The sequence below is a fragment of the Dyella sp. 01L423 genome (genome assembly GCF_056399945.1).
In genome coordinates, this window is record NZ_JBFTSI010000005.1 from 1 (window position 1) to 55,319 (window position 55,319).

56 protein-coding genes (1 of these 56 running past the window's edge) are annotated in these 55,319 nt (G+C 62.7%); 33 read left to right on the forward strand and 23 right to left on the reverse strand.

Going from position 1 to position 55,319, the window contains the following annotated elements; translation table 11 throughout:
• Nucleotides 1-135: 135 nt before the first annotated feature.
• The 4 genes from AC1DMY_RS14125 to AC1DMY_RS14140 all read left to right on the forward strand — a co-directional run bounded on the left by AC1DMY_RS14125 (nt 136) and on the right by AC1DMY_RS14140 (nt 2,109).
• A complete protein-coding gene (locus tag AC1DMY_RS14125) occupies nt 136-561 on the forward strand; it encodes a hypothetical protein (protein ID WP_477165569.1) in 426 nt (141 codons plus the stop codon).
• 28 nt (nt 562-589) lie between these two features.
• Complete coding sequence (locus AC1DMY_RS14130) at nt 590-928, forward strand: hypothetical protein (RefSeq protein WP_477165570.1); 339 nt, start codon at nt 590-592, stop codon at nt 926-928.
• 105 nt (nt 929-1,033) lie between these two features.
• Nucleotides 1,034-1,672, forward strand: a complete 639-nt coding sequence (locus AC1DMY_RS14135; RefSeq protein ID WP_477165571.1) for a DUF5671 domain-containing protein — start codon at nt 1,034-1,036, stop codon at nt 1,670-1,672.
• The gene (locus tag AC1DMY_RS14140) at nt 1,669-2,109 is read left to right on the forward strand and encodes a hypothetical protein (RefSeq protein ID WP_477165572.1); all 441 of its coding nucleotides are present in this window, start codon (nt 1,669-1,671) and stop codon (nt 2,107-2,109) included. Before AC1DMY_RS14135 ends, AC1DMY_RS14140 begins: the two co-directional genes overlap by 4 nt.
• 79 nt (nt 2,110-2,188) lie before the next feature.
• Here AC1DMY_RS14140 and AC1DMY_RS14145 read toward each other — a convergent pair whose 3' ends face one another.
• Nucleotides 2,189-3,181 (reverse strand): VOC family protein, encoded by a 993-nt coding sequence (locus tag AC1DMY_RS14145; RefSeq protein ID WP_477165573.1) that lies wholly within the window; start codon nt 3,179-3,181, stop codon nt 2,189-2,191.
• Between the two features lie 259 nt (nt 3,182-3,440).
• The gene (locus tag AC1DMY_RS14150) at nt 3,441-4,376 is read right to left on the reverse strand and encodes a GlxA family transcriptional regulator (RefSeq protein WP_477165574.1); all 936 of its coding nucleotides are present in this window, start codon (nt 4,374-4,376) and stop codon (nt 3,441-3,443) included.
• A 259-nt stretch (nt 4,377-4,635) separates the two neighbouring features.
• Between AC1DMY_RS14150 and AC1DMY_RS14155 the strand changes: the two genes are divergently transcribed.
• Nucleotides 4,636-5,196 (forward strand): methyltransferase family protein, encoded by a 561-nt coding sequence (locus tag AC1DMY_RS14155; protein WP_477165575.1) that lies wholly within the window; start codon nt 4,636-4,638, stop codon nt 5,194-5,196.
• Between the two features lie 52 nt (nt 5,197-5,248).
• Here AC1DMY_RS14155 and AC1DMY_RS14160 read toward each other — a convergent pair whose 3' ends face one another.
• Nucleotides 5,249-5,548 (reverse strand): antibiotic biosynthesis monooxygenase family protein, encoded by a 300-nt coding sequence (locus tag AC1DMY_RS14160; RefSeq protein WP_477165576.1) that lies wholly within the window; start codon nt 5,546-5,548, stop codon nt 5,249-5,251.
• 62 nt (nt 5,549-5,610) lie between these two features.
• On the reverse strand, nt 5,611-6,456 hold the full coding sequence (locus AC1DMY_RS14165) for a methyltransferase domain-containing protein (protein WP_477165577.1): 846 nt from the start codon (nt 6,454-6,456) through the stop codon (nt 5,611-5,613).
• A gap of 313 nt (nt 6,457-6,769) precedes the next feature.
• On the opposite strand from AC1DMY_RS14165, the gene AC1DMY_RS14170 reads away from it, so the two are divergent.
• On the forward strand, nt 6,770-8,089 hold the full coding sequence (locus tag AC1DMY_RS14170) for a DUF1214 domain-containing protein (protein ID WP_477165578.1): 1,320 nt from the start codon (nt 6,770-6,772) through the stop codon (nt 8,087-8,089).
• A gap of 9 nt (nt 8,090-8,098) precedes the next feature.
• Here AC1DMY_RS14170 and AC1DMY_RS14175 read toward each other — a convergent pair whose 3' ends face one another.
• Nucleotides 8,099-9,598, reverse strand: coding sequence for a DUF1254 domain-containing protein (locus tag AC1DMY_RS14175; protein ID WP_477165579.1), 1,500 nt, complete (start codon nt 9,596-9,598; stop codon nt 8,099-8,101).
• Between the two features lie 473 nt (nt 9,599-10,071).
• Between AC1DMY_RS14175 and AC1DMY_RS14180 the strand changes: the two genes are divergently transcribed.
• From AC1DMY_RS14180 to AC1DMY_RS14225, 10 genes are all read left to right on the forward strand, one after another.
• Nucleotides 10,072-11,355 (forward strand): M24 family metallopeptidase, encoded by a 1,284-nt coding sequence (locus AC1DMY_RS14180; RefSeq protein WP_477165580.1) that lies wholly within the window; start codon nt 10,072-10,074, stop codon nt 11,353-11,355.
• Between the two features lie 39 nt (nt 11,356-11,394).
• Nucleotides 11,395-11,655 (forward strand): hypothetical protein, encoded by a 261-nt coding sequence (locus AC1DMY_RS14185; protein ID WP_477165581.1) that lies wholly within the window; start codon nt 11,395-11,397, stop codon nt 11,653-11,655.
• Between the two features lie 83 nt (nt 11,656-11,738).
• Entirely contained in the window at nt 11,739-12,137 is a 399-nt protein-coding gene (locus tag AC1DMY_RS14190; RefSeq protein WP_477165582.1) for a VOC family protein, read from the forward strand.
• Nucleotides 12,138-12,236: 99 nt separating this feature from the next.
• Nucleotides 12,237-13,286 carry a TraB/GumN family protein gene (locus AC1DMY_RS14195; protein ID WP_477165583.1) on the forward strand — a complete coding sequence of 350 codons (1,050 nt, stop codon included), beginning with the start codon at nt 12,237-12,239 and terminating at the stop codon, nt 13,284-13,286.
• Nucleotides 13,287-13,358: 72 nt separating this feature from the next.
• Nucleotides 13,359-13,928 (forward strand): DUF4386 domain-containing protein, encoded by a 570-nt coding sequence (locus AC1DMY_RS14200; RefSeq protein ID WP_477165584.1) that lies wholly within the window; start codon nt 13,359-13,361, stop codon nt 13,926-13,928.
• Between the two features lie 43 nt (nt 13,929-13,971).
• Nucleotides 13,972-14,238, forward strand: a complete 267-nt coding sequence (locus AC1DMY_RS14205) for a hypothetical protein (protein WP_477165585.1) — start codon at nt 13,972-13,974, stop codon at nt 14,236-14,238.
• Between the two features lie 187 nt (nt 14,239-14,425).
• On the forward strand, nt 14,426-15,934 hold the full coding sequence (locus AC1DMY_RS14210; RefSeq protein WP_477165586.1) for an efflux transporter outer membrane subunit: 1,509 nt from the start codon (nt 14,426-14,428) through the stop codon (nt 15,932-15,934).
• 58 nt (nt 15,935-15,992) lie between these two features.
• Nucleotides 15,993-17,114 carry an efflux RND transporter periplasmic adaptor subunit gene (locus AC1DMY_RS14215; RefSeq protein ID WP_477165587.1) on the forward strand — a complete coding sequence of 374 codons (1,122 nt, stop codon included), beginning with the start codon at nt 15,993-15,995 and terminating at the stop codon, nt 17,112-17,114.
• Nucleotides 17,115-17,158: 44 nt separating this feature from the next.
• Nucleotides 17,159-20,236, forward strand: a complete 3,078-nt coding sequence (locus tag AC1DMY_RS14220; protein WP_477165588.1) for an efflux RND transporter permease subunit — start codon at nt 17,159-17,161, stop codon at nt 20,234-20,236.
• A gap of 96 nt (nt 20,237-20,332) precedes the next feature.
• On the forward strand, nt 20,333-21,103 hold the full coding sequence (locus tag AC1DMY_RS14225; protein WP_477165589.1) for a TIGR00266 family protein: 771 nt from the start codon (nt 20,333-20,335) through the stop codon (nt 21,101-21,103).
• 55 nt (nt 21,104-21,158) lie between these two features.
• On the opposite strand, the gene AC1DMY_RS14230 is transcribed toward AC1DMY_RS14225, so the two are convergent.
• The 4 genes from AC1DMY_RS14230 to AC1DMY_RS14245 are packed head-to-tail and all read right to left on the reverse strand — an operon-like array spanning nt 21,159 to nt 24,204.
• Nucleotides 21,159-21,929, reverse strand: coding sequence for an SDR family oxidoreductase (locus AC1DMY_RS14230; protein ID WP_477165590.1), 771 nt, complete (start codon nt 21,927-21,929; stop codon nt 21,159-21,161).
• 34 nt (nt 21,930-21,963) lie between these two features.
• Complete coding sequence (locus AC1DMY_RS14235) at nt 21,964-22,815, reverse strand: alpha/beta fold hydrolase (protein WP_477165591.1); 852 nt, start codon at nt 22,813-22,815, stop codon at nt 21,964-21,966.
• 45 nt (nt 22,816-22,860) lie between these two features.
• Complete coding sequence (locus tag AC1DMY_RS14240; RefSeq protein WP_477165592.1) at nt 22,861-23,475, reverse strand: TMEM175 family protein; 615 nt, start codon at nt 23,473-23,475, stop codon at nt 22,861-22,863.
• 39 nt (nt 23,476-23,514) lie between these two features.
• Nucleotides 23,515-24,204, reverse strand: a complete 690-nt coding sequence (locus AC1DMY_RS14245) for an alpha/beta fold hydrolase (protein WP_477165593.1) — start codon at nt 24,202-24,204, stop codon at nt 23,515-23,517.
• Between the two features lie 155 nt (nt 24,205-24,359).
• Between AC1DMY_RS14245 and AC1DMY_RS14250 the strand changes: the two genes are divergently transcribed.
• The 5 genes from AC1DMY_RS14250 to AC1DMY_RS14270 all read left to right on the forward strand — a co-directional run bounded on the left by AC1DMY_RS14250 (nt 24,360) and on the right by AC1DMY_RS14270 (nt 29,111).
• The gene (locus tag AC1DMY_RS14250) at nt 24,360-24,992 is read left to right on the forward strand and encodes a CGNR zinc finger domain-containing protein (protein ID WP_477165594.1); all 633 of its coding nucleotides are present in this window, start codon (nt 24,360-24,362) and stop codon (nt 24,990-24,992) included.
• 133 nt (nt 24,993-25,125) lie between these two features.
• Nucleotides 25,126-25,548: a VOC family protein gene (locus AC1DMY_RS14255; RefSeq protein WP_477165595.1), complete on the forward strand. Its 423-nt coding sequence runs from the start codon at nt 25,126-25,128 to the stop codon at nt 25,546-25,548.
• A complete protein-coding gene (locus AC1DMY_RS14260) occupies nt 25,545-25,769 on the forward strand; it encodes a DUF3820 family protein (RefSeq protein WP_477165596.1) in 225 nt (74 codons plus the stop codon). The genes AC1DMY_RS14255 and AC1DMY_RS14260 overlap by 4 nt, the downstream gene beginning before the upstream one ends.
• 155 nt (nt 25,770-25,924) lie before the next feature.
• Complete coding sequence (locus tag AC1DMY_RS14265) at nt 25,925-28,180, forward strand: winged helix-turn-helix domain-containing protein (RefSeq protein ID WP_477165597.1); 2,256 nt, start codon at nt 25,925-25,927, stop codon at nt 28,178-28,180.
• A 400-nt stretch (nt 28,181-28,580) separates the two neighbouring features.
• On the forward strand, nt 28,581-29,111 hold the full coding sequence (locus AC1DMY_RS14270) for a DUF3455 domain-containing protein (RefSeq protein WP_477165598.1): 531 nt from the start codon (nt 28,581-28,583) through the stop codon (nt 29,109-29,111).
• A gap of 99 nt (nt 29,112-29,210) precedes the next feature.
• Here the strand turns inward: AC1DMY_RS14270 and AC1DMY_RS14275 are convergent, their stop codons facing one another.
• The 9 genes from AC1DMY_RS14275 to AC1DMY_RS14315 all read right to left on the reverse strand — a co-directional run bounded on the left by AC1DMY_RS14275 (nt 29,211) and on the right by AC1DMY_RS14315 (nt 38,868).
• Nucleotides 29,211-30,434, reverse strand: a complete 1,224-nt coding sequence (locus AC1DMY_RS14275) for a sulfotransferase family protein (RefSeq protein WP_477165599.1) — start codon at nt 30,432-30,434, stop codon at nt 29,211-29,213.
• 222 nt (nt 30,435-30,656) lie between these two features.
• Nucleotides 30,657-31,733 carry a radical SAM protein gene (locus tag AC1DMY_RS14280; protein ID WP_477165600.1) on the reverse strand — a complete coding sequence of 359 codons (1,077 nt, stop codon included), beginning with the start codon at nt 31,731-31,733 and terminating at the stop codon, nt 30,657-30,659.
• A gap of 777 nt (nt 31,734-32,510) precedes the next feature.
• Nucleotides 32,511-33,047 (reverse strand): alpha/beta hydrolase family protein, encoded by a 537-nt coding sequence (locus AC1DMY_RS14285; RefSeq protein ID WP_477165601.1) that lies wholly within the window; start codon nt 33,045-33,047, stop codon nt 32,511-32,513.
• Nucleotides 33,048-33,285: 238 nt separating this feature from the next.
• Nucleotides 33,286-34,428: an acyltransferase family protein gene (locus AC1DMY_RS14290; RefSeq protein ID WP_477165602.1), complete on the reverse strand. Its 1,143-nt coding sequence runs from the start codon at nt 34,426-34,428 to the stop codon at nt 33,286-33,288.
• Between the two features lie 370 nt (nt 34,429-34,798).
• Complete coding sequence (locus AC1DMY_RS14295; protein WP_477165603.1) at nt 34,799-35,413, reverse strand: trimeric intracellular cation channel family protein; 615 nt, start codon at nt 35,411-35,413, stop codon at nt 34,799-34,801.
• A gap of 137 nt (nt 35,414-35,550) precedes the next feature.
• Entirely contained in the window at nt 35,551-36,783 is a 1,233-nt protein-coding gene (locus tag AC1DMY_RS14300) for a sensor histidine kinase (RefSeq protein ID WP_477165604.1), read from the reverse strand.
• Between the two features lie 7 nt (nt 36,784-36,790).
• Nucleotides 36,791-37,483, reverse strand: a complete 693-nt coding sequence (locus tag AC1DMY_RS14305; RefSeq protein ID WP_477165605.1) for a response regulator — start codon at nt 37,481-37,483, stop codon at nt 36,791-36,793.
• A 49-nt stretch (nt 37,484-37,532) separates the two neighbouring features.
• Nucleotides 37,533-38,048, reverse strand: coding sequence for a periplasmic heavy metal sensor (locus AC1DMY_RS14310; RefSeq protein ID WP_477165606.1), 516 nt, complete (start codon nt 38,046-38,048; stop codon nt 37,533-37,535).
• Between the two features lie 109 nt (nt 38,049-38,157).
• Complete coding sequence (locus AC1DMY_RS14315) at nt 38,158-38,868, reverse strand: hypothetical protein (protein WP_477165607.1); 711 nt, start codon at nt 38,866-38,868, stop codon at nt 38,158-38,160.
• A gap of 196 nt (nt 38,869-39,064) precedes the next feature.
• Between AC1DMY_RS14315 and AC1DMY_RS14320 the strand changes: the two genes are divergently transcribed.
• Entirely contained in the window at nt 39,065-39,451 is a 387-nt protein-coding gene (locus AC1DMY_RS14320; protein ID WP_477165608.1) for a hypothetical protein, read from the forward strand.
• Nucleotides 39,452-39,606: 155 nt separating this feature from the next.
• On the opposite strand, the gene AC1DMY_RS14325 is transcribed toward AC1DMY_RS14320, so the two are convergent.
• Both AC1DMY_RS14325 and AC1DMY_RS14330 read right to left on the reverse strand, forming a co-directional pair.
• Complete coding sequence (locus tag AC1DMY_RS14325; RefSeq protein WP_477165609.1) at nt 39,607-40,383, reverse strand: ferredoxin--NADP reductase; 777 nt, start codon at nt 40,381-40,383, stop codon at nt 39,607-39,609.
• Between the two features lie 100 nt (nt 40,384-40,483).
• Nucleotides 40,484-41,866 (reverse strand): NAD(P)/FAD-dependent oxidoreductase, encoded by a 1,383-nt coding sequence (locus AC1DMY_RS14330; RefSeq protein WP_477165610.1) that lies wholly within the window; start codon nt 41,864-41,866, stop codon nt 40,484-40,486.
• A gap of 118 nt (nt 41,867-41,984) precedes the next feature.
• Between AC1DMY_RS14330 and AC1DMY_RS14335 the strand changes: the two genes are divergently transcribed.
• The 3 genes from AC1DMY_RS14335 (at nt 41,985) to AC1DMY_RS14345 (ending at nt 44,984) form a co-directional block, all read left to right on the forward strand.
• Nucleotides 41,985-43,535, forward strand: coding sequence for a bifunctional AfsR/SARP family transcriptional regulator/alpha/beta hydrolase (locus AC1DMY_RS14335; protein ID WP_477165611.1), 1,551 nt, complete (start codon nt 41,985-41,987; stop codon nt 43,533-43,535).
• 152 nt (nt 43,536-43,687) lie between these two features.
• Nucleotides 43,688-44,530: a class I SAM-dependent methyltransferase gene (locus AC1DMY_RS14340; RefSeq protein WP_477165612.1), complete on the forward strand. Its 843-nt coding sequence runs from the start codon at nt 43,688-43,690 to the stop codon at nt 44,528-44,530.
• 49 nt (nt 44,531-44,579) lie between these two features.
• A complete protein-coding gene (locus AC1DMY_RS14345; protein WP_477165613.1) occupies nt 44,580-44,984 on the forward strand; it encodes a GFA family protein in 405 nt (134 codons plus the stop codon).
• Between the two features lie 21 nt (nt 44,985-45,005).
• Here AC1DMY_RS14345 and AC1DMY_RS14350 read toward each other — a convergent pair whose 3' ends face one another.
• The gene (locus AC1DMY_RS14350; protein ID WP_477165614.1) at nt 45,006-45,548 is read right to left on the reverse strand and encodes an ester cyclase; all 543 of its coding nucleotides are present in this window, start codon (nt 45,546-45,548) and stop codon (nt 45,006-45,008) included.
• Nucleotides 45,549-45,879: 331 nt separating this feature from the next.
• On the opposite strand from AC1DMY_RS14350, the gene AC1DMY_RS14355 reads away from it, so the two are divergent.
• On the forward strand, nt 45,880-46,341 hold the full coding sequence (locus AC1DMY_RS14355; protein WP_046972018.1) for an Hsp20 family protein: 462 nt from the start codon (nt 45,880-45,882) through the stop codon (nt 46,339-46,341).
• Nucleotides 46,342-46,463: 122 nt separating this feature from the next.
• On the forward strand, nt 46,464-47,006 hold the full coding sequence (locus AC1DMY_RS14360; protein WP_477165615.1) for a lipocalin family protein: 543 nt from the start codon (nt 46,464-46,466) through the stop codon (nt 47,004-47,006).
• Here the strand turns inward: AC1DMY_RS14360 and AC1DMY_RS14365 are convergent.
• On the reverse strand, nt 47,003-47,458 hold the full coding sequence (locus tag AC1DMY_RS14365; RefSeq protein WP_477165616.1) for a MarR family winged helix-turn-helix transcriptional regulator: 456 nt from the start codon (nt 47,456-47,458) through the stop codon (nt 47,003-47,005). The two genes, AC1DMY_RS14360 and AC1DMY_RS14365, sit on opposite strands and share 4 nt — an antisense overlap.
• A gap of 77 nt (nt 47,459-47,535) precedes the next feature.
• On the opposite strand from AC1DMY_RS14365, the gene AC1DMY_RS14370 reads away from it, so the two are divergent.
• A complete protein-coding gene (locus AC1DMY_RS14370; RefSeq protein ID WP_477165617.1) occupies nt 47,536-48,336 on the forward strand; it encodes a siderophore-interacting protein in 801 nt (266 codons plus the stop codon).
• A gap of 117 nt (nt 48,337-48,453) precedes the next feature.
• Nucleotides 48,454-49,926 (forward strand): DUF2252 domain-containing protein, encoded by a 1,473-nt coding sequence (locus AC1DMY_RS14375; protein ID WP_477165618.1) that lies wholly within the window; start codon nt 48,454-48,456, stop codon nt 49,924-49,926.
• Nucleotides 49,927-50,003: 77 nt separating this feature from the next.
• Here AC1DMY_RS14375 and AC1DMY_RS14380 read toward each other — a convergent pair whose 3' ends face one another.
• On the reverse strand, nt 50,004-51,308 hold the full coding sequence (locus tag AC1DMY_RS14380; RefSeq protein WP_477165619.1) for an alpha/beta hydrolase family protein: 1,305 nt from the start codon (nt 51,306-51,308) through the stop codon (nt 50,004-50,006).
• A gap of 253 nt (nt 51,309-51,561) precedes the next feature.
• Between AC1DMY_RS14380 and AC1DMY_RS14385 the strand changes: the two genes are divergently transcribed.
• The 4 genes from AC1DMY_RS14385 to AC1DMY_RS14400 all read left to right on the forward strand — a co-directional run.
• Nucleotides 51,562-52,611: a glycerophosphodiester phosphodiesterase gene (locus AC1DMY_RS14385; protein WP_477165620.1), complete on the forward strand. Its 1,050-nt coding sequence runs from the start codon at nt 51,562-51,564 to the stop codon at nt 52,609-52,611.
• Nucleotides 52,612-52,924: 313 nt separating this feature from the next.
• On the forward strand, nt 52,925-53,644 hold the full coding sequence (locus AC1DMY_RS14390; RefSeq protein WP_477165621.1) for a lysoplasmalogenase: 720 nt from the start codon (nt 52,925-52,927) through the stop codon (nt 53,642-53,644).
• A complete protein-coding gene (locus tag AC1DMY_RS14395; protein ID WP_477165622.1) occupies nt 53,641-54,909 on the forward strand; it encodes a sterol desaturase family protein in 1,269 nt (422 codons plus the stop codon). The genes AC1DMY_RS14390 and AC1DMY_RS14395 overlap by 4 nt, the downstream gene beginning before the upstream one ends.
• 85 nt (nt 54,910-54,994) lie before the next feature.
• Nucleotides 54,995-55,319 carry the beginning of an amino acid permease gene (locus tag AC1DMY_RS14400; RefSeq protein ID WP_477165623.1) on the forward strand. Its footprint extends 1,112 nt past the window's final position, so only the first 325 of its 1,437 coding nucleotides appear in the window; its start codon is at nt 54,995-54,997; its stop codon lies beyond the right edge, outside the window.

A 55,319-nucleotide genomic window follows, 5' to 3' on the forward strand; every position in this document is an offset into this window, starting at 1 on the left:
GGCGGCGAGCTGGTGAAGCAAATGGACCGGGCCGGTGCAGGTTGGCTCCCCGAAGTTTTGGTCGAGTTGTCGGAAAATCCGTCCAAGTACTCGCACTCTGACATCTGCGAGATGGCTAGGATGGCGACGAAATGAATGTCCGCTTCCGACCCGAAGCGGACAATTTTTGATGAGAAAGGGGGGGGCGGCATGAAGTGTGACAAGTGCGGCGCACAAAGTTGGCTCGCCGTAAAGAAGCTCGGCTCTCTAGAGACTTTGGAGTGCCGCCAGTGTGGAAGCCGAAGCGCCGTCCATGTTAACGATCCAGGCATAGGTCATTCTGCTTCTCAAGATCTGCTTTCCATGCCTGAGCTGAAAGGCATCTGGTTGTCGAAGCCATCCCCAGAGATGGTGCAGCAAGCTGAGGCCCTGTTTCCTAGGCTGGAGCGGCTTTCTCTTGCTCAGCATCTTCGTCGTTATGTTGATAAGGCAAGTTTCTCGCTTGGGAGAATCAACGCCTCTGAGCGACAACATCTGGATCGCAAGCTTGGCGCGGCGGGAATAGGTATCTTTGGCGAATGAAACTGTCCGCTTTCGACCCGTTGCGGACATGCCCGTCAACGATCGCGAGGCAGACAAAATGCGCACAGATCTGATCGCAACCTGCTTGTTCGTAGCCATGGTCGTTCCTGGCATGGCGCTCGGCGCCGACCAGTTTACTGACAGGGGAATCGCGAAGATTCGGGCGGATCTCGGGCCAAACTGCCCAGTTAACCTGGGGAAAGTCGGACAGGTACTGTCTGGCAACAACGGGTTACGACAGGAGCAGTGGTTCGTGAAGACATGTCATGGTGTCGAACAGTATTGGGTTTCGTACTACCCGCCACAGGCGTTCCCTGACCGCAGTACCGATCTAGAAGTCGAGAAGGTAGTTGGTAAAGTCCACTGAGGTCCGCTTCCGACCCAAAGCAGACATCTCCAGCGCGTTGAGTAGTAGGTCGCGAAAGGCGGGCATCAGTGGCTTCATCGTGCTTGATCACCAACAGGGGAAGGTATGGCTAGCAGCACGCAAGACCTGGAGCGGTTCGTGCGGAGTTCACTCATGCGTGGATGTTCGCGGCAGAGTATCGACAAGGCACTCATGGATGCCGGCTGGACGCCAGAACAGGTGCGTGGCGCGCTCTCGAATTTCGCAGACATAGCATTTGCCGTTCCCGTACCCCGGCCGCGCCCCTATTTGTCGGCACGGGATGCGTTTGTCTATCTCGTGTTGTTCACCACGCTCTATCTGAGCGTCTATCACTTTGGAAGTCTGCTGTTCGAACTGGTCAACCGCAGCTTCCCGGATGTGGCCTCGCCTTACAACAACGGTGTGGCACGAAGCATCCGCTGGTCGGTGGCCTCGATCATCATCGCATTCCCGGTTTTCCTCTGGCTCACTGCACGGATTCGCAGCGAGGTGAGCCGGCAACCCGTGAAGCGGCAATCGGCGGTTCGCCGTTGGTTGACCTGTCTGACGCTCTTTGCTGCCGCCGTCGTACTTATCTGCGACCTGATCACCCTGGTGGACGGCGTGCTAGGCGGGGAAATAACGGTTCGATTCATGCTCAAGGTCGTTGTGGCCGCCGTGATTGCGTGCACGGTCTTCGGCTACTACCTGTGGGATCTGCGTGCTGACGAGCGCGTCGCATGATGCCGCGTCTTGGAGTGCGGGTGATTGCGATAGCCGCTTGCCTAAGCATGGGCGCAGCCGTTGTCGCGGGCCTGGGCGTACTCGGCTCACCGGTGCATCAACGTGCGCTGCAACTTGACGCGCGCAGGGTGTCCGGGCTCAGTCTTGTTTCCATGCAGATCAGCGCGTACTGGTCCCAGCACAAATCGCTGCCAACGGATCTCTCTTCTCTCAAACTAGCCCGCCCCATGACCAGCGACCCGGTCAGCGGCGCGGCCTTCGAGTACGCAACGACTGGCAAGGAAACCTACCAGTTGTGCGCCAACTTCGATGCTGCATCCGAGTCTGAAGGGCGCACGTTCGGAACCTATGCGATCCGCTGGGACCATCCTGCAGGCAGGCATTGCTTCGACCTGGGCACGAAGTTTTCTGGTGAGGTGGCCGAGCCCATGCGATGAGACACCCGCGTCGCCGATGATGTCTGCTTGCGGCCCGAATGGCCGCATCAGGCAACCTCTCATCATTCCCGTCGGTGACCTACATCTTTGCCACCGGACAAGGCGAGCCGCTCGCCTGCATTGCGTGGAATTCGATGGAGAGGCCTAGGTCGTCCTGTGTGGGAGCGAGAATGGATTCGCCGGAGAGGCCTCGGTAGGTTGGCAGTTTGTGCTCGTAGCCGCGCTCGGCCCAGCGCTGTGCGCGATGAAGGTCGGATACGCCGAAGCTTACGCCCAGGATGCGTGGGCCGCCGCTTGCCATGGTTTGCTGAGCGAGACCCTCGCCGTCGGGTTGAAGTGCCAGCAGCGCGGTCGGGCCGATCGATACACAAAATCCTTTAGCGCCGACCGCGGTCAGCTTCACTGGCACCGCGTGGCCGTAGCCCATCTTCTCGAGCTGCCGACGATCGGCATCTGCATCAGCCGATACCAGCCATATCGAGGAGAGCTCGCGCGCTCCGTTAGGGTGTTCGCGCGTCACGCGGTAGTCGTCGGTATTGGCGGGGTCGAACTGGTCGGGTGCGTAGTCGGCTGCGTAGTCGATGAAGAAGGTGTTGCTCGACAAGGGCGCGCGGTCGAATGCGAACAGGCGCCATCCCGGCTTGGCGCTGTCGGGTCCGGAGAAGAAGGGCGTGACGGCGTAGTGCAGCGCCTGCAGCGACTGATGGATCGTATCGAGCGACGACGAGCGAAAACCAAAGGTGCGCGAACCCGCGCCGCCCTTCAAGGCCTGCTGGTCCTCTTTCATGCCCGGATCAAAGGTGGGATTGGGGCGCGTGATGCCGAGCAATTCGATGAAGCTGCTGTCCGATAAGCGGATATAGCGGTTGGCCACGCCATCGGGATCGCGTCCGGGCCGGACTTGAAAGCCCAGCTTGACTGCCATGACCGACGTGACCTGGTCGATCCCGCGTCCCCACAGCAGGATGTGATCCAGTCGTGTGGCGGGAGGCGCCGGTGCAGGTGCAGCCGGGGAGGCCTGGGCGGCGCACAGGCACAAAAGACATGCCGAAACGAAGGGGGGCAGGCGCATGCGTATCCTCACATGAACGACGTTGATGGTTTTCCCGGACCAGCCGCGCTAGTCATGACGCGTCCGGCCGCGGTGATCGAACTGGAGCGATCGGCCGGTCGGTGGATACGCGACACGGCCAGGGCGTCTCACGGCGCTCTTTTATCAGTGTTTCGACTGGCAGCCACAAGGACAATTTCCGCGCAAAAACGGCCAACGCGGGGCGGGCTTGGCGTATGCATGACGCCTTGCGTCGCAAACCCCGCGGCGCACCTTTCCATTACACGCTAGTGCTTCTACGCAGCGACTGGGGCGACGTGCCAAACGCGCGGACAAACGCGCGGCGCATGCGGCTCGAGTCGCCGAAGCCGGTGGATGCCGCAATATGGTCGAGGGTGAGATGGCTGGTCTCGACTGCGATGCGGGCGGCCTCCAGGCGCAGGCCTTCCACGACTTTCGCCGGCGTCGCACCGATCTCGGCGGTGAAAGAGCGGGCAAAGTTTCGAGGGCTCATCGCGGCGCGCTCAGCCAAGCGCTCGACCGTCATCGGCTCGGCAATGCGTGTACGCATCCAGCTGATGAGATCGCCGAAGCGCCCGGTCTTGCCACCCTGGTCCACCAGCACGGAGTACTGCGATTGCCCGCCATGCCGTCGCTGGTGCACCACCAGCTGCTGCGCCGTGCGTCGCGCAATGCCGGGGCCGAGGTCGTCTTCGACCAGGGCCAGCGCAAGATCGATCCCGGCGGAAATACCGGCAGACGTCCACAGGTTGCCGTCTCTGACGAACATCCGGTCGGCATCGAGCCGCACCTGCGGATAGAGCAATCGGAAGCGCTCGGCGACCGCCCAATGCGTGGTTGCGCGCCGGCCATCAAGCAGCCCGGCCTGCGCGAGGAAGAACGCGCCAGAGCAGACACCCGCCGCCCGCCGCCACGCATCGTTGCCGAGCCAGTTCACGATGTCGCCCTGGCTCTCTTCGATCTGGGCGAGATTGCCGCCCGAAACGATCACGGTGTCGAAGCGCTTCGATTCGATCGGCGAAGCCGCCAGACTCACGCCCGACGAACTGCGCACGACGCCGCCTCCCGGGGCCAGCACGGTGATCGCATAGCTGTCCGGCCGAAACCGATCGGCCATCTCGAAGACGGCGACCGGGCCGGCCGCATCCAGCAGCTGAAACCCAGGAAAGACGATGATGGCGATGTCGCGTCGCATGGTGGCAGTCGCATGACTCGGTCCAGTGCCGAGAAAGTGGCGTAACTGCAAGGCGGGCGTCAAGGCCATGGGACCAACCGAGCCGATCGGCTCCGCAGAAGGGAAAGGACCAAGCCGATTTCGCAGGACTTGAAGCAAAAGGGTCGCCTTCACTTGTTGGGTCAAGGCGGACGGAGGATGCTGGCGGCGAGGTGGGCCGGCGCGGTGGAACGCGTTGGCGATCGAAGCTTCTTCTCAAGGCACAGGAGGCGGAAACGGCATGAACATGGTGCGCAGCCTGGGTATCGTCGTTTTCTTCGCGTGGCTGATGATCGATGCCATCGTGGTCTTTCGACTTAAGACGGGCACGGCGGAAAATCGTGATCATCGTTCGTTGAAGTTGCTGATGATTGGTGGCCCGGTGGTTTTCGCCATATGCATCGGGTTGTCCTACGGGACCGTTGGAGCCTTGCATTCAGTTGCACTGCAATGGGCGGGGCTGCTCGTCTTGCTGATCGGCATCGCGGTGCGTTCACTCGCCATCGCCCAATTGGGCCGCTTCCATACCCCGAACGTGGCGATCCGCGGCGATCATCAACTGAAGGAAGAAGGCTTGTACGCCTATGTGCGCCACCCAAGTTATCTGGGCGCCATGATTGGATTTCTGGGCTTTGCCCTGACCTTGGGCAACTGGCTCGGCGTGATCGTGATGACGAGCCTGACCACGTGCCTCTATCTCTATCGCATCAACGAAGAGGAAGCCGCGCTTGCCGAAGCGTTCGGCGACGCATTTCGTCGGTATGCTGCGCGCACCAAACGGCTTATCCCCTGGGTCTATTGAACGCGTAGGTACGCGTCAGGGCGATTTAATCGCCTTCATTCTCGCGGCGTGGTCATTCATCAAATGACCCGACGGGTATTTCGGATGAGGCCAGGCCTTCCAGCTGTCGGTCCAGGTCTTGGTACTCCTTGGCAAAGTTGCGCTTGAAGTTCTCAAACGCCGTGGCGCTTTGCCAGCGGTCAATCGTGTAGTAACGGCCGGCCTGTTCGCGGCTGCGCAGTAGTCGTACTTCAAGAAAGCCCGGGGCTCGCGCAAATAGTCGAGCCCAAGGTCCATCGGGGCCATAGGCTGATTCAAAGGCCGTGCGCTGGTCCTCGGGTACCAGGAACTGCCAAACGGTGGCGTAAGTCATGCTGTATCCCTCCGTTTTCAGCTCGACGCGCCGGCCTGCGTCGCTCTTGTGCCGGACGACAATCAGACTACGCCAACGGCCAAAGTGAAGCTTTGCAAGAAGTGGAAATCGGCGCGGCGCAGCGCGTAGTCGGGATGACTGGGATCGCACAGGCGCATCACTTCTTCATGGTCGCTGCTCGATAGATACGCTTGCAGCCGGGAGCCCCAGGTGCCCCGGAAAATGGCTGACAGCAGGTAGTTTTCGTCCTCGGCGCGCAAGGGGGCGAGGCGTTCGATCATGAAGGTGCGTACACGGACGTCCTGCAACCCGGCCTTGCGCAGCAGGCCTGCGAGCGCGCGAATGGACGTGAGGTCGCGTTCGTCCAACTGGTATCGGTCACGGTAGTACTGCCGCACCGCCTCGTTGACCAGGCGCTCCAATCGGGAATCCCAGGCGAAGTACATATCAGGCAAGAGTGAGCTCTGCCCGAGCGCCACGCGCCCGCCTGGGCGAATCAGGGCAATCAGCGCCTGCAGACCCGCCAGGGGCGAGTGGAGGTGGTTGATCACGTTGACCGACCAGGCCAGGTCAAGACTGGCCGGCATCACCGGTGGTGCGAGAATGTTTGCTTGCAGCAGCAGCGAATGACTCTCGGCTGCCATGTCGAGCGCTGCCCTGACGTGCGGTGTCGCCAGGTCCATGCCGATCACCGTGCCGCTCGGGCCAACCTCATCGGCCAACCATCCCAGTGCCTCGCCCGTGCCGCAGCCGGCATCGAGCACGCGCATGCCGGGTCCCAAGGCCAGACTCGCCATGGCCTGGCGTATCTCCGGCGCGGCAAAGGCATTGAACAGTCTGAGCTTGTCCGCGTAATCGCGTGACGCCGTATCGCCTAGCAATCCAGCCGTGGTGGTCGGACGAGTCATGGGATCACGCATGCCTAGAGGGGGCTGTGGTGGATGATGCCGTGTGTGCCTCGAACGCATCAAACCGTTGGGCAAACTTCTTGTCCTGCCGACGCTTGTGGGTGTCCGCGATCACGCTAGCGGCAAATCTAGGGAAGAGATAATGCCGTGGCAAGGACAGGCATGGGCATCTGCCCGCGAGTAGTGGCTCCTTTAAGGCGTTCACGAGGGGCCTCAGCGATAAGTAAAAATACTTGGCAAGAAGCCGTACGTTTGCTGACGAAAAGAACAGTGTGGAAAGTGCACGCTGTTGCGGTGCCTAGGGAGGACGGTCATGAAAGCTTATGCGCGGTACTTGAGTATTGCCCTGGCGGCGATCGTTGCTGCGACGACCCAAGGCCAGACACCAGCGCCCGTGCCGAACGACCAGGACATCAGCGATAGCTATATCTATCTGCTCGGTCGACTGCTGGTGCTCAACCAGGAGCAGGCGGATTTCAGCAATGGGTTTCAGTGGAACCAACTCGTACACCGCAAGGTAGGGGAGGTGGACTGGCCTAATCCCAATCTCGATGTCGCCTATTCGGAAGCCTGGGTGGCCATCGACGAGAAGAGTTGCGCTCTGATCACGGTGCCTAAGGTGAAGAATCGGTACTACACCGTCCAGTTCCTCAACGGCTGGGGCGAGACCTTGGCGAATATCAACGAGCGCGTTTATCCGCAGCGCCCCGATGGCGAGTTTGCGGTCTGCCTGAAGGGCGCCGTGGTCCAGTTGCCGGCAACGACGCAGCGCGTGGATGTATCTGCCAAAGTGCTGCGCGTGCTCTCGCGCGTCGAACTGGGTGCAACTCCGGATGAGGCCGTGGCGCTGCAGAAGAAGTTCAACATCCGGGCCAGCGGTCAGCCGGCCGCGCCCGAGGTGCCCAAGACGGTCAGGTTCGACATCGAAAAGTTGCCAGGTGTTGAAGCCTTCGACTCGGCCACCGTGGCACTGGATAGCGCCGCCGATATCAATCCGGGCATGGAGCGGCTACAGACGAGTACACGTGCCGTTGCCAAGGCGATCAAGGATGCGAGCGTGCGCCAGCATGTCGATCAGGTGATCCGCCAACAAGCGATCCCTGCGATCTACAAGGCCTCGCCAACACTCGGCGATGGCACAGTGAAAGACGGCTGGGCCTTGCCCACAACCATCGGCGTGTATGGCAGCAACTGGCTGCTTCGCACCTTGGTGAACCTCGGCGGCATCTGGGCCAACAGCTATGAAGAGGTGATTTACTACAAGGCGTTTATTGATCCTGCGGGCAAGCCGCTCAATGGCGATCATTCCTACGCGCTGCGCTTTGAGAAGGAACAGATGCCGTCGCTCTACGCGACCTATTTCTGGTCAATCATTGCCGTCGATTCGGCTCATCGCCGTGTTCTGCCCAATCCGCTGCATCGCTATCTTCTGAACAATTTTTCCAAGCTGAGCTACGGCAAGGATGGCTCGCTGACCTTGTACTTCGGCGCCACCAAGCCGAACGGTGCACCCGATGGCAACTGGATTCCGACGCCGAAAGGAACGGGCTACAGCCTGACCTTCCGCTTCTATCGACCCAAGGGCGCTGTTGCCGACCGCAGCTACTTTCCGCCGGCCTTGAAGGAGCTGTAACGCTGGCAGCTACGGCGCTTTCACCACCGAGGGCGGCTTCCACGTGCCATCGGTGATGGCGGCGTCGGGCCAATAGGCGCGGATATAGAGCGAGAAGTCATCCGCCGGGGCGGGCAGCCAATTGCTCTCTTTGTCCTTGCCGGGCGAGGCGTGCTGGACATAGAAGGTGATCGATCCATCGGCATTGGTCTTGAGGTCCCGGCTCTTGGTGCCCAAGGAGTAGCGGTTGAGCGCATTGGGTTCGAACAAGTGGTGCTTGTTGTACATGGTCAATGACCAGAACCCTTTGACCGGAGGCGTCTGGCCCTTGGCGAACGTGATCGTATAAGCGTTGTTGCCCGCGCCATTGAGCCTGATGCCCTTGGCGTCGAAGTCGGTATAGATGTAGCGCGTTTCCTGCGGCGCGTTGTCATACATGTTCGACTTTGCCGTCGCGGTGCGCGACAGATAGTCCACGCCCCAGTTGGCGCCATTGGGCGGCGACGTCCAGCCGTTGCCCACCGGACGACCGTTGTTGCGGAACTCGAACAGCGGCGCGATGATCTCCTTCTCCGAAGCCACGGCCGCCTGCACCAGCGCCTGCTTGAGCTGCGGATCCTTGGCGGCGGCATCCAGCACCGATTGAATCGAGGCGTACAGCGACTCTTCACCCGGTTGCGGCGGAATCTGCTTCATGACGACGGGCAACTCGTCAAAGAACTTCTCCGGAACCACCCACTGGATTTCGCCGGCTCCGCTGCTTGGCGGCGCGGGATAATCGGGCGTCTTGTGCCAGTCGATGGCTTTCATCTTGCCGTCGAACTTGTCCAGCGGATAGACCATGATCTGGCTCAGCGTCTTTTGGATGGCCGCTCTATCCTCCGGCGTGTCGTCCATGAACGCGCGCGGCAGCACGACCGCCAGATCGGTGGTTGACCGGCAAACGCCGGTGATGCCCTTGGGTACCTGGCCTTTCCAGTTGGGGCCTGCCAGCAAGTAGAAACCGGGTTTGGTGCCGTATTGTTTGCCGAGCTTACAGAAAGAGTCGGTTCGTGCATCGGCGATCTGATAGACATAGAAGCGGTCGCCGAAATCGGGCACTTGGACAACGACCGGCAGCGTATCGAGGTGCTGGTAACCCGAGCCGTAGACGGTGTCCTGATTCGGGCAGGTGATGAACTTCTGATCCGCCTTGAGATAGTCGGTCAGCATGCTGATGGCGCCGGGTGGCGAGACGGGGAGGATGCCGCCGTTGCGGCCGGGCCCGGGAAGCTTGGCAAGCGCGAGCGACCGGTTGTAGTTGTTGACCAGCGGCCAACCCCAGATGTACGCCATGCGACCGATCGCCTGGACGTACTCCTTGGTCATCATCGTGCCGTCAGGGGTGCCCTTGAGGTCACTGGCGTGGCCGGGCGCCGGGACTTGAGGCGATCCCGCTTGGGCATCGGTCGATGGACAGGCGTGCGCCAAGCCCTCCGCGCCGAACAGCAACACCAGTGTCAGCGACAAACGTGGAAGTGCCCTGGACATGACCATGCCTCCAATCCGGAACGATCCTGCTGCACTGCGCGACGGGTGCAGAACGCTCCTATCCAAGCATAGGCAGGCGAATGCCGCCTCTGTGGTACTACCGATGTGAGCTAGGTAAAAACACCTAGGCGCAAGAGGGCCGTGGGGCGGCGACGAGCGTGGCCAAGTCGCCCAGCGGGGCATCGGCGACTGAGATGGACGTCCGAACTCGACCCGTTGCGAGGGAAAGACATCGCCCCGACTTCGTGCACCGAAGTCATCGCATATGACGAGCCCCGCGCATCTGGCACTTCGCGCTTTTTTGGCGACGGACGCCTGTGCCTTCCCACATCACGCAGATGCGTAGGCGGTGAGCAACTTCGCATGTTGGACTAGGTCATGGTACCGGCGCAAATGCTATCGGGCACCGGTAGTCGCGTCGCCAACTCCGGCCTCATACTGCGGAATATCCTTGGTCTCAGTCCGGAGTCTTCATGCGTCGTCGCGAGTTTCTCACGGGAGCTGTAGCTGCTACTGCTGCCGCGTCCACCGCCTTCATGCTGGCCGGTCGGTCCGCGCAGGCAATGCCTGCTGCGCCGGCGGTCCCGGGCGGCTTGGCCGGTCTGACCTCCATGACCACCGGCGCCAAGCCGATTTCAGTCGACGAGCGCCGGGCACGCATCGCCAAGCTGCAAAAGCTGATGGTCGAGCAGAAGATCGGCGCCTTGATCCTGGAATCGGGCTCGAGCCTGGACTACTTCACCGGCATCCAGTGGCATCGTTCGGAGCGTACGACGGCCGCCGTGATCCCTGCCCGCGGCGGCATCGTCGTGGTGACCCCCGCCTTCGAAGAGCCCTCGATCCGCGAGACCCTGGCGGTCGGCGACGATGTGCGGCCGTGGAATGAGCATGAAAGCCCGTTCGCCCTATTGGTCGGCGCGCTGCGCGACCGCGGCGTGACCTCCGGCCCGATCGCTTTCGAAGCGACCACGCGGCTGTTCATCGTCGATGGGGTGCGCGACGCAAGTGCCGGGGCGTACAGCGTCGTTTCCGGCGACGCCCTGGTGAGGGCCGTACGGCTGATCAAATCCCCGGCCGAACTCGCGTTGATGCAAACCGCCAATGACGTCACCCTGGCGGCGCTGCGCTACGTCCATGGCCACGTCCGCGCAGGCATGCGTCCGGATGAGATCGCCACCATGATGAACGCCGCCACCGAAGCCCTGGGCGGCGCACCGGAATTCGCCCTGGTGTTGATCAACGAAGCCAGCGCCTATCCGCACGGCTCGCGCCAGCCGCAGACCCTGCACGAGGGGTCGGTCATCCTGATGGACGTGGGTTGCGCCGTGCATGGCTATCAATCGGACATCTCGCGCACCTGGGTGATGGGCAAGCCGACCGCGAAACAGCGAAAGGTCTGGGACACCGTCAAGCGCGGCCAGGAGATCGCGCTGGCCACCGCCAAATTGGGCACGCCCGTGGGCGCCATCGACGACGCCGTGCGCGCCTACTACGAAAAGGAAGGCTGGGGCCCTGGCTACAAGCTGCCCGGACTTCCGCACCGCACCGGCCACGGCATCGGCCTGGACGGCCACGAGTCGCCCTATCTCGTGCATGGCGACGCCACGCCGCTGGCACCCGGCATGTGCTTCTCCGACGAGCCGGGGCTCTACATCCCTGGCGAATTCGGCATCCGCCTGGAGGACTGCTGGCACATGACCGAGACCGGCCCCAAACTTTTCACTGAGCTCGCCAAGTCGATCGACGATCCGATTTGATCGACTTCACGGCAGGCGTTTTTCTGCGGGAGTTTCGATATGCCGACAACCAAGCGCTTTGCGGTAAGCATCGATGAAGTCAGGCAGAATTTTGTATTCGGCGACATCTTTACCGACACCTACAAAGCGTCGGTAAAGATGTCGGACGGGGCCATCCGCGAGATTGCTCTGCGACCTGTCGTCCGCGACGGAGAGCTAGTCGTGGAGTTCAAGGACGGCGAGCACGTCAGCTATATGGGGCTCAACAGCAGCGCAACACACGGCGCGTTGATGATCACCCTCACGCACAGGGAAGAGTAGGAGGGTAAACGGGCTCAGGGTCGGTTCCCGCTTCAACGGTCTGCCTACTCGTCATCCCAACCCATGGGACGAAGGAGAATTCCGTGAGCAGACAAGTGTTCATCAACCTCCCGGTTGCCAATCTCCCCCAGTCAGTCGCCTTCTTCGAGGCGCTGGGCTTTGCACGCCATCCGCAGTTCACCGACGACGCCGGCGCGTGCATCGTTGTCAGCGACACGATCTCCGTGATGTTGCTGACACGCGCCCGCTTTGGGGATTTCACGCCCAAAGCCATCTGCGACACGAGCAAGGCCATCGAGGTGCTGCTCTCCCTCAGCTGCGAAAGCCGTGAGGAGGTGGATAGCCTCGTCGCCAAGGCGATCGCGGCGGGCGGCTCGACCTACGACAAGCCGGAGGATTTCGGCTTCATGTATACGCACAGTTTTGTTGATCTGGACGGCCACGGGTGGGGGCTGCTCCATATGAGCGCCATGCCTGGCTAAAAGCGACGTCCGCTCGCGAACACCCGCCGACGCAAAAACGGCGTCGTGCGGGCTCATGCGTATAGTGTCGGACAGAGGTGCTCGCGCAGAGAGATTGCCATGCTGCTCAGCGGACTTGGTATTTTTCGGTGGACGAAAGGAAGTCGACTCACCCTCGGCGTTCTGAGTGCTGCGGCCTTGGTCGCCTGCATAAGCGGCTTGGCGTATGCGCAATCGATGCCGGTATCGGAAACGGTACCAACGCTCACGCCGGTGGTAGTGACCGGCGTTCTGCCCGGACCCGCCCTGTGGAAGGTGAGCAAGGCCGACCATGTCATGTGGGTGCTCGGCCTTACCTCGCCGCTGCCGAAAAACATGCGGTGGAAATCCGCGGAAGTCGAAAGCCGGATTGCCGCGTCGCAAGTGGTCTTGACGTTGCCGAGTCTGGAGATCGGCGTGCGTACGAGTTTCTATCACAGCTCGATGATGCCGTCGCTGCGGGAGCTCCAAAAAAATCCCCGGCAACAGAGCTTGCAGGACGTACTCACGCCGCAGCTCTATCAACGCTGGTTGGTGCTGAAGGGAAGATATCTTGGCGACAATCGCCGCGTGGAGCGCATGCGGCCCATTCTTGCCGGGCGCGAACTCTACGAGAGCGCCCTCAAGCACTATGGTCTGGTTGATGAAGACGATCTGGAGAAGATCGTCTACAAGGCCGCTGGCCGCGATGGTGTCGCAAGGATCAATACGTCGTATCAACTGGTGCTGCAAGATCAAGGCGAGGCGATACGAACATTGAGTGACAAGTCCATGAATGATCAGCAGTGTCTGGGGCAGATCCTGGACGCGCTGGATAACGGGCTGGCCCAGACCGTGGCGCGCGCGAATGCTTGGGCGACCGGCGATATCGACGCGCTGCGATCCATCCTGTCGCAAATGCAGCAGGACTCATGCATGTCGACGCTGGACGGATCGCAATTCGCCATGGCGCTGGGTATCAACGATATCGAAGGGCGTGTCAGGAAAAGCTGGATCGGCAGCGCCGAGCATGCGCTTGATAAAAACAAGCAGACCTTTGCCGTGCTGCCGATGCATGAGCTGATTGCACCGGGTGGTTACATGAGTGAGCTGCAAGCCGACGGCTATAGCGTGCAGGCTCCCGACCCATAGTCCTGGCGAGCAAGGGGCGCCGTTTAGTTTCGGGATCCATATTCACCACCCTAAGCAAGCGAGGTAGCCGACATGCCGGATTGGATCGCAGAAGCTTCGCCGCGTCTCTGGGCCAGGATGACCGGCCTGGTCTACCTGCTCTATTTTTTCGTGGCCATATCCGCCGAGATGGTGGTCGGTCGGGGGCGACTGGTGGCCTATGAGGCCGTTACGCTGGTGGCTTACGCGCTCTATGTCGCCGTGACGCTGCTCTTTTACCGCATGTTCAAGCGGGTGCACGCGGGCCTGTCCCTGCTTGCGGCGCTTTTTAGCCTGTTGGGGTGCGCCATCGCGGCGGTGGGTGTCTTCCGTCCCGCCTTCAACGGCGTCCTGCCACTGGCGTTTTTTGGTCCCTACTGCTTGCTGATCGGTTATCTCATCTTCAAGTCGACCTTCCTGCCCCGAGTTCTCGGTGTGCTCATGATGCTCGCCGGCCTGGGCTGGCTGATCTTCCTGACGCCGCTCGCCAGCCCGCTGTCGCCCTATCTGAAGGCGCTGGGATTTATCGCCGAGCTATTGCTATGCCTGTGGCTTATTGTGATCGGCGTGAATGTTTCCCGTTGGCAGGAAAAGACGGGCGCCTGGAAGGTTGGCCAGGTCTGATTACCCATCGCGAACACGTTCTCAAATAAGGGAGTCTGACGTCATGCACACCGTACTAGTGATTGGTGGCGGAATCGTTCTGCTCGGGTTGTTCCTGCTGTTTGGACATCTATGGGGTAGTGGCCCCGCCGCACTTGCCATGGCCGCGAAGGCCTTCCTTCCGCTTTGGCTTGTCCTGTCCATCGTCAATTTGTGGGTGGGCGTGGCCAAGGCCGGCTATTCACTGCGCGATGAGCTGCCGATGTTGCTGGTGGTTTTCGCGCTGCCAGCCATCGTTGCCGGCGTAGTGATCTGGCGGCTGACGCGATAAGGCGGGCAGAGGTGGCCCGGCCCGTCGCGAAAACTTTCGGTGGAGGGCCTGAGGATGTTCGGCACGCCTGTGCTATATCTCCGCGCGGGGAGGGCACGAAGCACGGCTTGGCGCAGGCATTCATGGCGGCGCTGAGGGTCCGCTTTCGCCCGGGGCGTTGAATCCGCTGGGGAGAGTTGATCTGGCTATGCCTGTTTCGTGGTTCGCCCATTTGCAACTACGCCATCGGTGCCTGGCCGCGATGGTGGCCTCCTCGTTGATGGCCGGTTGCGCGGTGGGACCCGACTTCAAGCGGCCTGCCGCGCCCGAGGTGAGCGAGTACACCGCCCATCCGGTCGCCAGCACCGTCGCGACCGAGCATGTGGCTGGCGGCGAAGCGCAGCGCTTTGCGACGGGCGGCGATATCCCCGGGGACTGGTGGACGCTGTTCCACTCCAAGCCGCTCAACGAATTGATTGAGCAGTCCCTGGCCAACAACCACGACTTGAAGGCGGCGCAGGCTGCGCTGTCGGCGGCCAGGGAAAACGTGCTGGCGCAACGTGGCAGTTACTACCCCAGCGTGGCCGCGAGTTTCTCAGCCAGCCGCCAGCGGCAATCGGGAACCATCTCGCCGACGCCCAACTCGGACACCTTCCAATACAACCTGTTCACCCCGCAGGTCAGCGTCGCTTATGCGCCCGATATTTTCGGCCTGAATCGCCGAACGGTGGAATCGGTGCAAGCGCAGGAACAAGCTGTCCGCTTCCAGATGATCGCCACGCAGATCACCTTGAGCACCAACGTGGTCGCCGCCGCCGTGCAGCTCGCGGCGCTGCAGGCGCAGGTGGATGCGACGCGCGAGCTGGTCCAGATCAACTCGCATATGGTGCAAATCCTGCGCGAGCAATCCGCCAAGGGTTATGCCAGCGGGCTGGATCTGGCCGCGCAGGAATCGCAGCTGGCGCAAACCAACGCCACCTTGCCGCCGCTGCTCAAGCAGCTGGCGCAGCAACGCGATCTGCTCGCCGTGCTGGTGGGGCAGTTCCCGAGTCAGGCCTCGGAGCTGTCCTTCGACCTGGCCAACCTGCAGTTGCCGCAGGAGCTTCCGGTGAGCCTGCCCTCGACGCTCGTGGCGCAGCGCCCCGATGTGCTCCAGGCCGAGGCCAACATGCATGCTGCCAGCGCGCAGATCGGCGTCGCCATCGCCAACCGCCTGCCCAATATCGTGTTGAGCGCCAACACCGGCAGCACCGCGTTGGCGATGAATCAATTGTTCAAGTCAGGCACGGGTTTCTGGGGCATTGGTGCGGATATCACGGCGCCGATCTTCCAGGGCGGCACCTTGTTGCACCAGGAGCGCGCCGCCAAGGCAGCCTACGTGCAAGCCGCGGAGCAATACCGCAGCACGGTGATGAGCGCCTTCCAGAATGTCGCCGACTCGCTGGTGGCGCTGGACCAGGATGCCGCCGGACTGAAGGCCGCGGCTGCGGCCGACCAGGCCGCCAGGCGCACGCTGGATTTGTCGCAGCGGCAATGGAAGGCCGGATACGCGGATTATCTGTCGGTGTTGAACGCAGAACAGACCTATCAGCAGGCGCGAATCAATCGGGTGCAAGCACAGGCCAATCGCTATGCCGACACAGCGGCGCTGTTTCAGGCGCTCGGTGGCGGCTGGTGGAATCGCGCGGATCTAGCCCAGGACAAAAATGAAAAATAACGCGTTTCGGGGAGCGCCTTTCGAGTGGCGCGGGAAAGTCTGCGTCCGCCTTTCCATCATGGCTCTGCTGCTCTCGGCTGGCGGATTGATGGCCGGCTGCTCCAGCAAATCCGATGACGGTGCAGCGGCCGCTTCCGTCACGCCCGCCAATGTCACGCTGACAGCGGATCAGCGCAAACACGTCCGCCTCGCCGCCGTCGAGCGTTCCCAGTACCAGCGAACGATCGATGCGACCGGCTCGGTGGATTTCAACAACGAGCAGGCCACGGCGGTGCTCGCGCCGTTCTCCGGCCCAGTCGCGCGCCTGCTGGTCGACATCGGTGATCACGTCAACAAAGGTGATCCGCTGGCCCAGGTGGATTCGCCCGATTTCGCCGCGGCGATCGCTGCGTATCGCAAGGCGTTGACCACCGCACACACGGCGCGCCGACTTGCCGACCTGGAAAAGGATCTGGTCGAGCACCAAGGCGTTGCCAAGCGCGAAGAGGACCAGGCGCAAGCCGATGCGGCCAACGCGGACGCGGATGCCGACGCTGCGTTGAAAGCGCTGGTCGCACTGAATGTCGACCCGAAGGTCATCAAGGCCGTCGAGCAAGGCCAGGCGATTGCGCCCATCGGCGGGGTGATCCGCTCGCCGATCGCCGGCACCGTGGTGGATAGGCAGATCACGCCCGGCCAGCTCCTTCAGGCCGGCACCACGCCGTGTTTTACCGTGGCGGATATGTCGCGCGTGTGGGTGATGGCACAGGTCGCGGACTCCGACGTCGCTTCCGTGAGCGTGGGCGACCCTGCCGACGTGAGCACTGGGGTCGACGCAAAGCACCTGACGGGCACGGTCACGAAGATCTCGGCGCTGGTGAATTCAGACACGCGGCTCGTGCCGGCTCGCGTGGTGGTGGAGAACCCGCAAGGCCTGCTGAAGAAGCAGGCATACGTCGCCGTGCAAATTCGTTCGCGGCAGCCCACCAATGGATTGCTGGTGCCGGTGTCGGCATTGCTGCGCGACGACGAGAACCTGCCGTTTGTCTACGTCGCCCAGTCGGACGGCAGCTACGCACGGCGATCCGTGACCCTGGGGCATCGCACCGGCGACCAGTTCGATATCCCCGCCGGCCTGAAGGCGGGCGAGCAGGTCGTGGTGGATGGCGGCATCTTCGTGCAGTTCATGCAAAACCAATGAGCGATCAACTTCCTCCTGCCGTATCACCGTCGCGAACGGCGTCGATGATGAACCGGATTGTGTCCGCGTCGCTGGGCCAGCCGTTTCTCGTCATCCTGATGACCCTGCTGCTGACTGGCGCGGGTGCGCATTCGCTGCGGCGTTTGCCGGTGGATGCGTATCCCGATCTCTCGCCGCCCATCGTGGAAATCATCACGCAGTGGCCCGGGCACACCGCCGAGGAAGTAGAGCGGCTGATCACCGTGCCGGTGGAGCTGGGCATGAACGGTGTGCCCAAGACCACCACGACGCGCTCGATTTCGCTCTACGGCTTGTCCGACGTCATCCTCACCTACGAGACGGGCACGGACAACAACTTCGCCCGCCAGGAGGTTTTCAATCGCCTCGGCGACCTGAGCCTGCCCAGCGGCGTGACGCCGTCGGTATCGCCGCTGTCGGCGCCTTCGGGCCTGATCTATCGCTACGTATTGCAGAGCACCGATCGCTCGCCGATGGAGCTCAAGACACTCGAGGATTGGACGGTCGAACCGCAGTACAGGTCCGTCCCCGGCGTGGCGGATGACTCGGGATTCGGCGGCGGCACCATGCAGTATCAGGTGTTGCTGGACCAGACCAAGATCGCCGCGGTCGGCCTGTCCGCGGTGCAGGTGGAAGCTGCGCTGTCGGCCAACAATGCCAACGCGGGCGGCGGTTTCTATTCGCAGGGCGGCCAGTTCTATTACGTGCGCGGCGCGGGCCGTGTGGAAACGCTGGAGGACATCGGCAACGTGGTGGTCGCGGTGCACGATGGCGTTCCGGTGTTGGTGAAAGACGTGGGGCGCGTCGTCATCGGCATCGCGCCGCGCCTGGGCGAGTTCGGCTACGAGAAACAGGACGATGCCGTGGAAGGCGTGATCCTGTTGCGCACGGGTGAAAAGACCCAGGACGTGCTGAAGCGGGTCGAAGCCAAGACCCAACAACTCAACGACGAGATCCTGCCCAAGGACGTGAAGGTCGTTCCCTTCTACGACCGCACCGATCTGATTACGCTGACTACCAAGATCGTGGAAGAGAACCTGCTGCGCGGCATGTTGCTGGTCGTGGTGATCTTGATCTTCTTTCTCTACGATTTTCGCGCGGGCTTGATCGTCGCTACCACCATTCCGCTGGCGCTGCTGTTCGCCTTCATCTGCCTTGACCTGCAGGGCGCCTCCGCGAATCTGTTGTCGATCGGCGCCGTGGACTTCGGCATCCTGGTCGATGCGGCCGTGGTGATGGTGGAGAACATCTTCCGTCAGATCGCCGAGCGCCGCGGCACGCCGCTCAACGTAAAGGACATCATCCGCGACGCCGCCGCCGAAGTGGATCGGCCGCTGTTCTACGCGGTGGCGGTGATCGTCGTCAGCTTTCTGCCGATCTATGTGTTGTCCGGCCCGTCAGGCACGCTGTTCAAGCCGATGGCCGACACGATGATCTTTGCGCTGATCGGTTCGCTGGTGATCACGCTGACCCTGCTGCCGGTGCTGTGTGCGGTGTTCATGCGCAAGGGTGTGCAGGAGCGGCGCAGCCGCGTGTTCGAGGCGATCAAGTCGGTGTACGTGAAGGGGCTCGACTTCTGCCTCGCGCGCCCGTGGGGCACGGCGATCGCATCGGCCATCGTGTTGGCCCTGTCGCTGTTGCTGATACCGCGTATCGGTGCGGAGTTCATGCCGCAGTTGGACGAAGGTGCGCTATGGGTGCGCGCTACCATGCCTTACACGATCTCTTTCGAGGAAGCGTCGAAGATCACGCCCCAAGTGCGCGAGGTGCTGCGCTCGTTTCCTGAAGTCACTACCGTCGCGTCGGAGCTGGGACGCCCCGATGACGGCACGGATTCGACGGGCTTCTTCAATGTCGAGTTCTACGTGGGCTTGAAGCCTTATTCGCAGTGGACTGGCAGTTACCGCAACAAGGCTGCCTTGATCGAGGCCATCAACAAGAAATTGCAGGCCTTCCCCGGCATCATCTTCAACTACACGCAGCCGGCCGAAGATGCGGTGGATGAAGCGGAGACCGGCCTGAAGAGCGCGCTGGCGGTGAAAGTCTTCGGGTCCGACCTCAATACGCTGGAACAGAAGGGCAAGAGCATCAAGCAGGTGCTTGAACACGTGCGCGGCATCCGCGATGTGACCTTGGTGCAGGAGTTGGGACAACCCAGCCTGAGCATCAACATCGATCGCGCAAAGATTGCCCGCTACGGCCTGAACGTGTCCGACATCAACGGGGTGATCGAGACGGCCATCGGTGGTGACGTGGCCACCCAGGTGGTGCAAGGTGAGCGGCAGTTCGATCTGGTCGTGCGACTCGAACAGCAATACCGCGACAATCCCGAAGAGATCAAGAATATCCTGGTGACCACGCCGGGCGGCCAGCAGATTCCGCTGAAGGAGTTTGCCGATATCCGCGAAACCAATGGCGCGTCCTTCATCTACCGCGAGAACAATTCGCGCTATATCGGCGTGCAGTTCTCGGTAGAGGGCCGGGACCTGGCGGGCGCCGTGGAAGACGCCATTCAACAGGTCAACGGCAAGGTGAAGCTGCCGCAGGGCTATCGACTCGACTGGGGCGGCGAGTACACCGAGTACACCGCGTCGCGTGCCCAGTTGAATGTGATCTTGCCGCTGACGCTGGCCTTGATCTTCCTGCTGCTGTTCACGCTCTACAGCAATTTCAAGTTTCCGTTCATCACGGTGCTCGGCGTGCTGCTGTCGGCGCCGGTCGGTGGCATCGTGGCGCTGTGGATCACGGGCACGCCTTTCTCGGTGTCGTCGGGCATCGGTTTCCTGGCGTTGTTTGGTGTGTCGGTGCAGACCGCGGTGGTCTATATCTCTTACGTCAACGAACTTCGCCGCGGCGGCACCGGCCTCACCGACGCGATACGCGAGGGTGCAATCCTGCGACTGCGTCCGATCATGATGACGGCCCTGGTCGCCGCGCTAGGCCTGCTGCCAGCGGCGCTCGCCACGGGCGTTGGCACGGATACGCAGCGGCCGTTTGCCCTGGTCATCGTCAGCGGCCTGTTCACGCGGCTCTTGATCAGCGTATTCCTCATGCCCGTGCTGTATGCCCTGGTCGCACGACCGGATGACCGGCTTGAGGTGTGAGATCGCGACGCAGACAACCCCATTGAAATGCGCGTGCCCCTCGGCAGGCGCGCTCAAAACACCATTGATTACCCTTGATGATCAGGAGTACACCCCATGCAGACGCGTATACAAGGCACGGTGATGCCGGTGCTCGAAGTTCGGCTGGAGCCGAACGACAGCATCTTTGCCGAGAGCGGAGAGCTTTCCTGGATGACGGCGTCGATCCAGATGACGACGCATACCCAGATGGGCGGCGGCGGTGGCCTGATGGGCATGTTCAAGCGCGTGGTCGGTGGCGGCAGCTTGTTCATGACCGAATACCGTGCCGTGCAGTCGCCGGGCGAGGTGGCTTTTGCCACCAAGGTGCCAGGACATATCGTGCCGGTATCGGTGAGCCCGGGTAACGAGTACCTGGTGCATCGCCATGGTTTTCTTTGTGCCACGCCGGACGTGACCATCGGCGTTGGCTTTCAGCAGTCGCTGGGTGCGGGCATCTTTGGCGGCGACGGCTTCAGGCTGCAAAAGGTTGGCGGCTCTGGCACGGCGTGGCTTGAACTGTCGGGGGAACTCATCCGCAAGGACCTGGCTCCCGGCGAGACGCTGCGCGTCCACCCCGGCCATGTGGGCGCGTTCCAGGCGTCGGTCAGTTTTCAGATCACCACCGTGCCCGGCATCAAGAACGCCATCTTCGGCGGCGACGGCATTTTTCTGGCAGCGTTGACCGGCCCCGGCTCGGTGTGGTTGCAGACGTTGCCGATCTCGCGCCTGGCGCATCAACTTGCCGAGTACCTGCCCAGCAACGAAGGCGGTGGCGGGCGTGCGGCCGTCGGCGGTGGGTTGATCGGCGGCATCGTGGGATCGCTGTTGAGTGGTGATGACAACTGATCGATAGGCCGATGGCGTGGCGCTCGATGCAAATCGCAACGAGCGCCCACGATGGCTATACCGATTTCACCTCACCGCCGTCCATGCGCAACATGGAGCCCGTCATCCATCGGGCGGCCGGCGATACTAGAAACGCCATCAGTTCCGCGATTTCCTCGGGTGTGCCGTAGCGGGCGATACCAGCTTCGCGCGGGAAGCGTTCCATCGCTTCGGCCACGGTCATGTCGTGCAGCGGAGCCCAGTGTTCCAGGTAGGAGCGGCGGCGACCAGTCATCACTGGGCCAGGTAACACGCTGTTGACCTGCACGCCATCGGCAATGCCGCGATCGGAGAACGCCTTCGAGAGTGCCGCGATGGCGGCATTGATGGTGCCCACCGCCGCATACGGTGCCTTGGGGAAAATAGCCGAGTTGCCGGAGGTGAACACCACGGAGCCATTGGATTGCTTCAACGCCTCCCATGCTTCGATGGTGAGGCGTCGTGCACCGTGCAGCTTCAATGCCATGCCGTCGTTCCATTGTTCGTCAGTCATGTCGAACAGGTCGATCTGTGGAACGGCGCCCGCGATGTTGAGCAGGGCATCAAGGCGGCCAAAGGTCGAGAGGGTTCGCTCGACCACGGCTTTTGCGGAAGTCTTTTCGGCAAGGTCGAGATCGATGATCAACGCCTTGGCGCCCAAGCCTTCGACAGTCGCAGCCGTTTCGGCCAGGTGCTCACGATTTCTCGCGACCAGCACGATGGCCTCGAAGTCCTTGGCCAATCGAATGGCCGTGGCCTGGCCGATGCCTTGACTGGCTCCGGTGACGAGCGCGGTTTTCAGCGACATGATGTGCTCCTGGCGTCAGTGTTCACGCGCCGTCTCAGGCGAAGAAGCTGCGAATGGCCTCGGCGATCTCGCGCGCATGGGTTTCCAGCGCGAAATGACCCGTCTCGAAAAAGCTCACTTGCGCCTGCGGGATATCACGCTTGAACGCCTCGGCGCCCGGCGGCAGGAAGAAGGGATCTTGATTCCCCCATACCGCCAGGAAGCGCGGCTGGTGCTGGCGGAAATACGCCTGGAAAGTCGGGTAGAGCGCCACATTGCTCTGGTAATCGAGGAACAGATCCAGTTGCACTTCGTGTGCGCCTTCGCGGGCCAGGTAGTAGTTGTCCAGCGCGATGCCGTCGGGCGACACCTGTGACTCATCGGGCACGCCATGGACGTACTGCCAGCGCGTGGTCTCCGGTGCGAGGAACGCTCGCAGAGCGTCGCAGTTTGCCGCGTTCGGGTTTTCCCAGTACGCGCGAATCGGGTTCCAGCCCTCGCTCAAGCCTTCCACGTAGGCATTGCCGTTCTGCGAGATGATGCCGGTGATGCGTTCGGGATGTTTCACGGCGAGACGGAAGCCGGTCGGTGCGCCGTAGTCGAACACATAGACGGCGTAGCGGTCGAAACCGATCACTTCGGTGAAGCGGTCGATCACTTCGGCAAGATGGTCGAAGGTGTACTTGAACTGCTCGCGCGGCGGCATGTCCGAACGGCCGAAACCGGGGAGATCGGGCGCAACGATATGGAAGTTGTCGCTGAGCAGGGGAATCAGATCGCGAAACATATGGCCCGAGCTCGGGAACCCATGCAGCAGCAGAAGCTTGGGCTTACCCGGCGTGCCTGCTTCACGGTAGAAGATATTGAAGCCGTCGGCCGACGCGGTGCGATAGTGAATGTGTGACATGGCACTACTCCTTGGAAGGGGATGAGGGTTCAGCGGGGAATGGCATCAAGGCGCCATAGGCACGGCGCGGTTGTGGGCACGCCCACGGGTGGGGAGCTCGGGGCGCAGATAGAGCAGCAGGGCCGCGCAAATCATGGCGAAACTGATCAGCGGGGCGGCCAGCGCCGTCAGCGTTGCAGCGGCAAAGATGATCAGCGTGGCCCACGAGCGACGGCGCACCATGCGTTGCATCGCATGACACAATTGCGTGTTGCCCATTTGCGTGAGCACTTCCGCTTCGAACGCCCGGTAGGCCGCATTCACGCCGACGAACACCGCCGCATAAACAGCCACCGGCGCGGCGGCCAGGTGAGTGCGCGCCACCCAGGCCGTGGTGAACGGCACCAGCGACACCGCGAACAAGTGCGCAAAATTCACCCAGACCAGACGAGGCGTCGCCCGTCGCGCGTATTGCAGCAAATGCCGGTGGTTGACCCATACGATCGCGATAAACAGGTAGCTCACCGCATAGCTCATCACGGTGGGCCACAGCGGCCATAGCGCTGAAAACGTGCTGGCTTCGGGTGCCTTGAGCTCAAGCACCATGAGCGTGATCACCACCGCCATCACGCCATCGGAGAAAGCAGCCACACGTGCGTCGAACGGTTTATCAGAGCGCATGTCATGTCACCGGCAAGAGAGGGCTGGGTAGGCGGTGGATCAGGCGGTCTGTCGCACGGCATCCGCGATCAGCTCGGCAACCACTGAGGGCGCCGTGACGCTGGGCAGGTGATCGACGGGCAGCGCCGTCGTGTGTGCATGCATGCGCTCGGCCATGAAGCGCTGCGTTCTCTCGGGAATCATGTGGTCGTGCTGTGCCACCAGATACCAGGCCGGCACGTTCTTCCACAGCGGCCGTCCCACGGGCACGGTAATGGCTGCCGGCGAAATGGGGCGCTGCGACGCGGCGAGCGCCTGCTGTTGCTGCGCCGTGGCGTGTTGCGCGAACGCGGTGGCGAATGCCTCAGCCGGCAACCAGAACAGGCCGTCCTGGCCCGGTGCCAGGGCGGGTGCCTTGTCGTCGTGCGGGTAGCGGTTGAACACCTCCGCCACCGTCTCACCCTCGTCCGGCGCCAGACCGGCGATATAGACGAGTGCCGCTACCTTGGGGCTCTGAGTAGCGGCGATCACCGCGCCCGCATAGGCGTGACCCACCAGCACGACCTGTCCTGGGATGCCCGCCAGCGCGTCGTCCAATGCCGCGACATCACCGGCCAACGACAGCAGCGGCAAGCTCACCGTAACCGTATCAATATGCTTTGAGCGGAGCAGCTCGACCACGCCCGTCCAGCTGGACGGATCCGCCCACGCCCCATGGACCAACACTGCCGTTTTTGCCGTTACGTTCATTTTTGTCCACTCCTCTGGGGTTTGGTGGCGAAGGAATCTGAGCCAACTGGCTTGAAATATTCGTAACCACCTCAACTTCGATTTGGAGGTTACGAATGGTGATGTAACTTGTCAAGCACTATTTAGCCGGTTACCTTTGGCTGCAGGAGAACCCCATGTCACAGCCCATGCCCGCCCTCTTCCTGGCCGACTCGCTCGGACTGGATTTCCTCAACTCCGTGGCCACCCCGGTGGACACGCCGGTCGATTGGCTGGCAGACGGCGAAGGGCTGCTGCGTTGGCTCGAGCAAGCGCAGCTGGTGCCCGAAGAAGTGCTGCGCTCGGCGCGCGAGCGCGCGATCCCCGGTGAGATTGATCGACTGGCCGGGCAGGCGAGGGCGTTGCGGGAGTGGTTCCGCGGCTTCGTTCGCCAACACAAGGGGCATGCGTTGCACGCCGACGATCTGGCGCAACTTGAGCCGCTCAATGCCTTGCTCAAGCGCGACGAGCGCTATGCCGAAATCGTCGCCGGGTCCCACCGTGAGTCGCCGGTGTTCACGCTTGCGCAGCAGCGGCGCTGGAATTCGTCCGACGCTTTGCTCTTGCCGATAGCCGAGGCGATGGCGCGTCTGGTCTGCGATGAAGACTTCGCGCACGTGAAAGCTTGCGAAGGCCCCACCTGCACCTTGCTCTTCGCGGATCACACTCGTGGCCATGCTCGCCGCTGGTGCAGCATGGCCTTGTGCGGCAACCGCGCGAAACAGGCGGCGCACCGGGCTCGCCAGAAGACTTCGACAGGTACCGCGTAACCGCGTCAGCATCACGTTGAACGGCAAGATGGCACGCCGTCGCCATGCCGTCTGTTTCACGCGAAACTTTGCGAGTTTGTGAAACCGCCGCGTGGTGGTAATAAAGCCGGGCCCTTATCGCCGAGCTTGTCGCATGCACGACCTTCCGCCATTCCATCTCGCCTTTCCGGTCACCTCGCTGGCCAACGCGCGTGCGTTCTACGGCGGACTGCTCGGCTGTCCCGAAGGCCGATCCAGCGACAGCTGGGTGGATTTCGATTTCTATGGCCACCAGATCGTGGCCCATCTGGCGCCCGAAGAGACGCGCGCCGTCAGCGCCCACGATGTGGATGGCGACGACGTGCCGGTGCGCCACTTTGGCGTGGTGCTGTCGATGGATGACTGGCAAGCGCTGGCAGAGCGCCTGGAAGCCCGCGGAACGCGCTTTGTCGTGGCGCCGCATGTCCGCTTCAAGGGCCAGCCCGGCGAGCAGGCGACCCTGTTTCTGCTCGATCCCTGCGGCAATGCGCTGGAGTTCAAAGCCTTCGCCGATCGCTCGCAGCTGTTCGCCCGATGAAGCCCGAAGACCTGCAACGCCTGGTCACCATGACCATGCCTTATGGCAAATACCAGGGCCGCCTGATTGCCGACCTGCCCGGCGCCTATCTCGCCTGGTATGCCCGCAAGGGCTTTCCGCCCGGCGATCTGGGCAATCTGCTGGCGCTGGCACTGGAGCTCGATCACAACGGCTTGAAGCCCTTGCTCGATCCGCTGAGGAAGCCGCGGCGGGATCGCTGAGCAAGGCGTCCGCTGCATTAGTTGCAGCGCTAACTTGTTCCACCGGCCGAATGTTATTGAGCCGACAACGAAATCCACACCTGAGCCACACCGAGGCTTGCAGCTGACTTGGTGTAACCTGAACCTGTCAGGCCGCGGCGACGGAGGTCGACCCAATGACTGCAGAGACCGCCTCTGCTGCGTGGATTGCGTTCGGTACGGTCGAGATCGATACCCTGGGCCATCGCTTGTTCGTCGATGGCGAGGAGGTCGGGCTCGAGCGCAAGGCGTTCGCCGTACTCGTGCTGCTGGCACGAGAGCCTGGCCGTGTGCTGAGCCGAGATGAGATTCTCGATGAGGTGTGGGGCCATAGCCACGTCACGCCCGGCGTCCTCAGCCGCGTCATCGCGATGTTGCGCCACGCACTCGGCGAGAGCGGCGACGAGAGTCGCTATCTGCACACCGTGCATGGCGTCGGCTTCCGCCTCGATGCCGATGTGCGATCGGCCGCATCGCGTGAAGAATTGATAGTGGACCGGCCCTTGCCGGCCGACGCGCTTGCCTTCGTACCACCGCGCACCAGCGACGCCGCCCCGCCGGTGGCAACGGATGAGAGTCCTGCAGCACCGCCGGGGACTGGCAAGCCGCGTCGATTTGGCAGGCTGGTCGCTGTCGCGATCGTGGCGGTGCTTGTCGTGGCGGCCTTGCTGTTCGGCGGCCGCCAGTTCGCGCGCCATCCCGCAGACCCATCGGCGGCGGTCGATCTGAAGTCGGTCGCGGTGCTTCCCTTCGAAAATCTCAGCACCGACAAGGGCAACGCGTATTTCGCCAGCGGCATGCAAGACATGATCTTGACCGAGCTGGTGGGCATCGGCGGACTCAAGGTGATCTCGCGCACCTCGACAGAGAAGTACCCGAGCCATCCGGAAGACGTGAAAACCATCGCGCGGGAACTGGGTGTGGCGACCCTGCTCGAGGGCACCGTGCAGAAGGTCGGCGATCAGGTGCTGATCAACGTGCAGTTGATCGATGCCGCCAGCGGCAACCATCTCTGGGCCAAAGCCTACACGCGCACGCTTGACGACGTTTTCAATGTGGAAGGCGAAGTGGCGCAAAACGTGGCGGAGGCCCTGAAGGTGCGCCTGACCTCGGCTGAGACTGCACGCATCGATGCCGCGCCGACCTCGAACGCTGCCGCCTACGATCTGTATCTGCAGGCCGGTGCGCATGCCAACCGCGCCTACGATGATCCCGTGCTGTCATCGACCGAATTGCCGATGGCGATCTCGCTGTATCAACAAGCCCTGGATAAAGATCCGCACTTCGCGCTCGCCGCCGCTGCGCTGGCGCGTGCCAACATGCAGATGTATTTCTTTGGACCCGATCGCACGAACGAGCGGCTGGTAGAAGCGAAGACCGCCGCCGATCGCGCCCTGACATTGCAGCCGAAGCTGGGGCAGGGACATTACGCCTTGGGCCTGTATCACTACTGGGGGCATCGGGATTACGTCGCTGCCACCAACCAGTTGGAGCTGGCCCGGCAGGCGTTGCCCAACAGCGCCACAGTCGAACTCCTCATCGCTGCAGTTGCCAGGCGTCAGGGACGCTGGGACGAGGCCGTGTCGCTGTTTCGCTCAGCCACCGTACTTGATCCGCATAGCGAATTTGCGTTCAACCAGCTCGGCGTGACCTATCAGAGCATGCATCGCTATGCGGATGCCGACCGGGCTTATGCCTCCGCGCTTGCGTTGAGTCGCAACCCCGCCGGCGCGCGCGTGACTCTGGCCTTCAATACGCTGATGTGGAAGGGCGATCTGGCACCGCTGCGCACTGCGCTTGCGGCGTTGTCGCCGGGGAGCAATGCCTACGCCGGCAACGTCATGGGCATGTATTTCGAGCGCTCGCTGGCGCGCGATTACGCGGGAGCCATCAAGATTGCCGAGGCGGACAAGAACGAGAACTGGGACGATCCGGACAATATTGTCTTGCCACGGCGCCTCTATATTGCTTGGGCCGCGCAGTCGGACGGCGACACGGCCAAGGCGATCGCAGCCTTTACCGAAGTTGCGGCAAACGCACGCGCCGCCCTTGTCGAACGGCCGGAGGATCCTGACCTGCATCTCGCCCTGGGCTTTGCTTATGCCGGCCTCGGGCAAAAGGCCGAAGCCGTTGCTGAGGGCGAGCGTGCCGTCGCCTTGATGCCAGTCACCAAGGATGTCCTCACCGGCGCGGATATGCTCGCCTGTCAGGCGCAGCTTTATATGCGCGTCGGTCAGCACGACCAGGCCATCGCCCTGCTCGATCGTGTGCTGTCGATGCCGACGGGCGGCATTATTTCGGGTGCGTCGCTGCGGCTCGATCCGAACTGGGATCCGTTGCGCGACGAGCCGCGCTTCAAGGCCTTGTTGCTGAAGTACCCCAGCGGCGGCTAGTAAAAAAACAGCGCAGGCGTCGGTGGTAAACCCACTGCCGCTGCGTTCGAGCGTGGGTCCACGTCGCATTTAACCTCCGCTATCTCGTTATCGATCAAGCTGCGGCAACTTAAGTCGCTCGACGCGGCACTTAATGGTCTCTAGGCCAATGGAGGAAACGACATGAGCAAGGGTATGGATTCGAAGAAAAGCGAGAAGAAGAAACCGGCCAAGACCATGAAGGAAAAGAAGGCGGCCAAGGAAGAGAAGAAGCGGGCCGGCAAGTAAGCCGCCGCGACCGCGAACTGCCCGCATCAAGCCTGCCTTGTCGACGTGCTCGCTGCGCCAAACGACGGCGTTTGAAGCAGCGTGCGCCCGTAGAGGGCTTGATGCGGATCCATCACCTTAGCCAGGACAAGACATGATCGCGAAGAACGCAAGCGGATGGGTGGCAGCCGTGGTATGGCTGATCGCCGGTGCCACGTCGTCTCACGCCCAAGAGGCCGTGCCGACGGCGCTGCAGCCGCCCGCCGGCTATACCGTGGCATTCACCGCAAAAGCCACCGGCGTTCAGATCTACACCAGCACGATGGAGTCTGGCTCGCCGCTGAAATGGACCTTCGAAGCACCCCTGGCAGAGCTGAGTGCTCCCAGCGGCGTCATCCATCACTACGCCGGCCCCTCGTGGGAAGCTGCCGACGGCAGCAAGATCGTCCGCGACAAAGATTCCCCGGTAGCCACCGTGCCTGCAAAGCAGCCCGCCGCGGACATTCCGTGGCTGCTCATCAAGGTGACGCCTTCCTCCACGCCCGGCATCTTGGGCAAGGTAGCCTACGTTCAACGTATCTCAACGGCCGGCGGCGTTGCACCCTCCGCGTCGCCAACGAATGCCGGGACCAAGGTTGGCGTTCCGTACACGGCGACTTACGTGTTCTACGTCAAGTCGAACTGATGTTTGGCGAGGCATTCATTGCCTCGCCCTGTGACGTCCGCGCCGATGTGCCAAACCGAGCCTGCCTGAGAAGGACAGGTTGCTTCACCGGGCTTCCCGTCAGGGCCTCTGGTGTGCGGAAAGAAAGCGCACCCAGTGTGTCCTGAAGCGGTCGACCATCCAGTCGGCATGTGTCCGGATTTGCAGCAGTTGTCGGCGCAACGCGGGCGGCGGCGGCAACGCATAACCGAGCTTTCCTGCATCGTCGGCCAGCATCGCGCTCAATCGCTCGCGTTCGCGCGCGGTGAGTGACTTGAACTGGACATCCGTTGGCCGCCGGTCCAGTTTCCCAGCGACCTTATTGCTGTCAAAAGAACTGTTGCTCGGGGTGGGAATGCCGTTAGCGGTTGGCTGGGTCATCACCGGCAGCGGCTCGATCCCGAGAAAGGCGGCTATCCGGTCAATGCCGCTCGCGGTGTCCTCGAGCAGGTCCTCATAGCGAACAAGCAAGTACGAGTCCGACGCCGGCTGAGCGGAGCGGCTGGCCGCCTCCCGGTACGACAGGCGCATTTGTCGCAGGAACCGAGTCTCTTCGCTGGGTGGAAGGCCCGAATCTCGCAGCGCCCTACAGCTCGACGCATAGACCGCGAAAGGATGGCGGACGATGTGGAGCATTCTTGCCTCGGGAAATTCGGCCATCAGGCGCGCTATGAAGCGTTCATTGGCAGGTGTTTTTTCGACCCATCGCAGCAAGGGCGAATCAGCGCGAAACCCTGTCGTGCAATGCGCATAGGCAAGCGCGATCGCCACCAGTGGCCAGGACGTCGTGCGCGGCCCGAGCCGGGTCCTGACCAACGGCCACCAGGCCTGCAGGGCGCGGCCGAATTCAACGTACGGTGAGCCTTCTGGCGACGAGCGGCCAAGCAGCCAGTACGGCTGCTGGTTGATCGGGTTGGCGAGTCTGCGCAGCCATTCGCAGCCGAGGAATGGCAGCCAGCTATCGGGCTTCAGTCGCTTCAGGTGCCACGCGAAATTCGTGAGCATGGTGCCTTCGGCGGGAAGCACCGAGAGGGCTGGGTGGTGGTCGAGCAAATCGCGCACCATCGTCGTGCCGCTTCGGCGAGAGCCGAGAACGAACACGGGCCGACGCGCGACGGCAAACGCCCGCTCGATCTCGCCTGGCGTGAGCATCAGAGGACCGGCCGACTCGCTGGCGGACCACACGGCTTGGGACCAAGCCATGGCCGCCTGACGCACGGCGCCTAAATTCGTGACGCGCGGCGTTCGCAGCTGCTGATCGAGCTGCGCTTCGAGATCGACAATATTCAACAACTCGCGATTCATTTCATACGCTCTGTGGGCTGCGTAAAGTCGAAACTTCGAAGGCGCTCCTCCGCTTGTCGCGTGGAGATAAGCCGCGCCGCCGCCCGCGCGAGTGCCGGTATACCGGCCGCGCCCCTCCACATCGAATCCACAGTGAGTGCGTCCAGCCGACCAGTTGGTTGCCGTAAGGGACCAAGTGGCGCGCGTAGACTCCGGGGAAGCGCCCTGCGGCGGGGTCAGGCTTTATGTGCCAAAGCCGCCGCAACACCGACTGCAGGCAGGCAGAAGGCCTCCAGCCTCGGCTAGGCTGGCCCGCAGCGCTTCGACGCTTGAGTGATTCCAGATGCCTTCAAGGCCGGCCTCCCGGACATTGGCGATCGGAAACCGATAGCACCGCCCATGCACAGGCACGGACTCGCCATCCGCATCGATCATCAGGATGCGAAAAGCGTCGTGGCAACGACGGCCAATGAACTGCGACGGGTGGCGGTAATAGATATCCAGGTCGGCCTCGCTTGTCCGATCGGGCTGGATCGTGACGGAGAACGGCCATGTCGTCTCCCTGATCTCGGCCAGCTCGTCGGCCAGGCGAGCGATGTCGATCGTGGTGGGGTCGGATTCGAAGCTATTGGAGGCCGTGGCGGGATAGATGGCGCCATAGAGCGCATTGTGTTCGTGGGCCAGTGCGGGTGTCACGAAGTTGTTGTGAATCAACCCAACCTGTTTCAGTGGCAGATCACTGATGTCGGCAAGGAAGGTCTTGAGGTGACCGACGTTGTATTCGCTGATCGTGCAGAAGACAGAGATTTCGGGCGCGCCCTCCAGTGCCGCCACGGCGCGGATCCCCTCCACCGCCCGCGCAAAGCTGCGGTCATGGCGCCGGATGCGATCATGGATAGCCGCCGGACCATCGAGCGAGACGAACAGGCCGCGGCAGCGGCCGGCCGCAAACTCTGCCGCCCGCTTTGGCAGGAGCAGGCCATTGGTGGTGACCGTCGTATACAGGCCCAGCGCAGACGCGTAGGCCAGTGCGTCACCGAGTGGCCGCCACGCCAGCGGCTCGGTGAATGCGAAGCCCAGTCGTGCCTCGGGGCAAAAAGCCGCCATATCGTCGGCGATGCGCTGGAACAGCTCCCACGGCATGGTCCGCGTCCGGGCACCCATCAAATTTGCGCCGAAGTTGGTCTCGGCGTTGCCGGTGCCGACGTCACACATGAGACAACGCAGGTTGCAGAAATTGTTGACCCCGAGAACGACGTGCCTGGGCCGCGGTCCCGCCGTGAGGGGTGCTTCCAGAACTGGCAGGCTTAGTGCGGACATGGCACGTCGATTTCCTCTGCTGATCGTGTTTGGTTCTTGCGGCTCAAGCTCGAGGCACAAACGTGCCCGCCCTCGGTGTATGTGCTGGATGAGGGCCATTTGGTTTACCGCCGCCGTGGCGGCGGGGAATCACAGGTTTGAAAGCGCGGGATCAAGGATCAGTCTTAGGTCGCCGTGATGTCCGCTTTTGACTCGGAGCGGACATATTCAATCTAGAATCGGCAGCGTCATATAGGGGGAAAGATGACCGCTGTCGGGTATCTGTTGGTGGGTTTATTTGTCGGGCTATGTGTGGCCGGAGCTGGAGCTCTGATCTGGACCATCGTCCTGTCCATGCGTATGACGTTCCAGTTCCAAGAGAACGATGTCGCTTACTCACGCGTCACGCTCTGGAGCCCTATGAACGGCATGCTGAGACCTGACTTACTCAGTGAGGCTGGTAAACGGTCCAGGCGACTGGCACTGAGAGGACTGCTCGTTTTTGGAGTGGCCTATATGTGTGCCGGTGCTTTCGCGTTTGCGATAACGTATCTGACATGAGTGCGATGTCCGCTTCCGACCCAATGCGGACATCCGATTTGGCCAAGAAGAGCTGTCTCAGCCCCAGAAAGGAGAGCTTCAAGCAGGGAGCTCCAGCGGGCCGGCGCCCGGCCTTTGGTCGGATTGTTTGCCGGTCAAGACAGGGCTAAACGCGCGGCGAATCATCGGATCTCTGACGACGCCTGACCAACCGATTGGACCATAGCGCCCTCGTATACGGCAATTGGACGTCCGTTCTCACTGATCGGATACGCGGTCGACAATCCACTCGACGATCGCGTCGAATCTCTCTTGATCTAGCGCGTGTTCGCGGTCGACACGGAGCTCGGTGATGAAGTCGCTGGCGATCTTGGCCACTACTTGGTCTGCATCCCGCGAGTACTTGTCCTTCGTACCGGACACAACCATGGTTGGCCGAGGTCCGATGGCCGAAAGAACATCGTGCGTGTCGAACAGGCGAGTGAGGCCGGGCACGGCCTCGAAGAGGGTGATGCCGGTGCCTTCCCGGCGGCGCGTTTCGAAGCTACACACGGCACCGCTGACGCATGCCCACCTGCATCGCGGATCCACAGCCGCGTGATAGAGGGCCGTGTAACCGCCGTACGAATGCCCTGCCACGCCCACGTGCCGCTCGTCTATCCCGGTGGCTTCGAGCAAAACGCTCAGGGCCCGTTGGGCATCGTCCAGGCACTTCCTCATCAGCAAGTCGCCATCAAGCAATCGGTAGCTCATGGCGTTGTAGTGCTGAAGCCAATCGTAATAATCCGGTTCCACGCCCCGAACCGCTCCTCGTCGATCCTCGAAAGAGATGGAATCCGGTGCCAACACCGCGAGGCCTCTACGGACCGTCTCCGGTTGCGGGCATCACATAAAGCAATGCGACAAGCAAGATAGCGGCCATTCGAGGTCCGCTTAGGCGAGAGGCGCTTCGATAAACGAGCACCTAGGGGCGGCGAGACAGCAAGCGGATTGAACAACAGCATGAGTCCGCCACTCGTAGCATGGCCTCTTGCTATGCCGCACCGGCGTCGGCGGCAGGCAGCGGCAATCCCTTATCTCGCTGTCGATCGCGTAGGAGAAGGAACGGGCGTTCGACGACATAGTGCAACAGGGCAGCCGCAGTGATGGCTACGAGCAGACAGCACATGAAAGTGAGGATGCCGCGATGATTGAAGTAATCCGGAAGATGCTTGGAAGCCAGCTTGAGCATCGCCTTGTGGCTCAGGTAGATGCTGTAGGAGATGGCCGCTACCCAGGCGGTGCCCAGTAACTTGATTCGGGCAAGAAGGCTTGCGGGGCTGGCGGCTGAGGCGACGATCAAAGCGAGGCCGGTGGACAGTATGGGGAAACCGAAGACGCACGCGGAAGAAGTAAGTATGTCCCGGAAAATCCAAGCCGCGAACAAAACAATGGCAAATCCCAGAAACGCAAGCACGTTGGGATGTTGTTGGAGGCGCTCCCAGCGCGACGTCCGGTAGACGTTGAGGCTCGCCATTCCAACGCCGAGCAGCAAACCATCGAGGCGTGCGTATGTGGGGTAGTAGATGAGCTCCATGTAGCGCCGCCCGTCCATCTCCCACACGCCGCCGCCGACCGCATACAGTGCTGACGATTGCCACCAGGCGAACGCCCGCCACGTCAAGCCAGCCAGCATCAAGCCAAGCATCAAGCCCATCAGGCGCTTGGTTCCGAGGCGGGGCGAAAGGATGATCACGGCCAAGGGGAAGATCAGATAGAAGTGCTCTTCGACGCACAGTGACCAGGCCGATGAGAAGGCGTGCATGACGCTCTGATCGACAAACAGGTTCATGGTGAAGGTGAGGAACTGCCAGACAGGCTGGATCGCCGCTTGCTCCCGCAGGCTCGGAAACAAGAAATAGAGCGCCACCACGGCCAGATAGGCGGGAAGAATGCGATAGGCCCGCTGCCGGTAAAATGCGCGCAAGTCCACGCCATCACCGCGCTTGCAGCGAAGAAGCACCTGGCGGCCAATCAGGTATCCGCTGAGGACGAAGAACAAGTCAACGCCCATCCAGCCGTATTCCTCGATCCAGCCAAATCCGTAACCCATGCCGCCGGCAATCCATGCATGGGTACACACGACCGACATGATCGCGGCGGCGCGAAGCAGATCCAGGCCGGGTAGGCGTTGCATAGGGTTCTTCCCTGATTTGGCGAGGAAGCATAGCTATTTTTCGAGCGGGCATGCAGCTGGATCCAAGAGCCTGCTCTCGGCATGGCGCTGTGATCGGTCGGCCTTGGATTTTGGGCGGGGCGGTGCGGGCAACAGGAGCGATAGGCAAGCAGCCCATGTCCCCTTCGACACGGATCTGCTCGACGGGAGCATCGACGACCGGTTCTACACTCCAGGCCAATCGCTGAAGTTTTCAAAGAGTCCGATGCTTTGGGAGTTGCGCCGAGCAAGCGCGTGCAGAGGTCTAACTGGTCGTGCACGTCCGTCTATGGGGTAGCAAGAGCGCGCTGTGTGCTCGAAGGAAGCAGCCCCTCCCGCCAGCGGTGCCGCATCAGGCAATCTTCGGCAACTGCCAGTCGTAGCGAACCGCCGCTACGCGCACTGCAAAGCACGCCAGTCCGCCCAGCACCGCTGCCACAGCGGGTGGGCAGCCTAGTCGCCGGCCAACCACGAGTACAGTCGCACCCAGTAGCGCTGCACTTGCATAGATGTTCGCAACCAACACCATCGGCACCCGGGCAAGCAGAAGGTCGCGCATGACGCCTCCACCGCAGCCTGTGATGGCGCCCAGCAAGGTCGCGATGAGCGGACTGAGCTGGTAGTCGAGCGCCTTCTCGGCGCCGGCGACCGCGAATAGTGCGAGGCCTGCCGCATCGAGCGTGGCAAGGAGCCACGGCGGGATCCCGGCAATTTGCGTATGGAGGAGGAACGTCAGGAATCCTGCGGCAAACGCGATGACCGGATAACGCCAATCGCGTATCGCACTGGGCGGCGTCGCGCCGATCAGAAGGTCGCGAACCACACCGCCGCCAAGCGCGACGACGAAGGACAGTACGAGTACGCCAAGCAAGTCCAGCTTGGCGCTGATGGCGGCGTTGGCGCCTTCGATGGCAAATACCACAGTGCCCGCGAGATCGGCTGCAAGCACGACATGTTTGCGTATCATGAAACCCCCGGAGCGATCTTCGACGCAGTCTAGTGCAAGATCGCTACTCATCCTGGGCAGCCGGTTGCCGTTGCCGGCGATCAGCGAGGGCGCTCGCGTTCGACCCGGCGTGGACTACCGCGGCTGGTCTCATGTCATCACGTCACCACCGGTATCGTCACGACAAACGCAAAGGCGCCATCGGGCTCGTATCGGCAGCCAAGTTCGCCGCCGTGGTGACGTGCGATCTGCCGCGCCAGCGCGAGTCCCAGCCCGGTGCCGGGGCGGTCGCGCGCCCCGCTGGCTCGGTAGAACGGCTCGAATACGCGCTGACATTCGTCTTGCGGCAGTCCTGGGCCGTGATCGCGCACGACCAGTTCGGCATGACCATCGATCACGCGCAGCCGCACCTGCACGGGCGGCATTCCGTGGCGGATGGCGTTTTCCAGCAAGTTGCGCAAGAGCCGCAGCAACAGGCGCTGGTCGCCCTTCACGGTGGCGTGTGTTCCTTCCAGGTCGACGCCTTCGTGGCGCGCGCATTCTTCGGCGGCCAGTGCCAGCAGATCGACCGGTTCGCTCGTCTCCAGATGCGGCAATGCTTCCAGCCGGCTTGCCAGCAGGATCTCGTCGATCAAGGCATCCAACTCGCCGATGTCCTGTTGTAGACCCTCGCGGCGCACTTGGTCGACGCTGGGCCCGATGAGCTCTAACGCCAGGCGGATACGCGTCAACGGCGTGCGCAATTCGTGCGAGGCGTTTGCCAGCAAGGTCTTGTGATGGCCCACGAGTGCTTCGATCTGATCGGCAGCCTGGTTGAAGCTGCGGGCGAGGCGTGCCACCTCATCGCGTCCTTCCACTGCGACCCGGGCATGCAGATCGCCTGCGCCCAGCGAATCCACCGCCTGCTGCAGGCGCTCCAGGCGGGCGGTAATCCGGCGCACGACAGGCAACGCCAGGACGCCGATGATGGCGGCCAGCGAAAGCAAAAGGAGCAGCAAGACATGCAGCGGCTGATGTCCGCCACGCGGCACGCTCGCCTGCAGCCAGCGGCCGTCGGGCAGATGCAGCATCCAGAGCGCCTCGCTCGGGTGAGGCAAGGCAAGCGCACCAGAGCTATCTGGTGTCGCGCCTGACTCCGCAATCAGTCGTCGGGAATCATCCAGCAAGGCCAGACGCACTGGCAGCCCCTGCGCCAACTTGTCGAGGGTTTGCTGTTGCTCCGTCACGGGTGCTTGTGCGGGCGGCAGGGCATTGAGGAGAACCTGCGCCTGCGACCGCATTGCCGCCTCGTACGGGCCGCCCTTGCTGTGCCAGACCCAGGCGAAAGCCGCCGCATAGGCCAGCAGGCTGATGACGACGGTGAGGTAGATGCGTAGGTACAGCCGCGTCATCGCCGCCTCAATCCTGCTTGCGCGCGAACAGGTAGCCGGCGCCGCGCACGGTGATGATGCGCTTGGGTGACTTGGGATCTGCTTCGATGGCGGCGCGGATGCGCGAGATATGCACGTCGATGGAGCGATCGAACGTGTCCAGTTGCTCGCCGCGCACCAGGTCCATCAATAGCTCGCGCGACAATACGCGTCCGGCATGCTGGGCCAGGGCGAGCAGCAGTTCGTACTGGTAAGACGTCAGCTCAGCCGCTCTCCCTGCGACCGTCACCGAATGCGCATCGGTGTCAATCTCCAGCTGGCCGAAGACCAGGGTCGTCGTCGTCCCCGTGGTTGGCGCCATGCGCCGGCGCAGGATGGCACGCAGCCGCGCCAGCAATTCACGCGGCTCGAACGGCTTGGGTAGATAGTCATCGGCGCCGAGTTCCAGGCCAACAATGCGGTCGATCGCGTCGCCTCTTGCAGTGAGCATCAGCACCGGCAGGTCGGAGCGCTCGCGCAGCCTGCGGCAGACGTCGAGACCATCCATGTCCGGCAGCATCAGGTCGAGGATGGCAGCATCCGGGGCGTCGGCGTTGAAACTTTCCAGCGCTTGAGCCCCGGTTGCCGCCTGTTCCACCGCATACCCCTGGCTGCGCAGGTACTCGCCCAGCATGGCGGCCAGGCGTGGATCGTCCTCTACGACCAGGATGCGTTCGCTCATGATTTCAGCTCTAGTGCGACAGCAGCATCATAGCCATCGCGCCACGCTTTCAGCCATGCATCGGCGCCGGCAACGACATTAGCTGGGTCAGGTGCGCGACCAGCTTCTGCCGCTGATCCGGCGTCAGTACGGTGCTGCTGTCCTCAACCAGCCGAGTCATGCGCTGCGCGATCTGGTCGTGCGTGGCGGACTGCGCGGCACTCGCCCGTTCCACCGAGGCTCGATCGATGGTGAGGGCTGCCAGCAGAGTCAACACTTGCGCATGGCCTGTGTGCAGCTGTTGGAACATCGGCAGCAGGTCGGCCGCCGCTTGCTTGAAAATCGGGTCCAGCGTGGCCTTCTGGGCGGCCGTCGCATCGAGTTCGATGTACAAATGCTGGCAAACTTTTTCGACATGGGCAGCCATGTCGGCCTGGGACATCGGCCCCGCCATGTGGTGCATGGCTGAGACTCCGCCGTCGGCCGCCACCACGGCGACGCCGGACGCCAGCACGGCACCGCCGACGAAGCCGAGCAACGCAGCGCGCAGGGTGCGGGTCTTTTGGTTGGATTGATCGATGGTCATGGTTTTCCTCCTGTGGGGGACGGGTTGTTTCACCCACGCACAGCTTGAGCCCCGTGCATGAGTGCTTTACGAAGCCAACGTAAAGAAATATGAAGCGACGGTGCGCTGGTCAGGCAGGCGAGCGCTCGCGCAGCATCAGTACGCCGGCGGCCAGGTTCCAAACCGCCTGCAGCAACAAGGTGCCGATGACGACGCTCAGGTCCATCTGCGCGCCGGCAGCGATCACCATGGCCGCTGGCAGCGCACCCGTGAGCAGGCCAATGCAGCCGATCACGCGACGCAAGCCTGCATCGCGCAACAAGGCCACCGACCATGCGATCGCGGCTGCCGATTGCAGCACCCATGCGACGCGTGCGATGTCGGTCAAGGCGATGGATTCCACCACGTGGATCATCCAGCGCGCCGCCTCAGGCGCGCCGTTGACGAAATCAGCCGCGATGCCCGTGCTGATGAATCCATCGAGCAGGGTGGCCGCCAACATCAATACGCTGCCCAGGGCATACGTGATCAGCCCGATCAGCACAGGTGCCCGTCGCAGGTCCAGCCGCTGGGATAGCACGGTGTAGCCGTACAAGAGTCCGCAGATGCATATCATCGCCACCACGTGCACGTTCTGGTGCCATGGCTGGATCTGCACCATGCTCTGCAGGAGCTCCTGAGTGGTCTTGCCGCTTGCCCCTCGATCGAGCGCAACCGTGGCGGTAGATACGATGGCGCTCGCCAGAATGGTGAGCCCGGCTAGACGACCATCGCTCGGGCTCGGGACAGTTGTCGCATATTGATGGGCGGGGAGTTGCAACGATTCGACGCGGGTAGTCATGGCGGTCCATTCCTTGTCCAGGCGCACGGGATGTGCGGGACGCCACGCTAGGCCGTTCGTTTGGCTGGGATATGTGGGGCCGGTGAAGAAGTATGAAGATGGCTTGCTTGCAGGCGGTGCCGGCACGTTGCTTTACTGAAGAACCGGGAATCCGGGCCGAGCCGGGCCAGGCGCACTATTTCCTGCCGAGGGCCAGTTGAGCGGAATTGAACGCTTTCCCCTGCTTTGGAGCGTGCATGAAATTCTACAAAACCATGTTGTTCGTGATGGGGGTCTTCTTTTACTGGCTGGACTATCTGCATGGCTGTTGTCGCGTTTCCATGTGCTGGAGACCGGCTCTGCTGCGATGACCGCGATGAGACGCGCGGCGATCCTTCCTTTGACCCTTGTCTTTGTCTTGCAATGGCTTGGACAGGTACGAAATGCGATGAAGGGTTTTGTGGTTACCAATCAAGGCATCTCATTTGTGGAGATTCATGCAGCGGAGGAACCTATCAGTTTCTGGGTTGGGTTGATCTGGGAGTTGCTGTTGTGGGGAGCACTGACGTACGTGTTCTTGAGGTTGCTGGCGCATCTGGGCTGACTGCCGCAGCTCCGGCTATCGGGCAGGCGAAGCTGCCAGACCGTGCATCCGAAGTCCGGTTCTGGAGGTTCGGCGCAGTGCGTTCGAATGATCGAATGCCGACAAAGCAGAGGCGTGCGCGAAGCCCCGTTTTGAACCTGCTGCTTTGATAGTCCTCATTTCTCGACGAAGGCGCGTTCGATAACGTAGTCGCCCGCTTGGCCGACCCGCGGGCTGATCTTGAAGCCGCGAGCGTCGAGCAGGTCGCGCGTATCGGCGAGCATCGCCGGACTGCCGCAGATCATTGCGCGGTCAGTTTTCGGGTTGAGCGGCGGCAGGCCGATGTCTTCGTGCAGTTGGCCGGACTCGAGGAGCTCGGTCAGGCGGCCGTGGTTGCGGTACGGTTCGCGCGTGACCGTCGGGTAATAGATCAGCTTCTGGGCGATCACCTCACCGAGGAATTCGTGCCGCGGCAATTCATTTGTCAGGTAGTCCTGGTAGGCCAGTTCGCTCACGCTACGCACGCCGTGCAGCAGTATCACTTTTTCGAACTTCTCATAGGTCTGAAAGTCGCGAATGACACTCATGAAAGGCGCCAGGCCCGTGCCAGTGGCGAAGAGGTACAGGTTCTTGCCGGGCAGCAGATCTGTGATGACCAACGTACCGGTGGACTTTTTGCCGACAAGGATTTCGTCGCCCGGACGCAGGTGCTGTAGACGCGATGTCAGCGGACCGTTCGGTACTTTGATGCTGAAGAATTCAAGGTCTTCCTCGTAGTTCGCGCTGGCTATCGAATACGCCCGCATCAGTGGCGCGCCTTCAACCTCAAGGCCGATCATCGCGAAGTGGCCGTTGTCGAAGCGCATCGTTGCGTCCCGCGTTGTCGTGAAGGAAAACAGCGAGTCGTTCCAGTGATGAATGCCGAGAACCTTTTCGGTGGTGAAGGCGGTCATCTTTGTGCACTAATTTGGCTAATGGAGCTGGATCATGCGTTGCCGATGCGGCGAGGCACCCGGTGCTCAGTCAAGCAAGCAGTCGGACCGTGACGCCCTGTCATGAGGATGGTCCATGCTGCTTTGCTGCTTCGATTGCCGGCGAGGCAATCGAGATGGCGGGCATGAAGTTGCCCAACCAGACCCGCCTGGCAATTGCGGGACGCAGCAGCGATGACGGTGGCATCATCAGGTTGACGACCTTTAAAAACGCAGTCGTCAGCGTGCTGTCTTCAGTCGCAGCAAGATGAAGCTTGTCGATGTACCAGTTGATGAAGCGCAGCATCGGCGGGCGGGCGCCGTTGATTTTCAGGTTCCGCAGATCGCTACCAACGGCAATGTGCCATGGAATATCCACGATCCTCGCGGCCGCCTTGAAGAATCGGCGTGCGAGATTCTTGGTACCCGTGCTCAGGCACTGTTGCAGCATCATGGCTTCTTGCGCCGCGACCGTCATGCCCTGGCCGTAGATGGGATTGAAGCTGCAGAAGGCGTCTCCAAACACCAGGTAGTTGCCGGGGAAACGCGCCAGCTTCTCGTAGCGCCGGCGCTGGCTGTCAACGTAACGGTAGCGCTGGAACCCGCTCAGCGGCTCGCCTCGGGCGGCAATGTCGTGGATCTCCATGGTCGGCAGTGTCGCCAGATAGGCGAGGAAGCCTTGATCATTGTCGGGTGCGTCATCGCCAAGGAAGCCGCCGGTACTGATGATCCAACGGTCGTTCTCCTGCGCGAGCATGACGCCGTTCCGCCAGTTGGGAGCACTACCGGCGACGACCATGCCGAGCTTGCCGCCCAGATCGCCTGGTCGACGCCGATAGGTGCGAGTCATGTAGCGGATCCCGATATGCACCTTGTCATGGGCGGGAGGTAGGTAGCCAAGCTGCTTGAGCCATACCGCGCCGGATGAGCCGCGGCCCGCGGCATCGACAACAAGGTCTGCATGGATCGTCTCCTCCGGCTTGCCTTCGACACATGCGCGTACGCCGGTCACGTTTTTGCCAGCGGCGTCGGCGACAAGGCCGCGCACCGAGCAATGCTCGATGGCGCAGACGTTCGGCAAGGCCAGAAGCCGCCGGCGCAAGTGGCCTTCAAGCACGGGGCGGCTCGCAAGCAGGCCGCTCAGCTCGCTCTTGCCATTGGCAAGCCTGACGTTGCGTCCGATCCAGATCACATCGTTGGCGACATCACCGATCAACCCGCCGCTTTGCGCAACGACCTCGGCGTTGTACCCCGGAAAGAACGCTTCGAGCACCGCGCTTCCGCGAGCCAGCAGGCCGTGCGCATGGCGGCCCTGGGGCACGCCTTTGCGCGGTGTGTCTGCTGCAGGGAACGCATCGCGTTCAAGCACGGTGACCGTGGTATAGAAATCCGCCAGCGCACGGGCAGCCAGCAGCCCACCCATGCTGGCGCCGATCACGATCGCATGTTCGCCCAGGTTCTTCATGGCAATCCTCCAGTTCAACGGGTCGCGATGAGTCCGGCAGCCATCGCTTGCATGGAATGCTAGGATTGCCTCGTCCCCTGAGCGTCCCCTGGACGCCGTCATTGAGGGTCGCCTCGCCATGGCTCTGCTCAGCGTGCAGACGCTTGGATTTCCCGGGATTCGCCAAGATGGCCGGCCATGTCCGCTGGCCTTGCGCAAAGGCCTTGCCCTGCTGATTTACCTGGCCGAAGCGAAGGGCCCGGTCGGACGCGATGTCGTCGCCACGATGTTGTGGCCGGAGGGTGGCGAAGAAGTGGTACGGGCACGATTGCGACGCTTGTTGCATCGCCTCCAGCACACGCTCGGCGACGAGTTTCTCACCATCGACCGGTCCACCGTGCGATGGTCGGCAGCGATCGACCTGCAGGTGGATGCTCAGCTGTTCGAGCAAGCCTGCGACGATGGCGATTTCGAGCGGGCGTGCGGACTTTATCTCGGTGACTTTCTCGAGGGATTTTCGCCCGGCGATTGCCCACAGTTCGACGAGTGGGCCTTCTTTCGACGGGAGGCCTTGCGGGGGCGGTTGATCCAGGCGCTCGAGCGGCTGGTGCAAGACAAACATGCAGCTGGCAATTACGCGGCAGCGGCAGCGCATGCCGGCCGCCTTGTTGAATTCGACCCGCTGAGCGAAGTGTATGGCCGCCACCTCATCCGCAATCTTTTGCTTGCGGGAGACCGGGCCACTGCCCAGCGGCATTTCGAGGCCATGAGGCAGCGACTTCGCGACGAGCTCGATGTGGCCCCCGAATGGGATACGTGTGCGCTGCTCGATGCCGGCACAACGTCGCCCAGCGAGAGTCCGCCGTCCACTCGCTACGCCAGTAGCGGCGACGTCCATCTCGCTTTCCAGACCTACGGCGCGGGCCGCATCGATATTCTGCTGCTGCCCGGTTTCGTATCCCACGTCGAACGATTGTGGGAGGAGCCCCGGTGCCGTGCGTTTCTATCGTCCCTCGCCGCGATGGGCCGACTCATCCTGCTTGATCGCCGCGGTGTCGGGCTTTCCGATCGGGTTGGTTTCAATCCCAGCGTAGAGGCGACCGCGCAGGACATCGGCACGGTGCTTGACGCCGCCGGCAGCCGCCGAGTCGTGCTGTTCGGCGCGTCAGAGGGCGGACCCGCGTGCATCAAGTTTGCCGTCGACCATCCGCATCGCGTCGCCGGGCTCATTCTGTTCGCCTCGTTGGCGAAGGGGAGCGCAACCGGCGAGTATTCCCACGCGCTTCAGGCCAACCAATATGACCGGTGGCTGCAGCAACTCATCGCAGGGTGGGGTGGGCCAGCGGGTATCGAGACGTTTGCGCCGAGCCTGTCTGGCGATCCTCAGGCTCGAGCTTGGTGGGCAGGCTTGCTTCGCGCTGCATCGAGTCCGGGCGCCATCAAGGGCGTGCTCGAGGCATTGCGCGATATGGATGTGCGACATCTGTTAGGCCAGATTTCCGTGCCGACCCTGGTGCTCCACCGTCACGACGACCGCGCTGTCCGCGTCGGCGCGGGACGGCACCTCGCCGGCCATATCCCGGAGGCGCGATTCGTCGAGTTGGAAGGCGCCGACCATTGGGCCTACGCGGGCGATCAAAAGACCGTCCTGGACCACATCAAGCCATTTGTGGCCAGTCTCGCCGCTTAAGTTGCGACATGGGAGATGCTGCGCAAGCCGCCTCCGCGCAGTGCAGATCCAGGGTCTACCTCTGCAAGGTTACGGCTCGCAGAAATGAACAACTGTGACCTGGGCTTCGCATTGCCCATAAACTAGGCATCTACTCCAGGAGATGCCCGCTCGTGACGCACTATATCGGCCCCCTGCTCACGCGCTCCGTTGCCGACGGGCTGTTTGCGGCGCGCGATGCCGGCGCCAGCGAGTGGAAGGGCTCGATGGATCTGGGGCGTTCGAACGGCAACGCATCCCTGCTCACGGAAAGCTGGCAGTGGAAGTGCCAAAGCTATCCGTATCCGGCGAAGGTCAAGGATCGCACCATTTATTACTGGGACGGCGACGAGTTCTCGCCGGTGTCGCGCTATGCCGACTCGCTGATCAAGCTGGTGCCGACCGAGTGGGGTGCGCCCACCTTCGAGATCGACGGCATCAAGATGCTGCCCACCTCGAAGGAGTCGCCGGTCGACGACGCACGGCGCAAGGTGGCGTTGGTGGATCCGCGCGGCAAGGTGGTGCTCGATACTTGCGGCGGCCTGGGGTATTTCGCTGCATGTTGCCTGGAAGCGGGTGTGACGCGCATCCAATCGTTCGAGAAGAATCCGGACGTGCTGTGGTTGCGCACCATCAATCCGTGGTCGCCGGATCCCGAATCTGCGGCGAGTGGTGGCCGGCTTGAACTGGCACATGCGGATGTCTCGCAGGCGATCACGCAGCTTGCCGATGCCTCGGTGGACGCTTTGCTGCACGACCCACCGCGCTTTGGCATTGCCGGCGAGCTGTATTCGCAGGTCTTCTACGATCAGCTCGCGCGCGTGCTTCGGCGCGGCGGCCGGCTGTTCCACTACACCGGTAGCCCCAACAAACTCACCAGTGACCGCGATGTTCCGCGCGAAGTGGCCAGGCGGTTGGAGAAAGCAGGCTTCCGGGCCGAATTGGCGCTGGATGGCGTGCTCGCCACGCGACGCTGAGGCGCGGCGCTGAGCGTGTAGACGGCTAAACATGTGACGGAGGCTGGTCATGTCCGGCAAGACGGCATCGTGCTACTGCGGTCAATTGAGCATCGAAGTGCAAGGCGAGCTGCTGGGCGTCGGGGTGTGCCACTGCCTGGCCTGTCAGCAACGCACCGGTAGCGTGTTTGCTGCGCTGGCGGGTTTTCGCGCGCCCTACACGGTCAATGGCAAAGCGACTGAGTTCGTGCGTACTGGCGACCATGGCTCGCAATTTCGCTTCCGCTTCTGCCCCGTGTGCGGAAGCAACGTGTTCCACACGGAAGAGGGCGTGGAGGGACGCGTCTCGGTGGCGGTGGGCGCATTCGCGGATCCCTCGTTTGCGCCGCCGGAAGACTCCGTCTACGAGAGCCGGCGGCACCGCTGGGTGCAATTGCCTGAAGGCGTCACGCGCTACGACACCGATCCGTCCTAGCGCGTCTTGCCACGCGATCAATCAGTCCTTGATCACGCCCAGCTGCTTGAGCAGCGTCAGATTGTCTTCCAGGTGCCAGTTCTCGACGATCTTGCCGCCGGTGACGCGATAGATATCGGTGGCGATGAAGTCGATCGCCTGGCCCTTGCCCTGCACGCCATTGAAGCTGCCGGTGAAGTGGCCGGCGAAATGCAGATGCGACACCACGCGGTCGCCGACCACCAGCATCTGTTCAACCTCACAGGTCAGGTCCGGCACGGCCTGTCGGAAGCCCTTGGAAGCCTGTAGCGGGCCTTCTGGCCCCTGCACGCGTCCTGGCGGCGGCGTGCGATCGACGAACTGAGGTGACAGCGCCTCCTTGGCCAACGCCTCATCGCCGTTGTTCCAGAACGTGTCGTAGCGTCGGGCGGCCAGCACGTTGGCGCGGGCGATGCCCTTGGGCAGGCTGGGATCGACGATCAGTTGCCTTGGAACGACCAGCGAGGCGTCAGTGGCGGCCTGGGCCAGCGGCGCGACGGCAAGGGCAGCGGCGAGCAGAGGGGCAACGAGGTGGCGAGGGGCCATGACCGGTCTCCAGAAGGGTGGCTTACCTTAGCCCCGGCCCGGTGACGAAAGAATCAGGGCGGCGCGCAAAGCATCCTTTCCAAAAACGAAAGAAAGGTCGGCCCACGGGTCTTGAACCCGGGGCGACGGGCCCCAGCGAGACCCTCGCCTTTGGGGTCGCCAAACGCTTTTCAAGTAGCCATGCGTCTTATTTGGATGGCTAAATCATCGCTGAAAGAGCTTCCTTGAATCACCTGCCGACAGCCTCATCTCCTTGTCACCGGTCGCTACGGGGCCGGTGCGCCGCTGCATGTCGCGCGGCGTCTACCTGTTGCTCATTGGAGAATTGGTTATGCGTACTGTTCTGGATTTTTCGCCGCTGCATCGTTCCAGCATCGGCTTTGATCGCGTGTTCGACTTGCTGGAGGCAGCGCGCACGCAGGCCAACGATAATTGGCCGCCGTTCGACTCGGTGAAGCTGAGTGAAGACAGCTACCGCATCACCATGGCTTTGGCCGGTTTCAGCCGCGAGGACATCAGCCTTACCGTGCAGGCCAACATGCTTACCGTCAGCGGCGAGCGCAAGGGCGAGCAGGAAGGCGAAGTGCTGCATCGTGGCATTGCCAACCGCCCGTTCAACCGCCGCTTCGAGCTTGCCGAGCACGTGCAGGTGACGGGTGCGCGCATGGAGCATGGCCTGTTGGTGATCGATCTCAAGCGCGAGGTGCCTGAGGCATACAAGCTGCGCCGCGTCGAGATCAGTGACTCGGCGGTGTCGCCCTCCGTGTCGCAGCTGCGCGACCAGGCCGCATAACCACAGCTGAGTACACGCTGATGGCATCGAGAGGGTGACGGCGTCGTCACCCTCTTTTTGCATGTCCGTGATCCACGCCGGTGACACTGGTGCTCCATCGAAGCGAACATCAGGAGTCCCGCATGCGGGCTAGTCGACTGCTCATCATGGTGTTGATTGCGACGCTGGCATGGCCGGCCGCGCATGCACAGCAACTCGCCAATGAACCGGTGAAGCAGCTGGATCTCAAGCGCTATCTCGGCCAATGGCACGAGATTGCGCATCTGCCGATGTTTTTCCAGCGCCAGTGCGTGGACAACATCAGCGCTGCCTACCGCTCGTTGCCCAACGGCCAGGTGAGCGTGCACAACGCCTGCCGCACGCGCGATGGCGAGATGGATGCGTCCGATGGCGTCGCTCGCACCACCCCGGTTGCCGGCGCGCTCAAGGTGCGCTTTGCGCCGTCGTGGCTGGCCTGGGTGCCCTGGGTGTGGGCGGACTACTGGGTGCTGGATGTGGACCCGGAGTATCGCTGGGCGCTGGTCGGCAGCCCGAGCCGCAATTATCTGTGGGTGCTGTCGCGCGATCCGCACATGCAGCGCAGCCAGTTCGAGGCTTTGCGCCATCGCGCGGCAGAGCGCGGCTATCCCACCGAGCGGCTGGTGATGTCCGCGCCGCTCGATTAAGCGTCGTCAGCCCGTTCGCGCACGCGGTCCATCAGTTCGCGCAACTGCTTTTGCTCATCGTTGCTGAGCGCGCCGAACAGCTGTTCCACCGCGTGCCGCTTGGGGCCCTGCACCTCGTCGAGCTTGGCTTGCCCTCCCGCCGTGATCGCCACCAGCTGGGCGCGCCGGTCGCTGGGGTGGGGCGAGCGCTCGATCCAGCCGCTTTCTTCCAGCGCATCCAGCGCCGTGGTCACGGTGCGAGGCGCGTAACCCATCTGCGTGGCGATATCGCTGGGCCGGCATGGTGCCAAGCGGGACACCAGAGCCAGCAGTTTGGCCTGCGAGAGCGACAGGCCGGCCGCTGTCATGGCCGCATCGACGTGTTTGCGCACCAGGTGATGCAGGGCGAGAAACGCATCGGCCAGCTCGACCGTGGCGGACTTGCCTGGGGTTGACTTGGTTGGGGTCGCCATGGAAAAGTATTGAGCAAGCTCACTATGAGTTTCATCCATTATAGCGTCGCGTCCCCACCGCGGCCAGCGAGGCTTGCATGTCCCCCTCCTCCTATGAGATCCGCCGCGTCCGCCATCCCCTGAAAATGCGCGAGCTGACCGTGAAGCGCCTGGCGCCGGTCTCGCCGCGCCTGTTGCGGGTCACCCTGACCGGCGATCTGGGCGACTTTGTGTCCGCCTCGTTCGACGATCACGTGAAGCTGTTTCTTCCGGTCGAAGGCCAGTCGCGCCCGACCTTGCCGGCGGTGACTGAGCAGGGCATCGCTTTCGATCCGTCGCTGCCGCGACCGCCCAGCCGCGATTACACGCCGCGCCGCTATGACCGGCAGGCCAATGAGCTGGATATCGAATTCGTGCTGCATGGCGACGGCCCGGCCGTGTCGTGGGCTCGCGCCGCCCGGGTGGGCGACGTGCTGGGCCTGGGCGGCCCGCGGGGTTCGTCGATCCCGCCCGACGGGCTGGACTGGTACCTGCTGATCGGCGACGAAACCGCCTTGCCGGCGATCGCGCGTCGCCTGGAAGAGGCTGCTGCGGGTGAATGCATCATCGCCCTGGTCGAGGTGGAAAGCGCCGACGCCCGCTTCGACATCGCCACCGCCGCGAACGCGAGCGTCACTTGGCTGTGCCGCGAGGCCGGAGACGCCGGGCTCGCGGATGCCGTGGCCGAGCTGATCCTGCCCGAAGGCGACGGTTTCGCCTGGGCGGCCGGCGAATACGCCGGCATTCGCCAGGTGCGGCAGCGGTTGATCGACGTACATGGCCTGGATCGCCAGCGCATCCGTGCCTCCAGCTATTGGAAGCAGGGCGAAGTGGCGAGCCATGAAACGCTGACGGACTGACAGAGCGCGTGGCCTAGGTAGTTTTGCTATTCCACTTTGCGGATCGCGGGGGTCAAATGAAGCGCTCTGGGCGGCGTGCCTAGAGGATTCCCAGGCTTTCAGCGCGAGGTGGCAACCATGTCGAGGACGAAGGACGAGCGAGCTCCCAAAGTCACCCGCAAGCGTCCCGCGAGCGCGGACAAAGGGCCATACGACAAGTTTGCCCACCGCGGCGACGGGCCGCTGTCGCAAGAGAGCTGGCTGAAGAGTCTGGCCGACCGTCAGGCGATGGCGCGCGCCATCCGTGCGAAGGTGACCCGCAAGTCGCTGGGTGGCTGGAAGCCGCCAAAGAATCGCTTTGATCCGGTCGATGTGTTGATCGAAACCTCGAAGGGCCGCGTGGAGTCGCTGGTGCCGATCCGCTATGGACGCATGATGGCCTCGCCGTTTGCGTTCTATCGCGGCGCGGCGGCCATCATGGCCGCCGACCTGGCCACCACCGCGAGCACGGGCGTGCATCTGCAAATTTGCGGCGACTGCCACCTGGTCAACTTCGGCGGCTTCGCCACGCCCGAGCGCAAGCTCGTGTTCGACATCAACGATTTCGACGAAACCACGGTGGGCCCGTGGGAGTGGGACGTCAAACGCCTGTGCGCGAGCCTGGTGGTGGCGTCCCGCGCGAATGGTTTCAGCGAGAGCGACGCCAAGGACATCGCATGGGAGGCCGCAACAGCCTACCGCACGCACGTGGCCGATTACGCCCAGATGCCGGTCTTGGAGGGGTGGTACGACCATATCGATCTGCAGGACGTGATCGACCGCATGCGCGACGAGGAGATGAAAAAACTCGCGACCAAGAGCGTGCACAAGGCCGTGCAATACACCGCGCACACCAAGGAGTTCATCAAGCTCACCGTCGAAGGCGGCTCGCCGCCGCGCATCCAGGACGAGCCGCCGCTGATTTACCACGACGAGGATCTGGCGAACTACATCTCGCCGGACGAGCGTGCCGCTGCGTTTGCCGACTATCGCGAGTCGCTGCTGCCCGAACGTCGCGTGCTGCTGGACCGCTTCAATGCGGTGGATTCGGCCGTGAAGGTGGTGGGTGTGGGCAGCGTGGGCACCTACTGCGGCATCTTGCTGATGGTCTCGGGCAATGGCGATCCCTTGTTCCTGCAGTTCAAGGAGGCGCGGCAGTCGGTGGTCGATCCGTTCGTGGCCAACAAGCCCTACAAGCACCAGGGCCAGCGCATCGTTTCCGGGCAGCGCCTGATGCAATCGGCCAGTGACCTGTTCCTTGGCTGGTCGCAAGGGCCCAGGCGCCACTTCTATGTGCGCCAGCTGCGCGACGCAAAGGTTTCGCCGCAAGTGGAAATCATGCGCGTGCCCAATCTGCGTCGCTATGGCCGCCTGTGCGCACACGCGCTGGCACGCGCACACACCCGCTCGGGCGATGCCGTGCTGTTGTCCGCGTACCTGGGCAAGAGCGATGCTTTTGCCGATGCGATCGCCTCGTTCTCGGTGCCCTATGCGGACCAGAACGATCGCGATCATGCGTCGCTGGTGAAGGCTGTGCGCGCCGGAAAGGTCGATGCGATGACGATCCCTTAGTGGGGCGGCCCTGCCTGTCGCAGGCGCGCCGTCAGTTCCACGCTGCACTGGCACCGCGCATGCGTGGTGCGTACAGGCTACTTGCCGGGTGATGGCGGCATCACGATCGTGCTGGTCCCGTAGGGTGGGTGCAGCGTGCCCTTCGCATAGTCGATCGTCATCTGCATATAGCCGGCCGAATAACGCGTGCTCACGCGCTCGCCATCGGGCTTGAGTTCGTACTCGGTCATGCCGTGCTCGGCATGCGGAAACAGCGCGGTGGTGATCGGCAGGCCCTTGGCTTGCAGCGAGGCCAGCCGACGCATGGTTTCGCCGCTCGGTGCGTCGATATCGTCCTGCGCCAGTTCCCACAGCTGCGGTGTGTGCAGCTTTTCCAATACCGCCATGGAGTCGTAATGCCATGGCGTGTTCCACATGTATGCCTTGCCCTTTTCGCGGATATCGGCGCTGCTCATCGGCAGCACGAGGTAGCTGAAATCGCCGCGCACATCCTTGTACCAGGGCTCCTTGCCGTACTTGGCCTTGGCCGCGTCGAGCTGGTCGTAGCCTTCGGCGAGCTGGCTGGAAAGGATCAGGCCCACGGCGTCCGAGAGTTCCCACGCCTTGTCGATCACCGACTGGTCGTAGCCCTTGAGCTTGAGGTCGAACGCGACGGCTTCGCGATCTTCTTCCAGAGGTGAAATAGCCAGACCATAGCCCACGATCACGAAATCCACCTTGGTGCGCGTGGCGGCGAGCGGCGCTACCCAACCACCCTGGCTACCGCCTCGAAAGCCCACGCGGCCGGCGCGCGCACCGGCCAGCCGACGGGCTTCGGCGACCGCGGCCACCGCGTCATTGGCGAGCGCGTTGAAATCCTGCGTATAGGTACCGCCGGAGGCGCCGGTGCCGCGCTTGTCGTAGACGAACGCACCCACGCCCTCGGCAGGAAGCTCGCGCTGCATGGCATCGAAGGAGAGCGCCGAATCATGCTCCGAGCCGTGCACCAGCACGACGACGGGCACCTTGGCCTTGCCAGGAGGGAGGATCAGCCTTCCGACCAGGCGTGTACCGCCGTCGCCCGCAAAAGTGGTCTCCTGCACCTGCAAGCCGATGCGCTCGCCCTGCTTGCCATCGAACGTCAACTTGCCCTGGGCACAATCGCCGAAGCGCACGTCCTTGCCATCGGGACGATCGGTCCAGCCAAAATGGCTGGTCCACACTTCGTTGGCGCCGCGGGTGAGTTTGCCGGTGCTTCCATCGAGACGCCGCCAGCGCAGCGCATCGCCTTCCGATGGCGCAATGTCCAGCGTGCTGCCGTCGCTCAGGCGATAGGCCCCCACATGGCAATCCGTGGCCGGTGCAGCGGCAGCAAGCAGGGCAGTGAGCAGCGTGGCGAGCATGGACGTTTCCATCGTCGATCAGTGATACGCAGGCTAGCATTGGCGATGCTGCCGCCCATTGGCCGCAAGTCATGGCGGTGCCATGAGTCATGGCTGCAGATGCGCAGGGCAGGGCCGTTGGCGTGTCAAGCAACTGCCATCAGATAGGATGATCATGCGCGGATCATTGCGCCGCCCTGGCGCGTTTAATCCATCGCAAGGAGTTGCCGTGCGCCGTCTAGGTTGGGTCGTTTTCGTTGTGGGGACACTGGTAATGACTGCCGCTATCCAAGCCCATGAAGCACCGATTGCAAAGAAGGTGCTGGTGATCGGTCATCGCGGCGCGAGCGCGCTGCGGCCGGAACATACGCTGGCCTCGTACGGCAAGGCGATTGCCGATGGCGCGGACTTCATCGAGCCCGATCTGGTGATGACGCGCGACGGCGTGCCAGTGGCGCGCCATGAAAACGAGATCAGCGGCACGACCGACGTGGCGCAGCATGCGGAATTCGCCGCACGCAAAACCACCAAGACGGTCGACGGCGAAAAAGTGACTGGCTGGTTCACCGAAGACTTCACGCTGGCCGAACTGAAAACCCTGCGCGCCCGCGAGCGCCTGCCGGAGTTTCGCAGCACGGCGTATGACGGACAATTCCAGATACCCACGCTCGATGAAATCATCGATTTCGTGGCTGCCGAGTCGGCCACGCAGGGGCGTCCGATCGGCATCATTCCGGAAATCAAGCACGGCACGTATTTCCAGAAGCTTGGCATGCCGATGGAGGACCGCGTGCTGGCGATCCTTGCCGCTCACGCGTATACGCGCACGGCGCCGGTGGAGATCCAGTCGTTCGAGATTGCCAACCTGCGTTATCTGCGCGGCAAGCTGGGGAAGAATCATCCCAACATCCGTCTGCTGCAGTTGCTCGGCGATGCCAATGAGCAGCCCTATGACGTGGTCGCGGCCGGCAAGCAGCTGAGCTATGCGCAGATGATGACGCCTGCGGGTCTGCACGACATTGCCGCTTACGCCGATGCGATCGGTCCCTCCATTCGCTCGATTATTCCGCTGGCTGCGGATGGCAGCCTGGGTCAGCCCACGGCGCTGGCGCATGACGCGCATGCGGTGAAGCTGGAGCTGCATCCCTATACGTTCCGTCCTGAGAATTTCTTCCAGGCGAAGAATTTCTGGAAGGGAAGCGATCCGAAGACGTTCAACGAAGCGGGGTCCATCGCTGAGATCCGCGCTTATCTCGATGCGGGGGTGGATGCGTTTTTTACGGATGATCCGGCGATTGGGCGTAAGGCGTTGGATGGGAGGTAATAGGGGCGCTCTTTGACCCCTGGACAATGCGCCTTCCGGCCTACGGCCCTCCGGATGCGCGGGCGGGGCTCGTTGTAGGAGCGCACTTGTGCGCGACCACCCTACGGAGCGGTACATCCCAGCGCCGCGGTCGCGCACAAGGTGCGCTCCTACAAGTGTAGGTACACCGGTGGGCCAGGGATCGCAGGGTGCGCTCCCACAGACGAGCACAACGAGACCCTCCCCCCACCCCAGAAATTTTTTGCACCGCGACAGGGCCCCGGAGGCCATTGGCTCTACCATCGGTGACATCGATGGATCGGGGAATCCATGCATGTCTGTTTCAAACGCCACGATGAGGTCGACCTCGTCGCTATGGACGGGTCTCGCCGTGCTCCTGCTGGCCGTGGGGGCTATTGCGGGGGCTACGTTCGCAACTGCCGGTGAGATCGACGGCTGGCGCTGGCTGCACTGGGTCTGCAAGCCGCTGGCCACCTTGCTTATCCTGGCTACGGCCTGGCGAGCCAAGCCGGCCGTGTCGACACGCTACCGGCGCTGGGTCGTCGCCGGCATGGCGTGTTCGCTGGTCGGCGATGTGTTCCTGATGCTGCCGCAGGACGCCTTCGTGGCGGGGCTGGTGTCGTTCCTCCTGGCGCACGCGTGCTTCATCGTGGCGCTGTTGGGCGACAGCCGTTTCGCCGAGCGGCCCTGGGGCATGCTGGCCTGCGTCGCGTACGGTGTGTTCAACCTGTGGGCGCTGTGGCCGTCGCTGCCGGTGCCGCTGCATTTGCCGGTGGTGGTCTATGTGCTGGTGCTGGCCTGCATGGGAGGCCAGGCGGTAGTGCGTGAGCGCAGGCACGCCACGGACGAGCTTGCGACCTCGGCCCACTGGTCGATGATGGGCGCGCTGATCTTCATGCTCAGCGATACACTGCTGGCCTGGGACCGTTTCCGCTTCGTCATTCCGCTGTCGACGTTGTGGGTGCTGGTGACCTATTACACGGCCATGTGGTGTCTGGCGCGGTCGGTGCGCGGAGGTGTTGAGCGGCGATGAACATGCAGGAAATCATCATCACCTGGGCGACGCCGGTGTTCTTCGCCTTGATTGCGCTGGAACTGCTGGTGGCGAAACTGCGCGGCCGCCGCGTGTATCACGGCAGCGACGCGATCAACAGTCTCGGCCTGGGCGTGATCTCGCAGATCGTCGCCGTCTTCAGCAAGCTGCTGACGCTGGGCATCTACGCGTGGTGCGTGCAGCGCTTCGCGATCTTTGCGCTGCCGGCGAACAGCGTATGGGTATGGATCTCCGCGCTGCTGCTCTACGATTTTTGCTACTACTGGCTGCATCGCGCAGGCCACGAGGTGAACATCCTCTGGGCGGCGCACGTGGTGCATCACCAGAGCGAGGACTACAACCTCTCCACCGCGCTGCGCCAGACCGGCAGCGGCGTGTTGCTGGGCTGGTTGTTCTATCTGCCGATGGCCATCATCGGCTATCCGCTGGAAGTGTTCGTGGTGGTGGCGCTGATCGATCTGCTCTACCAGTTCTGGGTGCATACCGAACTGGTCGGGCGGCTGGGTTGGTTCGATCGCGTGTTCTGCTCGCCGTCCAACCATCGCGCGCATCACGCAGTGAACGATCGCTATCTCGATCGCAATTACGGCGGCATCCTGATTGTGTGGGATCGTTTGTTCGGCACCTTCATCGAAGAAGACGACACCGATCCGCCGATCTATGGCACGCGCTCACCGCTGCGCAGCTGGAATCCGCTATGGGCCAACGCCGAGGTGTATTGGGCGACGGCGAAGGACGCCTGGCATGCCCGCCGCTGGCGCGACAAGCTGCTGGTGTGGCTCAAGCCGCCGGGCTGGCGGCCAGCGGATGTGGCCGAGCGCTTTCCCAAGCCGGCGTTCGATATCCGGCGCGAGCGCTTTCTGCCGGCGCTCTCACGCGGATACATGATCTATAGCCTGGTGCAGTTCGCCTTGCTGCTGGGCATGGCGGTGCAGTTCCTTGATCTGGCCAAGCATCTGCCGGCGGCTGCACTGATCGGCTACGCCGTTTTCCTGGTGCTGAGCCTCGCCGCCCTGGGTGCGCTCACGGAGGGCCGTCGCCTGGGCGTGGGCCTGGAGCTGGCTCGCCTGCTGGCGACCGCAACGGTGCCGCTGCTTACCGGCGGCTGGTTCGGTGCACCGCAGCTGGCGGCCGGGCCGCTGGCGGCGCTGGTTGCTGTTCCGGCCATCAGCGCACTCGTGCTGGCCTGGCTGGCGCTATCGACTTCAAGCCGCGCAGGCACCGAAAAACCCATCCCCGGCTAGGACCTATGGCACTCCCCCGCAGCTGCAGCATGGCAGGGGCGGGGGCATTCGCTATGATCGCGGCTCGTTTCCCGGGGATGAGCTGATGGGTTTCCTTGATAAGTTGGTGCGCCACAAGCCTGTGGAGCTGTTGCAGGCGGAGGCCGGCAAGCGTGGCGATTTCCGTCGCGTGTTGGGTCTGTGGCAACTCACTGCCATCGGTATCGGCGGCATTATCGGCGTCGGCGTGTTCGTGCTGGCGGGCAAGCAGGCGGCGATCAACGCCGGGCCTGCGGTGGCCATTTCCTTCCTGATCGCAGGTATCGCCAGCGCCGCAGCGGCGCTGTGTTATGCCGAATTCGCCGGCATGATTCCGGTGACCGGCAGCGCCTATACCTATGGTTATGCCGTGCTCGGCGAACTGGCCGCGT

Coding starts and splice junctions, on each gene's coding strand:
- AC1DMY_RS14125 (WP_477165569.1), top strand. CDS start 136: ATGTCCGCTTCCGACCCGAAGCGGACAATTTTTGATGAGAAAGGGGGG.
- AC1DMY_RS14130 (WP_477165570.1), top strand. CDS start 590: ATGCCCGTCAACGATCGCGAGGCAGACAAAATGCGCACAGATCTGATC.
- AC1DMY_RS14135 (WP_477165571.1), top strand. CDS start 1,034: ATGGCTAGCAGCACGCAAGACCTGGAGCGGTTCGTGCGGAGTTCACTC.
- AC1DMY_RS14140 (WP_477165572.1), top strand. CDS start 1,669: ATGATGCCGCGTCTTGGAGTGCGGGTGATTGCGATAGCCGCTTGCCTA.
- AC1DMY_RS14145 (WP_477165573.1), bottom strand. CDS start 3,181: ATGCGCCTGCCCCCCTTCGTTTCGGCATGTCTTTTGTGCCTGTGCGCC.
- AC1DMY_RS14150 (WP_477165574.1), bottom strand. CDS start 4,376: ATGCGACGCGACATCGCCATCATCGTCTTTCCTGGGTTTCAGCTGCTG.
- AC1DMY_RS14155 (WP_477165575.1), top strand. CDS start 4,636: ATGAACATGGTGCGCAGCCTGGGTATCGTCGTTTTCTTCGCGTGGCTG.
- AC1DMY_RS14160 (WP_477165576.1), bottom strand. CDS start 5,548: ATGACTTACGCCACCGTTTGGCAGTTCCTGGTACCCGAGGACCAGCGC.
- AC1DMY_RS14165 (WP_477165577.1), bottom strand. CDS start 6,456: ATGACTCGTCCGACCACCACGGCTGGATTGCTAGGCGATACGGCGTCA.
- AC1DMY_RS14170 (WP_477165578.1), top strand. CDS start 6,770: ATGAAAGCTTATGCGCGGTACTTGAGTATTGCCCTGGCGGCGATCGTT.
- AC1DMY_RS14175 (WP_477165579.1), bottom strand. CDS start 9,598: ATGTCCAGGGCACTTCCACGTTTGTCGCTGACACTGGTGTTGCTGTTC.
- AC1DMY_RS14180 (WP_477165580.1), top strand. CDS start 10,072: ATGCGTCGTCGCGAGTTTCTCACGGGAGCTGTAGCTGCTACTGCTGCC.
- AC1DMY_RS14185 (WP_477165581.1), top strand. CDS start 11,395: ATGCCGACAACCAAGCGCTTTGCGGTAAGCATCGATGAAGTCAGGCAG.
- AC1DMY_RS14195 (WP_477165583.1), top strand. CDS start 12,237: ATGCTGCTCAGCGGACTTGGTATTTTTCGGTGGACGAAAGGAAGTCGA.
- AC1DMY_RS14200 (WP_477165584.1), top strand. CDS start 13,359: ATGCCGGATTGGATCGCAGAAGCTTCGCCGCGTCTCTGGGCCAGGATG.
- AC1DMY_RS14205 (WP_477165585.1), top strand. CDS start 13,972: ATGCACACCGTACTAGTGATTGGTGGCGGAATCGTTCTGCTCGGGTTG.
- AC1DMY_RS14210 (WP_477165586.1), top strand. CDS start 14,426: ATGCCTGTTTCGTGGTTCGCCCATTTGCAACTACGCCATCGGTGCCTG.
- AC1DMY_RS14215 (WP_477165587.1), top strand. CDS start 15,993: ATGGCTCTGCTGCTCTCGGCTGGCGGATTGATGGCCGGCTGCTCCAGC.
- AC1DMY_RS14220 (WP_477165588.1), top strand. CDS start 17,159: ATGATGAACCGGATTGTGTCCGCGTCGCTGGGCCAGCCGTTTCTCGTC.
- AC1DMY_RS14225 (WP_477165589.1), top strand. CDS start 20,333: ATGCAGACGCGTATACAAGGCACGGTGATGCCGGTGCTCGAAGTTCGG.
- AC1DMY_RS14230 (WP_477165590.1), bottom strand. CDS start 21,929: ATGTCGCTGAAAACCGCGCTCGTCACCGGAGCCAGTCAAGGCATCGGC.
- AC1DMY_RS14235 (WP_477165591.1), bottom strand. CDS start 22,815: ATGTCACACATTCACTATCGCACCGCGTCGGCCGACGGCTTCAATATC.
- AC1DMY_RS14240 (WP_477165592.1), bottom strand. CDS start 23,475: ATGCGCTCTGATAAACCGTTCGACGCACGTGTGGCTGCTTTCTCCGAT.
- AC1DMY_RS14245 (WP_477165593.1), bottom strand. CDS start 24,204: ATGAACGTAACGGCAAAAACGGCAGTGTTGGTCCATGGGGCGTGGGCG.
- AC1DMY_RS14250 (WP_477165594.1), top strand. CDS start 24,360: ATGTCACAGCCCATGCCCGCCCTCTTCCTGGCCGACTCGCTCGGACTG.
- AC1DMY_RS14255 (WP_477165595.1), top strand. CDS start 25,126: ATGCACGACCTTCCGCCATTCCATCTCGCCTTTCCGGTCACCTCGCTG.
- AC1DMY_RS14260 (WP_477165596.1), top strand. CDS start 25,545: ATGAAGCCCGAAGACCTGCAACGCCTGGTCACCATGACCATGCCTTAT.
- AC1DMY_RS14265 (WP_477165597.1), top strand. CDS start 25,925: ATGACTGCAGAGACCGCCTCTGCTGCGTGGATTGCGTTCGGTACGGTC.
- AC1DMY_RS14270 (WP_477165598.1), top strand. CDS start 28,581: ATGATCGCGAAGAACGCAAGCGGATGGGTGGCAGCCGTGGTATGGCTG.
- AC1DMY_RS14275 (WP_477165599.1), bottom strand. CDS start 30,434: ATGAATCGCGAGTTGTTGAATATTGTCGATCTCGAAGCGCAGCTCGAT.
- AC1DMY_RS14280 (WP_477165600.1), bottom strand. CDS start 31,733: ATGTCCGCACTAAGCCTGCCAGTTCTGGAAGCACCCCTCACGGCGGGA.
- AC1DMY_RS14290 (WP_477165602.1), bottom strand. CDS start 34,428: ATGCAACGCCTACCCGGCCTGGATCTGCTTCGCGCCGCCGCGATCATG.
- AC1DMY_RS14295 (WP_477165603.1), bottom strand. CDS start 35,413: ATGATACGCAAACATGTCGTGCTTGCAGCCGATCTCGCGGGCACTGTG.
- AC1DMY_RS14300 (WP_477165604.1), bottom strand. CDS start 36,783: ATGACGCGGCTGTACCTACGCATCTACCTCACCGTCGTCATCAGCCTG.
- AC1DMY_RS14305 (WP_477165605.1), bottom strand. CDS start 37,483: ATGAGCGAACGCATCCTGGTCGTAGAGGACGATCCACGCCTGGCCGCC.
- AC1DMY_RS14310 (WP_477165606.1), bottom strand. CDS start 38,048: ATGACCATCGATCAATCCAACCAAAAGACCCGCACCCTGCGCGCTGCG.
- AC1DMY_RS14315 (WP_477165607.1), bottom strand. CDS start 38,868: ATGACTACCCGCGTCGAATCGTTGCAACTCCCCGCCCATCAATATGCG.
- AC1DMY_RS14325 (WP_477165609.1), bottom strand. CDS start 40,383: ATGACCGCCTTCACCACCGAAAAGGTTCTCGGCATTCATCACTGGAAC.
- AC1DMY_RS14330 (WP_477165610.1), bottom strand. CDS start 41,866: ATGAAGAACCTGGGCGAACATGCGATCGTGATCGGCGCCAGCATGGGT.
- AC1DMY_RS14335 (WP_477165611.1), top strand. CDS start 41,985: ATGGCTCTGCTCAGCGTGCAGACGCTTGGATTTCCCGGGATTCGCCAA.
- AC1DMY_RS14345 (WP_477165613.1), top strand. CDS start 44,580: ATGTCCGGCAAGACGGCATCGTGCTACTGCGGTCAATTGAGCATCGAA.
- AC1DMY_RS14350 (WP_477165614.1), bottom strand. CDS start 45,548: ATGGCCCCTCGCCACCTCGTTGCCCCTCTGCTCGCCGCTGCCCTTGCC.
- AC1DMY_RS14355 (WP_046972018.1), top strand. CDS start 45,880: ATGCGTACTGTTCTGGATTTTTCGCCGCTGCATCGTTCCAGCATCGGC.
- AC1DMY_RS14360 (WP_477165615.1), top strand. CDS start 46,464: ATGCGGGCTAGTCGACTGCTCATCATGGTGTTGATTGCGACGCTGGCA.
- AC1DMY_RS14365 (WP_477165616.1), bottom strand. CDS start 47,458: ATGGCGACCCCAACCAAGTCAACCCCAGGCAAGTCCGCCACGGTCGAG.
- AC1DMY_RS14370 (WP_477165617.1), top strand. CDS start 47,536: ATGTCCCCCTCCTCCTATGAGATCCGCCGCGTCCGCCATCCCCTGAAA.
- AC1DMY_RS14375 (WP_477165618.1), top strand. CDS start 48,454: ATGTCGAGGACGAAGGACGAGCGAGCTCCCAAAGTCACCCGCAAGCGT.
- AC1DMY_RS14380 (WP_477165619.1), bottom strand. CDS start 51,308: ATGCTCGCCACGCTGCTCACTGCCCTGCTTGCTGCCGCTGCACCGGCC.
- AC1DMY_RS14385 (WP_477165620.1), top strand. CDS start 51,562: ATGACTGCCGCTATCCAAGCCCATGAAGCACCGATTGCAAAGAAGGTG.
- AC1DMY_RS14390 (WP_477165621.1), top strand. CDS start 52,925: ATGTCTGTTTCAAACGCCACGATGAGGTCGACCTCGTCGCTATGGACG.
- AC1DMY_RS14395 (WP_477165622.1), top strand. CDS start 53,641: ATGAACATGCAGGAAATCATCATCACCTGGGCGACGCCGGTGTTCTTC.